The 57,671-nt window shown below is 51.2% G+C and carries 54 protein-coding genes, 5 tRNA genes and 1 other RNA gene (1 of these 60 running past the window's edge); 44 read left to right on the top strand and 16 right to left on the bottom strand.

The genetic code is table 11. The annotated features are described in order from the left end of the window. A partial coding sequence (locus tag L9P87_RS00005) for a VCBS domain-containing protein (RefSeq protein WP_237442635.1) occupies positions 1–2,143 on the bottom strand: 2,143 nt, incomplete at its 3' end. A gap of 307 nt (positions 2,144–2,450) precedes the next feature. On the opposite strand from L9P87_RS00005, the gene gltX reads away from it, so the two are divergent. The 3 genes from gltX (at position 2,451) to L9P87_RS00020 (ending at position 5,496) form a co-directional block, all read left to right on the top strand. Then, positions 2,451–3,932 (top strand): glutamate--tRNA ligase, encoded by a 1,482-nt coding sequence (gltX, locus tag L9P87_RS00010; protein ID WP_237442636.1) that lies wholly within the window; start codon positions 2,451–2,453, stop codon positions 3,930–3,932. Positions 3,933–4,133: 201 nt separating this feature from the next. Then, entirely contained in the window at positions 4,134–5,240 is a 1,107-nt protein-coding gene (locus tag L9P87_RS00015) for an FAD-dependent monooxygenase (protein WP_237442637.1), read from the top strand. A 58-nt stretch (positions 5,241–5,298) separates the two neighbouring features. Beyond that, positions 5,299–5,496, top strand: coding sequence for a type II citrate synthase (locus L9P87_RS00020; protein WP_237442638.1), 198 nt, complete (start codon positions 5,299–5,301; stop codon positions 5,494–5,496). Between the two features lie 5 nt (positions 5,497–5,501). Here L9P87_RS00020 and L9P87_RS00025 read toward each other — a convergent pair whose 3' ends face one another. Beyond that, a complete protein-coding gene (locus L9P87_RS00025; protein ID WP_237442639.1) occupies positions 5,502–6,689 on the bottom strand; it encodes a patatin-like phospholipase family protein in 1,188 nt (395 codons plus the stop codon). Between the two features lie 68 nt (positions 6,690–6,757). Between L9P87_RS00025 and L9P87_RS00030 the strand changes: the two genes are divergently transcribed. The 4 genes from L9P87_RS00030 (at position 6,758) to L9P87_RS00045 (ending at position 10,711) form a co-directional block, all read left to right on the top strand. Then, positions 6,758–8,560, top strand: a complete 1,803-nt coding sequence (locus L9P87_RS00030; RefSeq protein WP_435531789.1) for an ABCB family ABC transporter ATP-binding protein/permease — start codon at positions 6,758–6,760, stop codon at positions 8,558–8,560. A gap of 94 nt (positions 8,561–8,654) precedes the next feature. Next, entirely contained in the window at positions 8,655–9,305 is a 651-nt protein-coding gene (locus tag L9P87_RS00035) for an MBL fold metallo-hydrolase (RefSeq protein ID WP_237442641.1), read from the top strand. 42 nt (positions 9,306–9,347) lie between these two features. Then, positions 9,348–10,073 (top strand): lysophospholipid acyltransferase family protein, encoded by a 726-nt coding sequence (locus L9P87_RS00040; protein WP_237442642.1) that lies wholly within the window; start codon positions 9,348–9,350, stop codon positions 10,071–10,073. 2 nt (positions 10,074–10,075) lie between these two features. Next, positions 10,076–10,711, top strand: coding sequence for a riboflavin synthase subunit alpha (locus L9P87_RS00045; RefSeq protein ID WP_237442643.1), 636 nt, complete (start codon positions 10,076–10,078; stop codon positions 10,709–10,711). Between the two features lie 79 nt (positions 10,712–10,790). Here the strand turns inward: L9P87_RS00045 and L9P87_RS00050 are convergent, their stop codons facing one another. Further along, on the bottom strand, positions 10,791–11,915 hold the full coding sequence (locus L9P87_RS00050; RefSeq protein ID WP_237442644.1) for a nitronate monooxygenase: 1,125 nt from the start codon (positions 11,913–11,915) through the stop codon (positions 10,791–10,793). A 261-nt stretch (positions 11,916–12,176) separates the two neighbouring features. Between L9P87_RS00050 and L9P87_RS00055 the strand changes: the two genes are divergently transcribed. Further along, entirely contained in the window at positions 12,177–12,377 is a 201-nt protein-coding gene (locus L9P87_RS00055; protein WP_237442645.1) for a DUF2788 domain-containing protein, read from the top strand. Between the two features lie 55 nt (positions 12,378–12,432). On the opposite strand, the gene L9P87_RS00060 is transcribed toward L9P87_RS00055, so the two are convergent. Beyond that, positions 12,433–13,305, bottom strand: coding sequence for an LLM class flavin-dependent oxidoreductase (locus L9P87_RS00060; protein ID WP_237442646.1), 873 nt, complete (start codon positions 13,303–13,305; stop codon positions 12,433–12,435). Between the two features lie 318 nt (positions 13,306–13,623). Here L9P87_RS00060 and ffs point away from each other — a divergent pair. Further along, an RNA gene (gene ffs / locus L9P87_RS00065) (signal recognition particle sRNA small type) lies at positions 13,624–13,720 on the top strand. Positions 13,721–14,227: 507 nt separating this feature from the next. Next, complete coding sequence (locus L9P87_RS00070; protein ID WP_237442647.1) at positions 14,228–14,761, top strand: hypothetical protein; 534 nt, start codon at positions 14,228–14,230, stop codon at positions 14,759–14,761. Positions 14,762–14,968: 207 nt separating this feature from the next. Here L9P87_RS00070 and focA read toward each other — a convergent pair whose 3' ends face one another. Next, positions 14,969–15,940, bottom strand: a complete 972-nt coding sequence (gene focA, locus L9P87_RS00075; protein ID WP_237442648.1) for a formate transporter FocA — start codon at positions 15,938–15,940, stop codon at positions 14,969–14,971. A 429-nt stretch (positions 15,941–16,369) separates the two neighbouring features. On the opposite strand from focA, the gene pflB reads away from it, so the two are divergent. The 12 genes from pflB to secF all read left to right on the top strand — a co-directional run bounded on the left by pflB (position 16,370) and on the right by secF (position 28,678). After that, complete coding sequence (pflB, locus tag L9P87_RS00080) at positions 16,370–18,640, top strand: formate C-acetyltransferase (protein ID WP_237442649.1); 2,271 nt, start codon at positions 16,370–16,372, stop codon at positions 18,638–18,640. A gap of 71 nt (positions 18,641–18,711) precedes the next feature. Further along, positions 18,712–19,449: a pyruvate formate-lyase-activating protein gene (pflA, locus tag L9P87_RS00085; protein WP_237442650.1), complete on the top strand. Its 738-nt coding sequence runs from the start codon at positions 18,712–18,714 to the stop codon at positions 19,447–19,449. 136 nt (positions 19,450–19,585) lie between these two features. After that, entirely contained in the window at positions 19,586–21,628 is a 2,043-nt protein-coding gene (dnaX, locus tag L9P87_RS00090; protein WP_237442651.1) for a DNA polymerase III subunit gamma/tau, read from the top strand. 38 nt (positions 21,629–21,666) lie between these two features. Next, positions 21,667–21,993: a YbaB/EbfC family nucleoid-associated protein gene (locus tag L9P87_RS00095; protein WP_237442652.1), complete on the top strand. Its 327-nt coding sequence runs from the start codon at positions 21,667–21,669 to the stop codon at positions 21,991–21,993. Between the two features lie 2 nt (positions 21,994–21,995). Beyond that, a complete protein-coding gene (gene recR, locus L9P87_RS00100; protein ID WP_237442653.1) occupies positions 21,996–22,598 on the top strand; it encodes a recombination mediator RecR in 603 nt (200 codons plus the stop codon). 33 nt (positions 22,599–22,631) lie between these two features. Further along, complete coding sequence (gene rnd / locus L9P87_RS00105; RefSeq protein ID WP_237442654.1) at positions 22,632–23,750, top strand: ribonuclease D; 1,119 nt, start codon at positions 22,632–22,634, stop codon at positions 23,748–23,750. A gap of 88 nt (positions 23,751–23,838) precedes the next feature. Beyond that, entirely contained in the window at positions 23,839–24,126 is a 288-nt protein-coding gene (locus L9P87_RS00110; RefSeq protein ID WP_237442655.1) for a YcgL domain-containing protein, read from the top strand. Positions 24,127–24,140: 14 nt separating this feature from the next. Then, entirely contained in the window at positions 24,141–24,596 is a 456-nt protein-coding gene (locus L9P87_RS00115) for a YcgN family cysteine cluster protein (RefSeq protein ID WP_435531779.1), read from the top strand. Between the two features lie 115 nt (positions 24,597–24,711). Further along, positions 24,712–25,287, top strand: coding sequence for a DUF3124 domain-containing protein (locus L9P87_RS00120; RefSeq protein ID WP_237442657.1), 576 nt, complete (start codon positions 24,712–24,714; stop codon positions 25,285–25,287). 135 nt (positions 25,288–25,422) lie between these two features. Next, complete coding sequence (locus L9P87_RS00125; RefSeq protein ID WP_237442658.1) at positions 25,423–25,836, top strand: hypothetical protein; 414 nt, start codon at positions 25,423–25,425, stop codon at positions 25,834–25,836. Positions 25,837–25,943: 107 nt separating this feature from the next. Further along, positions 25,944–27,761 (top strand): protein translocase subunit SecD, encoded by a 1,818-nt coding sequence (secD, locus tag L9P87_RS00130; RefSeq protein WP_290368467.1) that lies wholly within the window; start codon positions 25,944–25,946, stop codon positions 27,759–27,761. A gap of 2 nt (positions 27,762–27,763) precedes the next feature. Beyond that, positions 27,764–28,678 (top strand): protein translocase subunit SecF, encoded by a 915-nt coding sequence (gene secF / locus L9P87_RS00135; protein WP_237442660.1) that lies wholly within the window; start codon positions 27,764–27,766, stop codon positions 28,676–28,678. A gap of 75 nt (positions 28,679–28,753) precedes the next feature. Here secF and L9P87_RS00140 read toward each other — a convergent pair whose 3' ends face one another. Beyond that, a complete protein-coding gene (locus tag L9P87_RS00140; protein WP_237442661.1) occupies positions 28,754–29,512 on the bottom strand; it encodes an SDR family NAD(P)-dependent oxidoreductase in 759 nt (252 codons plus the stop codon). Between the two features lie 245 nt (positions 29,513–29,757). On the opposite strand from L9P87_RS00140, the gene L9P87_RS00145 reads away from it, so the two are divergent. The 8 genes from L9P87_RS00145 (at position 29,758) to L9P87_RS00180 (ending at position 33,704) form a co-directional block, all read left to right on the top strand. Further along, positions 29,758–30,114 (top strand): hypothetical protein, encoded by a 357-nt coding sequence (locus L9P87_RS00145; RefSeq protein WP_237442662.1) that lies wholly within the window; start codon positions 29,758–29,760, stop codon positions 30,112–30,114. 249 nt (positions 30,115–30,363) lie between these two features. Next, positions 30,364–32,175: a GMC oxidoreductase gene (locus tag L9P87_RS00150; protein WP_237442663.1), complete on the top strand. Its 1,812-nt coding sequence runs from the start codon at positions 30,364–30,366 to the stop codon at positions 32,173–32,175. A 193-nt stretch (positions 32,176–32,368) separates the two neighbouring features. Then, a tRNA-Leu gene (locus L9P87_RS00155) sits at positions 32,369–32,453 on the top strand. Positions 32,454–32,514: 61 nt separating this feature from the next. Next, a tRNA-Gln gene (locus tag L9P87_RS00160) sits at positions 32,515–32,589 on the top strand. 58 nt (positions 32,590–32,647) lie between these two features. After that, positions 32,648–32,732: transfer RNA gene (locus L9P87_RS00165), tRNA-Leu, on the top strand. A gap of 7 nt (positions 32,733–32,739) precedes the next feature. Next, positions 32,740–32,814 (top strand) — tRNA-Gln (locus tag L9P87_RS00170). Between the two features lie 30 nt (positions 32,815–32,844). Further along, positions 32,845–32,929 (top strand) — tRNA-Leu (locus L9P87_RS00175). 160 nt (positions 32,930–33,089) lie between these two features. Further along, positions 33,090–33,704, top strand: a complete 615-nt coding sequence (locus L9P87_RS00180; RefSeq protein ID WP_237442664.1) for a MarC family protein — start codon at positions 33,090–33,092, stop codon at positions 33,702–33,704. A gap of 108 nt (positions 33,705–33,812) precedes the next feature. On the opposite strand, the gene cysK is transcribed toward L9P87_RS00180, so the two are convergent. Continuing rightward, positions 33,813–34,784, bottom strand: a complete 972-nt coding sequence (cysK, locus tag L9P87_RS00185) for a cysteine synthase A (RefSeq protein WP_237442665.1) — start codon at positions 34,782–34,784, stop codon at positions 33,813–33,815. Between the two features lie 216 nt (positions 34,785–35,000). Between cysK and L9P87_RS00190 the strand changes: the two genes are divergently transcribed. From L9P87_RS00190 to L9P87_RS00200, 3 genes are all read left to right on the top strand, one after another. Further along, entirely contained in the window at positions 35,001–35,246 is a 246-nt protein-coding gene (locus L9P87_RS00190) for a hypothetical protein (protein ID WP_237442666.1), read from the top strand. Between the two features lie 205 nt (positions 35,247–35,451). Next, positions 35,452–36,303, top strand: a complete 852-nt coding sequence (locus tag L9P87_RS00195; protein WP_237442667.1) for an AAA family ATPase — start codon at positions 35,452–35,454, stop codon at positions 36,301–36,303. A gap of 48 nt (positions 36,304–36,351) precedes the next feature. Beyond that, the gene (locus L9P87_RS00200) at positions 36,352–37,530 is read left to right on the top strand and encodes a vWA domain-containing protein (RefSeq protein ID WP_237442668.1); all 1,179 of its coding nucleotides are present in this window, start codon (positions 36,352–36,354) and stop codon (positions 37,528–37,530) included. Positions 37,531–37,644: 114 nt separating this feature from the next. On the opposite strand, the gene L9P87_RS00205 is transcribed toward L9P87_RS00200, so the two are convergent. Beyond that, a complete protein-coding gene (locus tag L9P87_RS00205) occupies positions 37,645–38,424 on the bottom strand; it encodes a TrmH family RNA methyltransferase (protein ID WP_237442669.1) in 780 nt (259 codons plus the stop codon). A 170-nt stretch (positions 38,425–38,594) separates the two neighbouring features. Here L9P87_RS00205 and can point away from each other — a divergent pair, with 170 nt between their 5' ends. Continuing rightward, on the top strand, positions 38,595–39,224 hold the full coding sequence (gene can, locus L9P87_RS00210; protein WP_237442670.1) for a carbonate dehydratase: 630 nt from the start codon (positions 38,595–38,597) through the stop codon (positions 39,222–39,224). Positions 39,225–39,226: 2 nt separating this feature from the next. Continuing rightward, positions 39,227–40,717, top strand: coding sequence for an AMP-binding protein (locus L9P87_RS00215; protein ID WP_237442671.1), 1,491 nt, complete (start codon positions 39,227–39,229; stop codon positions 40,715–40,717). A gap of 36 nt (positions 40,718–40,753) precedes the next feature. Here the strand turns inward: L9P87_RS00215 and L9P87_RS00220 are convergent, their stop codons facing one another. After that, positions 40,754–41,398, bottom strand: a complete 645-nt coding sequence (locus tag L9P87_RS00220; protein ID WP_237442672.1) for a hypothetical protein — start codon at positions 41,396–41,398, stop codon at positions 40,754–40,756. Between the two features lie 131 nt (positions 41,399–41,529). Between L9P87_RS00220 and L9P87_RS00225 the strand changes: the two genes are divergently transcribed. Together L9P87_RS00225 and L9P87_RS00230 are read left to right on the top strand one after the other, a co-directional pair. Beyond that, positions 41,530–42,105: a YjaG family protein gene (locus tag L9P87_RS00225; RefSeq protein WP_237442673.1), complete on the top strand. Its 576-nt coding sequence runs from the start codon at positions 41,530–41,532 to the stop codon at positions 42,103–42,105. Then, positions 42,098–42,370 (top strand): glutaredoxin family protein, encoded by a 273-nt coding sequence (locus L9P87_RS00230; RefSeq protein WP_237442674.1) that lies wholly within the window; start codon positions 42,098–42,100, stop codon positions 42,368–42,370. The genes L9P87_RS00225 and L9P87_RS00230 overlap by 8 nt, the downstream gene beginning before the upstream one ends. Here the strand turns inward: L9P87_RS00230 and L9P87_RS00235 are convergent. Next, on the bottom strand, positions 42,367–43,173 hold the full coding sequence (locus tag L9P87_RS00235; RefSeq protein WP_237442675.1) for a TatD family hydrolase: 807 nt from the start codon (positions 43,171–43,173) through the stop codon (positions 42,367–42,369). The genes L9P87_RS00230 and L9P87_RS00235 overlap by 4 nt on opposite strands. Positions 43,174–43,268: 95 nt before the next feature. Here L9P87_RS00235 and L9P87_RS00240 point away from each other — a divergent pair, with 95 nt between their 5' ends. Then, positions 43,269–44,063, top strand: coding sequence for an MOSC domain-containing protein (locus L9P87_RS00240; protein ID WP_237442676.1), 795 nt, complete (start codon positions 43,269–43,271; stop codon positions 44,061–44,063). A 7-nt stretch (positions 44,064–44,070) separates the two neighbouring features. Here L9P87_RS00240 and L9P87_RS00245 read toward each other — a convergent pair whose 3' ends face one another. Next, entirely contained in the window at positions 44,071–46,053 is a 1,983-nt protein-coding gene (locus tag L9P87_RS00245) for a transglycosylase SLT domain-containing protein (RefSeq protein WP_237442677.1), read from the bottom strand. A gap of 122 nt (positions 46,054–46,175) precedes the next feature. Here L9P87_RS00245 and L9P87_RS00250 point away from each other — a divergent pair, with 122 nt between their 5' ends. After that, complete coding sequence (locus L9P87_RS00250; RefSeq protein WP_237442678.1) at positions 46,176–48,071, top strand: ATP-binding cassette domain-containing protein; 1,896 nt, start codon at positions 46,176–46,178, stop codon at positions 48,069–48,071. On the opposite strand, the gene L9P87_RS00255 is transcribed toward L9P87_RS00250, so the two are convergent. After that, positions 48,068–48,508, bottom strand: a complete 441-nt coding sequence (locus L9P87_RS00255; protein WP_237442679.1) for a universal stress protein — start codon at positions 48,506–48,508, stop codon at positions 48,068–48,070. The two genes, L9P87_RS00250 and L9P87_RS00255, sit on opposite strands and share 4 nt — an antisense overlap. A 254-nt stretch (positions 48,509–48,762) precedes the next feature. Here L9P87_RS00255 and L9P87_RS00260 point away from each other — a divergent pair, with 254 nt between their 5' ends. From L9P87_RS00260 to L9P87_RS00280, 5 genes are all read left to right on the top strand, one after another. Beyond that, positions 48,763–49,116 carry a hypothetical protein gene (locus L9P87_RS00260; protein WP_237442680.1) on the top strand — a complete coding sequence of 118 codons (354 nt, stop codon included), beginning with the start codon at positions 48,763–48,765 and terminating at the stop codon, positions 49,114–49,116. A 2-nt stretch (positions 49,117–49,118) separates the two neighbouring features. Continuing rightward, positions 49,119–49,343, top strand: coding sequence for a DUF1653 domain-containing protein (locus tag L9P87_RS00265; protein WP_237442681.1), 225 nt, complete (start codon positions 49,119–49,121; stop codon positions 49,341–49,343). A gap of 161 nt (positions 49,344–49,504) precedes the next feature. After that, positions 49,505–52,171, top strand: a complete 2,667-nt coding sequence (topA, locus tag L9P87_RS00270; protein WP_237442682.1) for a type I DNA topoisomerase — start codon at positions 49,505–49,507, stop codon at positions 52,169–52,171. A 74-nt stretch (positions 52,172–52,245) separates the two neighbouring features. Next, positions 52,246–52,743 (top strand): DUF6586 family protein, encoded by a 498-nt coding sequence (locus L9P87_RS00275; protein WP_237442683.1) that lies wholly within the window; start codon positions 52,246–52,248, stop codon positions 52,741–52,743. 99 nt (positions 52,744–52,842) lie between these two features. Then, positions 52,843–53,121, top strand: a complete 279-nt coding sequence (locus L9P87_RS00280; RefSeq protein ID WP_237442684.1) for a hypothetical protein — start codon at positions 52,843–52,845, stop codon at positions 53,119–53,121. A gap of 111 nt (positions 53,122–53,232) precedes the next feature. Here L9P87_RS00280 and L9P87_RS00285 read toward each other — a convergent pair whose 3' ends face one another. The 4 genes from L9P87_RS00285 to mfd form a co-directional block, all read right to left on the bottom strand. Next, on the bottom strand, positions 53,233–53,625 hold the full coding sequence (locus tag L9P87_RS00285; protein ID WP_237442685.1) for a SulA-like leucine-rich domain-containing protein: 393 nt from the start codon (positions 53,623–53,625) through the stop codon (positions 53,233–53,235). Between the two features lie 53 nt (positions 53,626–53,678). After that, on the bottom strand, positions 53,679–54,287 hold the full coding sequence (lexA, locus tag L9P87_RS00290) for a transcriptional repressor LexA (protein ID WP_237442686.1): 609 nt from the start codon (positions 54,285–54,287) through the stop codon (positions 53,679–53,681). A gap of 175 nt (positions 54,288–54,462) precedes the next feature. After that, on the bottom strand, positions 54,463–55,341 hold the full coding sequence (locus L9P87_RS00295; RefSeq protein WP_237442687.1) for a CsiV family protein: 879 nt from the start codon (positions 55,339–55,341) through the stop codon (positions 54,463–54,465). A gap of 73 nt (positions 55,342–55,414) precedes the next feature. Then, positions 55,415–57,671: the 3' portion of a transcription-repair coupling factor gene (gene mfd, locus L9P87_RS00300; RefSeq protein WP_237442688.1), read on the bottom strand. 1,187 nt of this gene lie beyond the right edge of the window; the window shows 2,257 of its 3,444 coding nt (coding positions 1,188–3,444); its start codon lies beyond the right edge, outside the window; it ends in the stop codon at positions 55,415–55,417.

The following is a 57,671-nucleotide window of genomic DNA, read 5'->3' on the forward strand; positions in this document are numbered from 1 at the left end:
CTTCGGTGACATCGCCGAGGATATCGCTGGTGGCTTCGATGACGGGAGTGTCATTGGTGCCGGTAATGGTGACGGTGATGATCTGATCGACAATGCCGCCTTGGCCGTCATTGACGGTGACGGTAAAAGATTCAGTAAAGGTATCGCCGAGACCTAATTGCTGCACCTCGGTGAGCGTGTTGTCGATCTCATAGGTCCAAGCGCCACTGATCGCATCGATGGCGAGGCTACCGAGATTGCTCGGTGTGGCAGCCACACTCCAGCGGTGGTCATCTTCGCCACCGGGACCACTGTCGGCATCGATATCGCTGGCGACCATTTGACCGCCGGTGGTGAGGAGGAGGGCATCGTCGTCTTCGGTGACATCGCCAAGGATATCGCTGGTGGCTTCGATGACGGGAGTGTCATTGGTGCCGGTAATGGTGACGGTGATGATCTGATCGACAATGCCGCCTTGGCCGTCATTGACGGTGACGGTAAAAGATTCAGTAAAGGTATCGCCGAGACCTAATTGCTGCACCTCGGTGAGCGTGTTGTCGATCTCATAGGTCCAAGCGCCACTGATCGCATCGATGCCAAAGCTACCGAGATTGCCCGGCGTGGCGGCGACACTCCAGCGGTGGTCGTCTTCGCCACCCAGGCTGTCATCGGCATCGATGTCACTGGCGACCATTTGACCGCCGGTGGTGAGGAGGAGGGCATCGTCGTCTTCGGTAACATTGCGCAGGGTGTCGCTGCTGTCTTCAATCACCGGTACATCGTTGGTGCCGACGATGGTCAGAGTGATGGTTTCAGTCGCCTTGCCATTGTTTAAGCCATCATCGACCTGTACGACAAAACTTTCCTGAAATGTTTCACCCACACCGAGTTGTTGTAATTTATCGGTGCTATTGTCGATCGAGTAGCTCCATTGGCCGGTCAGTGGGTCGATGGTGAGGCTGCCGATATTATCGTCGTTGCCATCGACAACCGACCAGCGATGGTCGGCCTTTCCGCCGGTTAGCTGGTCGAGGTCTGATGACACCATGGTGCCTGTGCTGGTCAGTTGATTACCACTGTCAACGGCAGTATCTTCTGTCACCGAACCGGTGATGTCGCTGCTGGCTTCAATAACTGGCGCGTCATTGGTGCCGGTAATGGTAATAGTGATAATTTCAGTCGAGGTGCCGCCATAGCTGTCGGTAATCGTCACCGGATACTGCTCGGTAATCACCTGTCCCTGAGAGAGCTGCTTCTCGGGAATGTCCTTGTTGAGATTGTATTGCCATTCACCGTTTTGATTGACGCTAAACTGACCAAATTCTGAGGGCTGAGCCGTGGTGCTGTATTGATGATTATCGTTGGCATCGATGTCGATAATCGACAGGGTGCCACCGGTGCTGTCAATGCTGTCGACTACGATATTACCGCTGCTGTCACCGACTAGACGGGGGATATCGTTGGTGCCCTCAACGGTGATAGTAATCGTCGTTTCGATGTCGCGACCAAAGCCATCGGTGAATTGAATGGCAAAATCTTCAGTCAGTGTTTCGCCGGGGGCCAGCTGCTGTACGTTGAGCTGATTGTTGGCCAGATCAAATTGCCAATTACCATTGTTATCAATGTTCAGCTGCCCGAAGGTGCCCGCGCCATTATTTGCAATTGACCACAAAACCGCCTGTGCGGTGCTGATATTGCCTGCCGTTTGTAGCACGCCGTCTTCTGTGGTGATGCCGCTGTCGGGGTCCACTTTTTCTTTTGGCGGCGTTAGGTTGCGCTGATCTGGATCTTCTCGGCCATCATTTAAACCGATGGTATCGAAGCCGGCGTAGGCGTCGCGGTAATCCATTTCACTATCGAGAAAACGATCTTGGAAGTTACTGCGTTTATTGACCAGGTCTGGTTCATTGCCTTCGTCTTCGTCCTCGATATCCTCCTCGAGAATGGGCGCATCATCGGTGATTAGCTCATCGTCGCTCACTGTTTGTTCGTCGTTGGGTGTATCAGTGGTTGATGCTGGCAGCAGTTGTTCGCCGGTAGGCAGGGAGATGTCATCGCCAAGAGGAGAACTCGGTTGAGTTGGGGTAGCTTGAGCAATACGGTTTACACCGACCTCGCTGTCCGTGTCGAAGTTCAAACCATTGTTTTCTGTTGGCTTATCCATGCTCACAACCTTTTGATTACGCTGCTTAGTTTAGTGTATACGCAATAGTTAATTAATTGGTTTATTTACAGGCGCGTATAAAGGTTAGTTTAATATAAAATGTGATCTCCATCACATTGATTTAGGTCAACTCAGGCCGTTTTAACATTTTTTGACGCTGTGTCAGATATTTAGCTCTTTAATAAAAAGATCAACCACGTAGGGCGGCGCTGGAGAAGAGTGTGGCTATTTACCCCGTTCCCTTTATAATTCGCCTCTTCACCAAGGTTGTTATCAGCTGGCTGACCGATTTAATTAGAGACTATTTATGACTGTTCGAACGCGCATTGCCCCATCTCCTACCGGCGAACCCCATGTAGGTACTGCCTATATCGCCTTGTTTAATCAGTGCTTTGCCAAGGCGCATGGCGGCGAATTTATTTTGCGGATCGAAGACACCGATCAAACCCGTTCAACACCTGAGTCTGAGAAAGCGATTCTCGATTCATTGAAATGGCTGGGCTTGGATTGGGCTGAAGGCCCTGACTGCGGTGGTGATAAGGGGCCTTATCGTCAGAGTGAACGCAAGGGCATTTACGGCCAATACGCTGAGCAGTTGGTTGAAAAAGGGCATGCTTTTCACTGCTTTTGTAGTGCCGAGCGGTTGGACGAGTTGCGCACGAAACAGGCCGAGGATAAAAAGCAGATTGGCTATGATGGGCACTGTAAACAGCTGAGTCAGGCTGAGGTGGCGAGTAAAATCGCCGCAGGCGAATCCAATGTTGTGCGCATGGATATTCCCCGCGAAGGTATTTGCGAGGTTGAGGATATGTTGCGCGGCAAGATTGAGATTGAATGGGCGCAGGTGGATATGCAAATTCTGTTAAAAGCAGATGGCATGCCAACCTACCATTTGGCCAATGTTGTCGATGATCATCTGATGGAAATTACCCATGTTATTCGGGGGGAAGAGTGGATTAACTCAGCACCCAAGCACCTGTTGCTATATAAGTATTTTGGCTGGCAGGCACCGGTGCTTTGCCACCTGCCACTGTTGCGTAACACCGATAAATCGAAGCTGTCGAAGCGCAAAAACCCAACCGGCATTCTTTACTATAAAGAAATGGGTTATTTGCCTGAGGCGTTGCTGAACTATCTGGGGCGGATGGGTTGGTCGATGCCCGATGAACGGGAGCAATTCACTCTGGCTGAAATGCAGGCTGCATTTGATATTACTCGAGTCTCCCTCGGTGGCCCCATCTTCGATACCGAAAAACTCAATTGGTTGAACGGTCAGTGGATCCGCGATTTGGATGATGAGGCGCTGGCTGAAAAGTTAGTAGAGTGGGCGTTCAATCGTGAAAAGCTGCTGCAGTTTTTGCCCTTTGCCAAACCAAGAATGGAAACCTTCAGTGACCTGGCGCCCCTGGGCAGTTACTTGCTCAGTGGTATGTTGCCATTAAAGAGCGCAGATTTTGAAGCCAACAAGCTTGCATTGGAGGCTCAGATGGAGGTGTTACAGTTTGCATTGTGGCGATTAGAGGCGCTTCGTAGCTGGGACCGAGATAATATTTTCAGCACACTGAAGTCCTTGTCAGAGCAGATGGATGTTAAGTTGAAGGACTTCTTGGCACCGTTGTTTGTGGCTGTTGCCGGTACCACCGAGTCTATTTCGGTCATGGATTCGATGGTGTTGCTGGGTCCCGATGTCAGCCGGGCAAGATTGCGTCATGCTATTAATGACACCTTGGGCGGTTTCGGTAAGAAAAAATTGAAGAAGCTGGATAAAGCCTATGTGCAATTAGGCTAACGCTGCAGCGATCGTTAAAGGCGCCGGACATCCGGCGTTTTTTATGCTGACAATTTTTTTAATGCGTTATTATACCGTTATCTATTGGGATTGGTTTACCAGAATGTAATCAGCGGTTATTGAGCGGGGTTTTTCCTTGCTGTATGTTAAAAGTTATAAGAATAAGAAATTTAACAGGGGTGGGTTATAGCAAATTATAAGGTGTTAATAGTCGGCGCGGGTATTGCTGGGTTGTTGATGGCGACAGCGCTGAAACGGGCAGGTATTGGTTATAAGATTATCGATCAGGCGGCAAGGCTCAGCGACGAGGGCGCAGGCATCTGTTTGCCCGCTAACGCAATAGAAGGTTTGCAAGCGCTTGGCCTGAAAGATACGGTAGTGCAAGCTGCGCAGGTGGTTGAACGTGTCAGTTATCTCAAGCCCGGTGGCGAGGTTATCACCACGGCATCACTGCTGGAACCGCCCTTAAATTGCCAGCCCTTTGTGGCGCTGCCTCGCCGAGATTTAGTGGAGATTATTGGCCGAGATATACTCGATGATATTTGCTTTGACTGTTACCCGGTCAAGACAATCAACCACAGCAGCAATATCTCCATCACCTTGAATAACGGTGACAGTGATCGTTATGACTTAGTCATTGCAGCCGATGGTATACACAGTTCGACTCGTGATCGTCAATTCGCCAAACGTGGCACGATGGACTTAGGGGTAGGCTGTTGGCGTTTCATTGTCGATACGCCCTTGCCGCAGCTGCAGCCTCAGTACTATATTGGTCGCACCGATGCCTTTATGTTATATCCATTGCCTAATGGCCAGGTGTATTGTTATGCGCAGGCGGCCGACAAGCATCAACATTATACCAACGCCGATGCTCAGCCCCTGTTGCAGCAGCTATTTGCTCACTATTGTCCCGATGTACGCCGAGTGATTGATCAAGCCGAAGGCATTATTACCGGGCGTTTAGAGTCGGTGCTTAGTCGAGAAGTTTACAGCGGCCGTATCGTCGCTATTGGTGATGCCCTGCATGGTTGCCCGCCCAGTCTGCAGCAGGGAGTTGGCCTGACGGTTGAGGATGTGTTGGCGTTGTCTGCGGCGTTGCAACAAGATTCGATAGAACAGGCATTGGCGCAGTTTAAGGCGGCCAGGTTGGCGCGTCTGGGCTGGGTGATTAATGAGTCGAATAAAGTCATTAATCTGGCGTCCAAGGGCAATAATCCGCTGGTACGCATGGTCAGAAATTATATTCTGCGAAAGCACGGGCCGGCTAATGTGGTTGCTTGGCGCAAAATTTTACAGCATGATGTTTAAGCGCTGAACAGGTCGATTTGACGGTTCAGTTTTCAATGTATATTTGGAGTAAGTAGCTATGCCCGAGACTAAGCGCCCTGTGACGCCGCTGGAGGTGAACTACATTTGTGATAAATGTAATCACGGCATGATGATGGAAGATCCAAGCCAGGCCGTTGAGCGACAAGGTATCGACCATATCTGTGTTATCTGTGGTCACCAGCAAACCCTTGATTCCTCTTATCCTCGCTATGAGTTCGTCGGTGTTGGAGAGTAACTGGCTTAACTGTTAAAAAAATCGATGATATCTAGCTTTTGATTCATCGCATCTCGATAGCCGTGTTCAATAAGATCACGGCAAAATTCCTTTTGAAATAGCAAATAACTGGCAATGCTGGCGCCGCCGCCTTGCTTCGTCGCACCAATTAACTTGAGTGCTAACTTCATCGATTTTGGCAGGCTGTCAAAGTGTTCCATGGCCAGGTCATCAATGTCGATACTCGGGTTAATCATCAATAATCCAATTTTCTTTTTCTGCTGCGTAACTAAATGGGGAGTTTCGTTTTCCATCGTGGCAATCATATCGTTGATGGCGATCAGGTGTTCGATGTCGTTATCGAGAGCATCGATAAATGCGCTGTTAAATACATGGCCTATCATCTGGGCAATCGACGGTGTGTTGTACGACTGCGTGGCTTCATCATCGCCATGTTTGGCGCCCACTCCAATAATCATTACCCGTTGAGCACCTAAATTCAGTGCCGCACTGATCGGGGCAAGCTGCCTCAAGGCGCCATCACCAAAATATTCTCGCTTAATAATTTGCGCTGGTAGCAGTGCCGGTATCGCCGATGAGGCGAGCAGGTGATTGACGCCTAGTTGGTCATGGATGCCACGCCGGCGCAGGTGACACCAATTCTCTGTTCCCGCTTTTGCCTGGAAAAAACACACGGATTCACCGGAGGTGTAGCCACAGGCAGTGACACTGACGGCATCGAGATAGCCATCGTTAATGCGTCGATCAATATTCTTAAATTGGATGCTCTGGGTCAGCAGTTGACGCAGCGGTGTGGTGTCTAACAGTGCGACTGGCTTTCGTAATCCCTTGCCCTGATTGGCAAAGGAAAATATCAGCTTAGAGGCACTGGATAATAGCTGCCAATGGCCAACCTTATAAATTTTATTGACCTCTAAATGATGCCAAATCCGCTCGACCTTTTTCACCGCCAGGCGAAAATTGTTGGCGCTGGCGGCCAGGGCGACGGCATTGATGGCGCCAGCTGAGGTGCCGGTGATAATCGAGAATGGGTTGTGGCTGCGGCTGGGAAAAAGTTCCGCTGTTGCCTTCAGTACGCCAACTTGATAGGCGGCGCGTGCGCCACCACCCGATAGGATTAGCGCTGTTTTTTTATTATCGCCTGTGGTCTGGTTAAGCATGTTATTCTTTGTATTATCAAATGTTAATCTCATTCTAGTACAGCTTGAATGTTAGCTCCTGCCAGGGGCAACATTTACTTGCAGGAGTTTTTATGCGCCATATGGCCTCTCAAACCGATGACAACGCCAAGGCCGATTGGCGGGTTATTCGTGGCTTATTCCCTTATTTGTGGAGCTATCGCGGTCGAGTGTTGTTTGCCTTGTTGTTATTAGTCTGTGCCAAGGCGTCCAATGTGCTGATCCCGGTGTCGTTGAAATATATTGTCGATGCGCTCGATCAGAGTCAGCTGCCGCCAGAGGCGGTGTCGATGTTAACCCCGATGGCCATACCGCTGGCGCTGGTGATTGGCTATGGCGCCCTGCGTTTTTCAGCGGTGCTGTTTGGTGAATTACGCGATGCCGTCTTTGGTCGAGTGGCCGAGCGTACTCTCAGTGAAATATCGATTAAGTTATTCAATCATCTGCATCGCCTCGACCTGAGTTTTCACCTGGAGCGTAAAACAGGGGCGCTCAGCCGCGATATGGAGCGCGGTACCAGCGGCATTAGTTTTCTGTTGCGTTCGATAGTGTTCAGTGTGGCGCCCATTGTAATTGAGTTGATTATGGTGGCCTGGATTTTGGCGGTGACCACCGACCCGGTGTTTGCCGTGGTAGTGGTTGCCGGAGTGGTATCCTACGTCGTATTTTCTGTCTGGATGACCAATAAGCGGAGCCGGTTTGTACGCCGTGCCAATACCGAGGACAGCAAGGCAAATACGCGGGCCATCGACAGCCTGCTCAATTTTGAAACGGTTAAATATTTTAATAACGAGGCCTATGAGGCGGAGCGCTACCAGCAGGATTTGCGTCGTCGTGAAGATGCCAAGGTGACCAATCACTTAGGTTTGGCGGCATTAAACAGTGGTCAGGCGCTGATTATCGCCGTATCGGTGACGGCGGTGATGTACTTGGCGGCGGCGAGAGTCGCCAGTGGTGCCATGACACTGGGTGATTTAGCCATGGTCAATGCCTTCTTATTGCAGGTGTTTATGCCGCTGAATATTTTGGGCTTTATCTATCGTGAAGTGCGTCGTTGTCTGATCGATGTGGAATCGATGTTTAAGCTGTTAGGTCACCGCTCGAAACTAACCATCTGTCCGCAGCCTTTGGCGGTGGCCGATGACTTTGATGCGTTGCGCTTCGACCGGGTCAGCTTTAGCTATGATGGCAGGCGCAAGGTGTTGAATAATGTCAGCTTCGATATTCCCAAGGGCAGTAAGGTGGCGCTGGTGGGCAGCAGTGGTTCGGGCAAGTCGACGCTGGGTCGGTTGTTATTTCGTTTTTACGATGTCGACAGTGGGGCGGTGCGATTCGGTGATGAAAACATCAATCAACTCGATGTTGATGATTGGCGCCAGCAGCTTGGTGTGGTGCCGCAGGATACTGTACTGTTTAACGAAACCTTGGGGGCTAATCTGCGTTATGGTGACCCGACTTGCAGTGATGAGGAGCTTGCCGAGGCGATAGCACATGCCGATTTAACGCAGTTTATCGCCAAGCTGCCCGACGGTCTGGAGACCATGGTAGGCGAGCGGGGGCTGAAACTTTCTGGCGGTGAAAAACAACGGGTTTCGATTGCTCGAATGCTGTTAAAAAAGCCCCAGATAATGATTTTTGATGAGGCCACATCGGCACTGGATAGCCGCTCGGAACAGTCAATTTTGGCGGCGCTGGCGTCGGTGGCAAAAGACCATACCAGCTTGGTGATTGCCCACCGTTTATCGACGATAGTCGATGCCGATAATATCGTCGTGCTGCATGAGGGCAGAGTGGTTGAGCAGGGCAGTCACCAACAATTATTGGCCTTAAAACAGCATTATTTTGCCATGTGGAATCTGCAGCAACAGAGCCAACAATCAGATTAAACTGCCTCGGCAGCGTATAACTTATCTGTCGAGTTATGTTACATTAGCCGGCTAAATCGAACGTTCAATTTTTGTGTGGTCAGTCAGGTGTTTTATGGGTTTAAAAGTCGCAATTGTGCCGGTAACGGCCTTTCAGCAAAATTGTTCTATTTTAGTCTGTGAAAAAACCGGTAAGGCGGCCTTGGTTGACCCCGGTGGTGATGTCGACCGCCTCAAAGACGCCTTGAAACAGCTCAATGTTGAGCTGGAGAAAATATTCCTCACCCACGGTCACCTCGATCACTGCTCCGGTGCCGACCAGTTGCGGCAAGATTTTGGTGTGCCGATAGAGGGGCCACACAAAGAGGATGAATTTTGGATTCAACAGTTGCCTGACAGCTGTGAGGCGATGGGCTTTCCCGCCGTTCAAGCCTTTACTCCCGATCGTTGGCTGGAGGATGGTGAGACAGTGCAGTTTGGTGAGCAGAGCCTCGAGGTGTTATTTTGCCCCGGCCACACCCCAGGCCATGTTGTCTTCCACCACCGCGAGAGCAAGCTGGCAATGGTTGGCGATGTGTTGTTTCAAGGCTCTATTGGTCGCACTGATTTCCCCAGAGGTAATCACGATCAGCTGATTGCCTCGATTCAACAAAAGCTGTGGCCGTTGGGCGATGAGGTGAGTTTTATTCCCGGTCATGGCCCTAATTCGACCTTTGGCCATGAGCGCAAGACCAACCCGTTTGTCAGTGATAAGAACTATGGTTAAGCTGATTCGCAGTACTTATTATTTCGATACAAGGGGTTAGGCATGCTGCGTTGGCTGCATCAGTGCTTTAGTGCACTTGTTTTTATTCCACTCTATATCGCGCTGTCGCTGCTGATGTTGCCGGGTTGTCTGCTGCTGTGCCTGTTCAGTCAGCGTCTGGCCAGCCGCTATATTGCCAGCCCCTGGGCGAGATTAGGTTTTTACCTGTTGCCGGCGAAGTTAGATTTAAGTGGCAGCGACAATTTTGACGGCAGCCAAAGCTATGTTGTGGTGGTCAATCATACCTCGCAATATGACATTCTCGCCCTCTACGGCTGGCTCGATTTAGATTTAAAATGGGTGATGAAGAAAGAGTTGCGCCACGTGCCAATCATTGGTTGGGCCTGCTCGGCGATGGGGCATATCTTTCTCGACCGCAGTAACTCTGAGGCGGCGGTTAAACAGCTTAAAAACCTCAAGAAAACCCTGCAGCCCGGTGTCTCTGTGTTGTTTTTTCCAGAGGGGACGCGGTCGCATTCAGGTGAGCTTTTGCCGTTTAAGAAAGGTGCGTTTGTGATGGCCAAGAACCTTGAGCTGCCGGTGTTGCCGGTGACGATTAATGGCACACAGTCGATTCTTCCTATTGGCGGTTATATCCCGGCCTTTGGTCGGGCAACAATGCATGTTCACCCACCGATCAGTGTGGAAGATGTGGCGACAATGTCGCTCGTTGAGTTAAAAGATCGCGCCAGAGACGTGATCGACAGTGAAAGACTAGGGAGTCGATAAAGATGTATACAGGTATTGTTCAGGGGCGTTTTGCCCTCACATCCGTAGAGCGTTTAGACGGGCTGAACCGATTGAAAATTGACCTGCCAGAGCACCTGTTGGTGGACTTGGTTATCGGCGCCAGCGTCGGCATGGATGGCGTCTGTTTAACCGTCACGGAAATAGATCAGCAGCAGGTTAGCTTTGATGTGATGGCGGAAACGCTGCGTCTAACCACGCTGGGTGAATTGCAGGCGGGTAGCTGGGTGAATATCGAGCGCTCGGCCAAGCAGGGTGCTGAGATTGGTGGTCACAACGTTTCTGGTCATGTCGATGGCACCGTCGAGGTGGTGGCTATCGAGGAGAGTGAGTATAACTACGAGATCACCTACCGTGCCGACAGCGCACTCATGCCTTATATTTTTCACAAGGGCTTTATTGGTCTCAATGGTTGCAGCCTGACGGTGGCGCGAGTGGATAGAGCGCAGTGTCATCTGACGGTTTGCCTAATCCCCGAAACTCTGCGTGAGACCACCCATGGTGATAAGCCGGTGGGCAGCCGGGTGAATGTTGAGGTCGATCGACAAACCCAGGTCATTGTCGACACCGTGCGTGCCATGTTGATCGAAAACCCGGAGTTATTCGCCGCTGTAAAGTAGCTGCTCTATTCATTCAGCGGCACAAAAAAAGCCCTGCGACATCACTGTCGCAGGGCTTTTTTATGGGCGTTAAACAGTCTTATTCTTCGAACAAGCCGTTAACGCGTTCGATGCTGTCGGCATACTCGTTGAGTAGGCGCTCGATGACACCGCGGGTCGATTCGACATTGTTAATTTGGCCAACAACCTGGCCAACCGGGTTAAAGGCAACCTTTTGACAGTCGCCCTTGCCAGCGTAGTGGTGGGTACGACGAATCGCATCGCCGGTGACCATACCCTGTAGCGGCATGCCCAGTGGCTCGGGGTTACCCTCGGTGGCCCAGGCCTCTGTCCAGTCGTTTTTCAGCATGCGGCAGGGCTTGCCGGTCCATGAGCGCGAGCGAATAGTATCTTCACTGGTGGCGTCGAAGTAAGACTGCTTTTGTGCCGGCTCAGCCTCGGCTTCTTCAACCGCTAACCACAGTGAACCGGTCCAAACACCGGCGGCGCCGAGACACATGGCCGCGGCCATTTGCTTGCCGTTACCGATACCGCCGGCGGCGAGTACCGGCACATCGCCAACCGCTTCGATGATCTGCGGCCATAACACGATAGAGCCCACGTCACCGCTGTGTCCGCCGCCTTCGCCGCCCTGGGCAATGATGAAATCGAGGCCAGCTTCCTTGTGCTGCACCGCCTGCTTGACGCGGCCACAAAGGGCGCCAACTAAGCGGCCTGAATCCTGAATACGCTTGATAATATCAGCCGGCGGGGTGCCGAGCGCATTGGCGATTAAGCGACAATTAGGGCGCTCGAGAGCAACGTCAATCAACTGGCTGGCAGCGGCTTCGCTCCAGCCCAGCATGCCCATTTTGTCGTCGGCATCGGGCCATTCGGGCACGCCGTGTTCAGACATTAGTTTGGCGGCAAAGTCATGATGTTCCTGGGGGACCATGGCGGCAATCATCTCTTCCAGCTTGGCCGGATCCATCTCGCCCATGCCCTCATATTTCTGTGGGATTACCACGTCGACACCGTAGGGCTTGTCGCCAATATGGGCGTCGATCCAGTCCAGTTCTTCGCGCAGCTTATCCGGTGAAAACCCTACCGCACCGAGGACACCAATGCCGCCGGCTTTACTGACGGCGACAACAACATCGCGGCAGTGGGTAAAGGCAAAGATTGGGCTCTCTAAATCGAGTTTTTTGCAGAGTTCTGTACGCATATGAATCCCTATTACGGTTGTCTATCTTGTTGCTGTTATTGTGCTTTAACAGAGCGGCCTGTCGTTAACAGGACGGAACGCTCAATCGATAGACTCAGTATTCAATGATTGTCGGGGTTCAACAATGGCAAAAAATGTTTAACTTAGTGACAGAATTGATCACTGTTGAGCTGGTCGAGCTCTCTGGGGCCACTTAGCAAGCGAAGAGCAGTTGCGATATACTGCAGCCTTGTACTTTCGGCGGTAATTATAGAGGTAACCATGAGCGAAGAAGCGTTTGCCAATTATTCGGTAACCATCCTGGTCGGCGGCTTAATCTTGTACATGTTTTTCATTATGTACAAATTAATGAAAGATTCGAACGCGGGAAAATTTGGCGGTTTTATTATTTTTGGTGCATTGGGTCTGGGGGTGTTGGGCTTTATTATTAAAGAGGTGTTGATACATACCCTCGATATGTAGCCATCGAGCAGGGCTCACCCGTGCAGCAGGGCTGCACGGGCGTGTGGTTTAGCGGTTAGACCTTGGCGATAATCTCGTCGGCAAACCATTTTAACTCTGCCTGTTTCTGTTCCAGGGTTGCCGTATCCGGCTTGCCCGCATAGGCGTTTCTAAAGCCAACAATACACTCGGTAACACCCAAGTCTTCGAGCTTTTTAACGCCGTCGACGCTGAAGGCGTCGGCGGTAATCGCATGAATCTGGAAGTCTTTGTCATCGGTGCCGTAATCCTTGCGGTGCTGATTAATCTTGGTAATCAGCGGTGTTAGGCTGTCGATGTCGCCACCGGCATGAATCCAGCCGTCGCCAATACGAGCGGCACGTTTCAGCGCTACGTCACCGTGGCCGCCTAATAATAAGGGCACCTGCTTGCTCGGCACCGGGCAGATCTTGCACTCGGGAATTTGATAGAACTCACTGTCGTAACCAAAATAGTCGCCGGTCATCAGGCCGCGGACAATCTCGAACATCTGGTTCATTCGCTTGCCGCGCTTTTCCCAGCGCTCGCCACAGATCTGGAAATCTTCTTCCCATGGGCTAAGACCCATACCGAGGGCGATGCGCTCGTTGGTAATGACCGCCAGAGAGCTGATTTGCTTGGCCAGTAATACCGGGTTGCGAATCGGCATTTTCAACACGCTGGTGGTGAACTCAATTTTTGACGTTACCGCGGCCATGGTGGCAATGGCGGTGAACGGGTCCATAAAGGCCAGGTCTTCGAGGAAGTTGCGTGAGCCGTCGGCATTGTAGGGGTATTTTGTGTCGGCGACTTTTGGGTAGCAGATGCTGTCGGGCAGGGTGATGGCGGAGAAGTTGTGTTCTTCGGCGGTAACGGCAAGGGGGGCATACAGCTCGGGGCTTGGCATACAAGGGTTGTAAGCGAAACGCATAATAATCACTCTGAATTGAATCGTGGCTATAGAGAGGCTTGTTATCTTTATCGATGGGGTTACGTTAAAGTTTGGCCACATCTGTTGACATTAATTTCACTCTATTTTGCAGCTTGACACAAGCAGGACTGTGTTAGGAATTGGTAACTTGTTATTAATAACTCTGTTGCTACCCATTGCACTTTTTCGGCACATGATCTAACGGTTATTTATAGCGTAAAGAACATCTTTTTTCACTTAATCGCTTGCAATAAGCCCACGATTTCAGCATAATCGCCGTCGCTTTGAGCCAATAGCTTGAAGTGATTGTTATGGTGGCATCGGTCCTCCCGCAATGATAGATAGCAAACTCCGCCAGGCCTGGAAGGGAGCAACGGTAGTTATCGACTCATGTGCCGGGATGTGGCTGATGCCGCCACCCAAACTCCCCCTCAGCGTTACCCTCATTTTTGTTCGACCGTCTCATCATCTTCATTTGTAGCGTCTATTATATTGCGCCAATATATTGCTGTGCGTCCTTCTCCGTTGTCGGTTCACACGTGAGCTAATTTTCAGCCTTACCCGCTGGTTTAGCGGTTGCTGTGCTGCGGCCCAAGAAGATAAACTAGGGTCAGGTCTTTGATTTATTTGATTTATGATTGTCGATCTCTTTTGAGGCGTCATATTCCGCTGGAATATACGCCGTTCAAGCCAATAAAGAATAAAAACAGCAGACCATTAAATGACCAGAAAACACCTGTCGCCCGCTATGGGCTTAAATAACGCCAGCGTGTGTATCATAAATCGAAGACCTGACCCCATTTGTCTGGAGGGGTTGGAATTGTCAAATAGATTTGATGGCATCAATCTGAAATACTCAAATATTAATAAAGTTGCGTATGGTTTGATGAATATCCCTTTTAAGATTTTTGGTGATGAATAGATGTTTGAATTGATTTTTTCGCCAACCATACCCACTTATCCAATCATAAGGTCAGATGGCGTTATAATAACGCAACTGACGCTGAGTACTATATTTGCCCTGTGTATCGCTGTGGACAAAGATAATTGGCATAGGAGGATGAACTGGTTAAAGTTATTTCTATTAGCAATCGTCCCATTTTTATTTTATTGGCTGCATGAAAGCAACCTGAATTCTATGGCGAAATCGTTAGAAGAAATTGTGGATAGTGGTCGTTTTGAGACTAAACAAGGCGTTTTTAACGGCCATACTGGCCCCAATCAGGGCCGTTTGATTATTGATGGTGAAGTGGTTGGCGCGATTAGGCCGAGAAGTGACTATAGATGTATAAGGACTTTTGATGGCCTATATTATGTAAATGATGAAGATCAAGAGGTATTCCTTAAGCCCGGTATGCTAGTGAGGTTTGATTACTTTGAGCCATCTACAAAGGGGAGTAACTTCGACACTTGTATTTTCAAGGTCTGGGTTGAGAAGCAAACTAAGAGTAACTAAAGGTACTAAAACAAAAACTAGGGTCAGGTCTTTGATTTATGATTGCTGTTAACGAGGCGGCCGCACTTGATTTGTCTCTGTGGCTGCCCTGTGATTCTGCTGCTGTTGTGAACACACCCGTTAGCTGATGTGTTTTGTGGTGCAATAAAAAGGCCGCCGACGATTAATTGTCGGCGGCCTTTTGCTGTCGTACTCGCTGGTTTAGCTTTAGCGAGTGCTGTGCTGTGGTTTAAGGGGTGGTTGGCTGGCAGTGGTCGGTGTAGGTGCTGGCGAGGCAGTGCCTTCGGGGATGGCCAGGCGCCAGTAACCAAGGCCGACAATGCCGGCGCCACCGATGATGTTGCCAATCGTGACAGGGATCAGGTTGAGGCTGATAAAGTTGGGGATGTTGAGGTGGGCGTAGTGGTCGGCGCTGACGCCGGCGGCCTGCCAGAACTCGGCCGGGGCAAAATGCTGGATGGCAATGCCCAGGGGAATCATAAACATGTTGGCAACGCAGTGCTCAAAGCCGGCGGCAACAAACATGGCGACGGGTAGCATAACGATAAAGGCCTTCTCCATCATGGTTCGGGCGGCATAGGCCATCCAGATAGCGAGGCAGACCAGAATATTACACAGAATGCCCAGTACCACGGCCTGGCTAAAGCTGTGTTCAAGCTTGTGGCTGGCAATGTTTAATGCCGTCACGCCCCACTGGCTGTTGGCCAGCATGTACTGCTTGGCCAGCATCATCAAGGCCACCATGGCCAGTGCGCCGACCAGGTTGCCAGCGTAGACAATCGTCCAGTTTTTCAGCATCTGTGCAGTACTGATCATCCCGCTGGCCCGAGGCACGGCACTCAGTACGGTGCTGGTGAATAGCTCGCCGCCGAGCACGATGACCAGCATAATGCCCATGCTAAAGCAGAGGCCGCCGATCAGTCGCTGTATTCCCCATCCCATGTCGCCATTGCCGGTGGTCACCGACACGTAAAAGATAAAGGCCAGGGCAATAAAGGCACCAGCACTGATGGCCAAAGAAAAGGCACAGCCAACTGATCGCCCGGTTTTTAAAATGGCGTATTGCTCGGCTTTGCGGGCGATGGCAACGGGGGTCAGGGGCTCAATATTGCACGGAGTGGCGGCCATTGTATTGGCGGCTTGAGGTGAAGAGTGCTCACGTTTAAGGTCGGCGTTCAATTGTTGAATCCTGTAATTTTCGGCGTGATTTGATGGCGTAGTATAATGATTTATTATCGTCTCAAGCTTGATCTGCATCAATCGTATCGGTGCTGCAGAGCAATTTACTGATTCTTATGTATATATTGATAACATTTACTTATCTTACTGTTTTATAATGCTTTATTGTTTTTATCGATAATTTATAGGTAGTAAAACCTAGTGCCCGGTGGTTAATGATTACGGTTGTTTAAGCACCCGTTAATTTGCTCAACAGTTGTTGAGTTAAATCGGTTTCAAAACAATATGGTTATTGATGTACATCAAGGCGTGACCGTGGGCTTAGGCGGAGAATCAGCTCACAACTTAATCGTGTTACGGCCTTTCTTCGAAGAGATCAACGGGTACGGCAGTGGCAGAATACATAATCGTAGTTTTTGAGGCGTCGTGATGAATGCAGCAATAAAAATACTGAAAAGCGAGTGGGCCGGTTTTAATGCAGGTGATTGGTGTGGGGCGGTCAACGTTCGTGACTTTATCCAGCAAAATTACACGCCTTATCTGGGTAACGACCAATTCTTAGCGCCGGCAACCCATGCGACCAATGCACTTTGGCAGACGGTTCAACAGGGTATTCGCCAGGAGAACGAAACCCACGCGCCAGTCGATTTTGATACCGAAAAAGTCTCAACAATTACCTCCCATGCCGCCGGTTATATCGATGCTGAGCTGGAGAAAATTGTCGGCCTGCAAACCGAGGCGCCACTCAAGCGCGGCATGATGCCCAATGGCGGTGTGCGCATGGTCGAGAGCTCGGCTGCCGCTTACGGTCGTACTATTGATCCAGTGGTGTCTGAGGTTTACAGCAAGTTCCGCAAGACCCACAACCAGGGTGTGTTTGACATGTATACCCCGGAGATTCGTGCCTGTCGCTCATCCGGTGTGCTGACCGGTCTGCCCGATGCCTATGGCCGTGGCCGTATTATCGGCGATTACCGTCGCATTGCCCTTTATGGTGTTGATCTGCTGATCGAAGAGAAACGTCGCGAGTTGGCCGACAGCGATACCGCCTCACTGACACAGGAGCTGATGAAGACCCGCGAACAGCTCAACGAGCAGATGCGTTCGCTGGTCGAGCTGGTAGAAATGGCGTCGACTTACGGCTGTGATATTGCTCGCCCTGCCAACAGTGCCCAAGAGGCGATACAGTGGACCTATATGGGTTACCTGGCGGCGATCAAGTCGCAAAACGGCGCGGCGATGTCGTTGGGACGTGTTTCTAGCTTCCTCGACATCTTTATTGAGCGTGATTTGCTGGCGGGTGTTATCAGTGAGCAGCAGGCGCAGGAAATGGTCGATCATTTCATTATGAAGCTGCGTATGGTGCGTTTTTTGCGCACCCCTGAATACGACGAGTTGTTCTCTGGCGACCCTATTTGGGCAACAGAGTCTGTCGCCGGTATGAGCTTGGATGGCCGTACGCTGGTGACTAAGAACTCATTCCGCTTCCTGCACAGCCTCTACAATATGGGGCCATCGCCCGAACCAAATATTACGGTGCTGTGGGCCGAAGGCCTGCCTGAGGGTTTCAAGAAGTTCTGCGCCAAGGTCTCTATCGATTCCAGCTCTATTCAGTATGAGAACGATGACTTAATGCGTGAGGACTTTGGCAGCGACGATTACGCCATCGCCTGTTGTGTCTCGCCAATGATTATTGGTAAGCAAATGCAGTATTTTGGTGCCCGCGCCAACCTGGCCAAGACCATGCTGTATGCCATCAATGGCGGTGTCGATGAGATGAGCGGCAAGCAGGTAGCACCCAAGGCGGATGCTGTGACCAGTGAGTACCTCGACTATGCCGAGGTCGATCAACGCCTCGACAGCATGATGGATTGGCTGGCGAAGACTTACGTTAACGCCCTCAACTGTATTCACTTCAGCCACGATAAATACGCCTATGAAGCCGTGCAGATGGCATTGCACGATCGCGATATTCACCGCACCATGGCCTGCGGCATTGCCGGTTTGTCGATTGCCGCGGATTCACTGTCGGCGATGAAGTTTGCCAAGGTCAAGGCGATTCGTGATGACAACGGCCTGGCCGTCGATTACCAGGTAGAGGGCGATTTCCCTAAGTTTGGTAACGATGATGCCCGTGTCGATGACATTGCCTGTGAGTTGGTCGAGCGCTTTATGGCCAAGATTCGCAGCAACCATATTTACAACAATGCCGAGCCAACGCAGTCGATCTTGACCATTACCTCGAACGTTGTTTACGGTAAGAAGACCGGTAACACCCCCGATGGCCGTCGTGCTGGCGAGCCCTTTGCACCGGGTGCCAATCCCATGCATGGCCGTGATGTTGAGGGTGCGATCAGCTCGTTGAGCTCCGAATCAAAACTGCCTTACAGTTCGGCCAAAGATGGTATTAGCTATACGTTCAGCATGATTCCCGAGTCGCTGGGTAAGACCGAGCAGGGGCGCATCGACAACCTCGTGGGCTTGCTGGACGGGTATTTCCATCACACCGCAGAGCGCGAGGGCGGTCAGCACATCAACGTCAACGTACTCGACCGTGATACCCTGGTGCATGCAATGGATCACCCCGAAGAGTATCCGTCGCTGACGATTCGCGTGTCGGGTTATGCTATTCGCTTCAACTCACTCACCCGTGAGCAGCAGTTGGAAGTGATCTCGCGGACCTTTACTTCTAAGATGTAGAGGTGTACGGCAGCCCTCGCCTGCGGGGGCTGTTTTGTGGTTAATTGGCTGAGTTTTCAAGGAGGTTGTTGATGACTGTTGGGCGTATTCATTCGATCGATTCCTTTGGTACTGTCGACGGGCCGGGCTTACGTTTTGTGGTGTTTATGCAACACTGCGAAATGCGCTGTCTGTACTGTCACAACCCCGATACCTGGAGTGCCAAGGGCGGAATTGAATATAGCGTTGAACACATCATGAGCAAGCTGCGCTCGGTCAAACCTTTTATCAAAACCGGCGGCTTGACGGTTTCCGGTGGTGAGCCGCTGTTGCAGGCGGCCTTTGTCGCCGAACTGTTTGAGGCCTGTCGTAAAGAGGGTATCGATACCTGTCTCGATACCAATGGGTTTATGAAGGTGGTTGAGCCAAAACTGTTGAACCGCCTGTTGGATGCGACGGATTTGGTGCTGTTCGATATGAAGCAGGCCGACCCGGAAAAACATCTGAAATTGACCAAGGTTTCCAATGCGCCGGTACTGGACTTTGCGCAGTTATTGGCTGAGCGTAATCAGCGTCACTGGCTGCGTCACGTGGTGGTGCCCGGTTGGACTACCGCCCCCGATGATTTCGAGACTCTGCTGGATATTATCGAAGCCCAACGGCACTGTTTGGAATTGATTGAATTACTGCCTTATCACCAGTTGGGTGTGCACAAATGGCAGGTGATGAACGAGCCCTATGAGTTGATTGCCACCGAGCCGCCGCTGCAAAGTGAGATGGCGCTGCTGAGCCAGATGGCGACCGACCGAGGCTTCAAAGTACTGGCCTGATTGCCAGCGCTGCAACGGTGTTGGTTAGAGCCGCTATTATTGCCTTTGATATCGCTGTTTAGCGCTTCTGTTTTGGTAGTGACTGTGTAGAATAGACTGTTATTTTCAATCATCTACCCAGGATGTCAGAGACTCAATGAGCTATCAGGTACTCGCCCGTAAGTGGCGACCAAAAAGCTTTAGCGAAATGGCCGGTCAAGAGCATGTGCTCAAGGCGCTCATCAATGCCTTAGACCGCAATCGATTACACCATGCCTACTTGTTTACCGGCACCCGTGGTGTCGGTAAAACCACTATTGCGCGGATCTTAGCCAAGTGCTTAAACTGCGACAAAGGTGTGACCTCAACCCCCTGTGGTGAGTGCTCCCCCTGCCAGCAGATTGCCGAGGGGCGTTTTATCGACTTGATTGAGGTCGATGCGGCCTCGCGCACCAAGGTCGAAGACACCCGCGAGTTACTCGATAACGTCCAATATGCGCCGACGGCGGGGCGTTATAAGGTGTACCTGATCGATGAGGTGCACATGCTATCGAACAGCAGTTTCAACGCGCTGTTAAAAACCCTGGAAGAGCCGCCGCCACACGTGAAGTTTCTGCTGGCAACCACCGATCCGCAGAAGCTGCCGGCGACCGTATTGTCCCGCTGCCTGCAGTTTAACCTCAAGAATATGTCGCCCGAGCGTATCGTCAAACACCTCGATTATGTGCTCGGTGAAGAGCAGATCGAGTTTGATGAGCAGGCGCTGTGGTCGCTAAGCCGCGCCGCCGAAGGCAGTATGCGTGATGCTCTCAGTCTCACCGATCAGGCCATTGCCTATGGCTCCGGCCAGGTGCGTGCCGATGATGTGACGATGATGTTAGGCACCATCGATCAACATGCGGTGTATCGCTTGCTGTTGGCATTGGCGGCGCAGAACGGCGCACAATTGCTGGCGGAAGTCGCCTTGATGGCCGAGCATGCCGCCGACTTTGGCTCGGCGTTGGAGGAGATGCTCAGTGTCTTGCACCGTCTGGCTATCGCTCAATCTGTTCCTGCGGCGCTCGACAACAGCCACGGTGATCGACAGCGCATCATCGAGCTGGCCTCGCAGATGACGGCTGAGGATGTGCAATTATTCTATCAAATGGGCCTGGCCGGTCGTCGCGACATGCCGATGGCGCCCGATGCCCGTTCCGGTTTTGAAATGTTATTACTGCGGATGCTGGCCTTTAAGCCGGTCGGTGTCGCCGAACTGCCACAGCAAACCTTGGCGCAGACAGCGGCAGAGGCCCCCGCCGCAGAACCCATTATCGAGCAGGCTGCCCCGCCGCAGGAGACAGCTGCAGTAAAAAAGATTGAACCCACGCCGGTCGCATCAAAGCCCAGTGATACACCGCCGTGGGAAACTCAGCCTGAGGCCGCGAAGCCTGTGGTCAGTGCTGCGACAGCCATCGAGGAAACGGTGGCCAGTCCAGCGGCACTCGCCGAGCCAGTCGCGGTTGTTGAGACACCGGTTGTTGAAGAGGCGCAGGGGGTGGTTGCTCAAGCCGAGACCCTGATGCGCCAAGCCGCCTCTCACTCCTTAAAGGAAATGGTGGCCTCGGTAGATCAGGTGTCTGAACCAGTAAAGGTCATTGAAAAACCTGAGCCGGCGGTGGCAATCAACACTCCGGCTGAGGCTGAAAAACCGGCTTCATCGGTGGCCGACATGTTGGCCAAGACGGCACCGGCAGAAGTGTTGCCGGTATCGCAGCCGGCGGCGAAAGTGGGCGCCGACCGGGTGGCGGTGGAAGACCGATTACCGCTGACCGCCGAACATTGGTCGCAGCTGTATTTACAGATGCCGCTCAACGGTGTGTTACGGAATATCGCCTCCAACTGTGTATTGCAGAGCTTCGATGGCAAGCAGGCCGATTTCATCCTCGACCAGAGCCAGGCGACGTTGTTTAACGACGGACACAAACAGCGTCTGGCCGGTCACTTGAGTGATTACCTGCAGACACCAATCGGTGTCGAGATTACCGTCGGGGCGCTGACGGCTGAGAGTCCTGCGCAGCAGCGTAGTCGTCATCTTGCCGAGCAGATGAGGGCGGCGGTTGAGTTAATCGATAACGACCCCAATATAGCCTTATTAAGACAGCAATTTGGTGCTGAGGTGTTGCCAGAAAGCATACGCCCAGTGATGACCGACCCCGCTTAACGTCGGTGAGTTAACAGAGTTAAAAAGGAAGTAGCGTTATGTTTAAAGATGGAATGGGCGGCTTGATGAAACAGGCCCAGCAGATGCAAGAGAAGATGGCTGAGGCGCAGCGTCGTCAGGCTGAGGCTGAATATGCCGGTCAATCCGGTGCCGGCCTGGTTGAGGTGGTGATGACGGGTCGTCACGATGTTAAGCGCGTCAGCATCGACGACAGCCTGATGTCTGAGGACAAAGAAATGCTAGAGGATTTACTGGCGGCGGCGGTGAACGATGCGGTTCGGCGCGTCGAGGCGGCGAGCCAGGATGTGATGAAGGATATTACCGGTGGGATGGATATTCCCGGCGGTTTTAAAATGCCGTTTTAACGATGAGTTTTAGCCCTCTGATCGAACAGCTGATTACCTCTCTGCGATGTCTGCCCGGTGTCGGGCCTAAATCAGCCCAGCGCATGGCCATGCAATTATTAGAGCGTGACCGCGACGGCGGCCGTCAGCTCAGCGAAGTACTGGCGGCAGCGATGGACGGTGTTGGCCGCTGCAGTCAATGCCGCACTTTTACTGAGCAGGATACCTGTCAGTTATGTTTGTCGGTGAAGCGCAACCGGCAGCTGCTCTGTGTGGTGGAAACCCCGGCCGATGTGCTGGCGATAGAGCAGGCCGGCGGCTTTAATGGCTGTTATTTCGTGTTGATGGGGCGGCTATCGCCCATCGATGGTGTTGGCCCGGAGCAGATCGGTGTCGACAAGCTGATGGCGCTGGTGCAGGAACAGCAGGTCACCGAGGTGATTATGGCCACCAACCCGACGGTTGAGGGTGAGGCCACGGCTTATTATATTGCCGAGCAGCTACAATCCCGCGGCGTTATTGTCAGCCGTATTGCCCACGGAGTTCCCCTCGGTGGTGAGCTCGAATATATTGATGGTGGCACGCTGGCCCATGCCTTGGCGGGTCGTAAGGTCATCGAATCATAATGCATATGCACAACGGAATAGTAGAAATTATTTATGTCAGATTTTCTGTGGATTAACAGTGCCGAGCAACTTGATACGCTGGCGCAGCAATGGTTACAGCAAGACGCCTTGGCCATCGACACCGAGTTTATGCGCACCGACACGTTTTACCCCAAGCCGGCGTTAATTCAAATTTGTGATGGCAAAAATACCTATCTACTCGACCCGCTGCAGGTGACCGAGTTGCAGCCACTGGCCGATGTGTTACAGGCCGAGACTGTGATCAAGGTGTTTCACGCCTGCTCCGAAGATTTAGAGGTATTTCAAACGCTGCTGGGTGTGGTACCGCAACCGCTGTATGACAGTCAAATAGCTGCCGCGCTGCTGGGTGAGAGCTTTTCACTGGGTTATTCGGCACTGATGAAAATCCTACTCGATGTCGATGTGCCCAAGGGTGAGACCCGTTCGAACTGGCTTAAACGGCCGCTGACCGACAGCCAGTGCCTTTATGCGGCAATGGATGTCAGCCACCTGTTCGAGGCCTACCAAATCCTCTTTGCCCGCAGCGAGAAACTGCAGCGCACCGAGTGGATTCTCGCCGAGGGTGAGCGGATGATGAACAACTATTTTCAAGCCCAGCAGGCCGAGAATTATTACCTCAAGGTGAAGTCTGCCTGGAAACTCTCTCGCCGCGAGCTGGCGATATTGCAGCAGCTGTGTGAGGTGCGTGAGCAGCGGGTGCGTCAGATAAATATTCCCCGCAGCCGCTGGTTGAAAGATGCGCAGCTGTGGGATATTGCCAAGCGCGGGCCAAAATCGGCAAAGGAGTTGGCTAATATCCAGGGTATTCCAGCCTCGTTTGCCAATAAAAACGGCGATAAATTAGCGGCTATTGTGCGTCAGGCGGCGGCGATCAACGATACCGATTTACCGGCTGCGCTGCCTAAGCCATTGAGCCCTCATGCCATGTCGGCGAGCAAAAAACTGCGCACCGTGGCCAACAGTGCGGCGGAGGCAAATGGCCTGGCGATAGAGGTGTTACTGAAAAAGAAAGACATCGAACAGTTGGTTCGCCAACAACCGACCTCTGTTGCCGCACTGCCCGAGGGCCTTCAGGGTTGGCGCGCCGAGATGATCGGCGAGGCACTGATTGCCGAGCTGCACAAAGGTTAACAGTCGCCGCTAAAAAGCGTAGAATACGCGCCGTCATCAGCCTGGCTGTTGACGGCGTTTTTATAGGGCAAATTTGGGTATCCGGTTAATGAAAGTTTTATGCGATGTTTACAAGAGCAGCAAGAAGTCTGAGATGTATATCTACGTCAAGCGTGACGATGCCATGGAGCGGGTGCCTGCGCCGCTGCTCGAGATGTTTGGCAAGGCGGAAAAAACCATGACACTGGTGGTGACTGCGGAGAAAAAATTTGCCAACTTCACTGGTGAACGTCTGCTAGAGGTACTCGAAGACAAAGGGTTTTACCTGCAATTGCCGCCGGCGATGGACGAGGAAGTCGCCGCCATCGTGGCGCAGAATAACCGCCTCAACCACTGATTGGAGTGAGTCTGGTGACGACTGAAAAGCTGGCTGAAAAGTTTTGGCAACACAAGACCTTGGAGCAGATGAACGCTGCCGAGTGGGAGGCCTTGTGTGATGGCTGCGCCAAGTGCTGCCTGCATAAGCTCGAGGATGAGGACACCGGTGAGGTGCATTACACCAAGGTCGCCTGTCGTTATATGGATGATGACAGCTGCCAGTGTACCGTCTACCAGGAGCGCAATACCCTGGTGCCGGAGTGCGTGTGGCTAAAGCTCGAGGATATCCCGCTGTTTCACTGGTTGCCCAGCACCTGTGCCTACCGTTTAATGGCTGAGGGCAAGCCGCTGTATGACTGGCACCCATTGATCTCCGGCGACCCGCAGACCGTGATAGAAGCCGGTGTGTCGATCAAGGGCAGGGTGCTGTCCGATGCCAACGTCCATCCGGATGGCATGCAGGAACATATTATTAAGTGGATAGAATAGGGCGCCACGTGGTTGGTTAGTCGGGGCTATGGGGTATGCATTGTTGCTATGATGATGGCTTGTGTCACTATTTTAATGCAACTACTCTAGGTTTTTAATTGGAAGATTAGTGAATATGTCTAAGAATAACCGCTTGTTACAGGTTTTGTCGATTGCCTCTCCGCTCTGTGTTCTCGCGATGGTTTTTTATCTGGCCAATTTATTGGAATCATTCGAGGGTATTGAAGACAGATTGCACTACCAAGAGCCTGCTCTGCAATTGCAGGCCGCAGCGGCTGCTTCGGAGAGCGTCAGAGGCCAGGATAAATATTACAGTTACGTCCCCAGTTATTCTCACGTCTATACCGGCGGCGGTAAGGCGTTGTTGTTAGAGACCACGCTGACGGTTAGAAATACCGACCCCGAAGCCCCACTGACTATTCATTCGGTCGCCTATTATGACAGCAGGGGAAAGATGCTAAGGGAGTATGTCTCTTCTCCTTTATTGCTGCCGGCCATGGCAACGGCAAAATATTTGTCTGAGTTATCGGATGTAGACGGCGGGGCAGGGGCCAATTTTTTGGTGACCTGGTCGAGTCCGCGTAAAGAGGCCAATCCCATTTTTGAGGCTGTGATGATCGGGGCTGATGACAGCCAACATATATCCTTTACCAGCCGTGGCCAGAGACTTGACTATGGGGTGGCTGAGTAGCGTCAGTTAATGACTTGACGGCGTTGCCTAACGACTGGTTAGAGGACGCAGCAGCCGTGGGATGTGACAACAAAATAAGGTCTGATAATGGTTAAAAAATCAGCTCTTTGTTGCTAAATCTGTTAGTATACCGCGGTGAATATTTCGCATAGCCAGCACAGTACACCCGTGCAAAAACCATTTTCACTTCTCAAGCTATTGCTCAGCTTGGGAATTTGCCTCTCTGTCCTTGCCGTTTTTCACCCTGCTCATGCGAACGAGAGCCATCGTGACGTTGGCATGTTGCTGGCGGGTCAAGGCATTGAGCATGATATCAGTGTCAATCCGATCGTCGGAACGGCTCACCACCGAGCAAATTATAGAGCGCAAGAGCCTCAAACTGACTCGTCGCCATCGACCTCTGCCGTGGTATTTCATGAGCCGCTGAGCCATGGCGGCATAGCGACGACGCTTCACCAACTCTCGACACCTGCAAGCTCTCGGCGAGCAGGTTGGAAAAACAGCAATCTTCTTTATGTCTGGCTCAGCCAGTTTCCCTTTCCCGTTTGATCTCTCCGCGGCCCCTGTGGTCGCTCCCTGAACATACCAGAGATAATTCTGCCCGCTGTAGGTGATATAAGCCCTGCTGGCTGGCGGCCGAACATCGGGAATCAAAGATGCGAACAAATACTGCCAAACGGCGGATAAACTCAATGTCGCCATGGAAATATGGCCTGTTAATTTTCACCCTGATTATTACTGCTCTCAGTGCCTTGCCCAGCTGGTATGGCGAGAATGCGGCGGTGCTGATCGGGCACGCGCCATCATCATCGCCTAATGTTGTCGAGCTGCAACAGTTGTTGCAGGCTGATGGGGTTGAGGTCAAACATATTCTGCAACAGGGTGATGAAACCCGAGTAATACTGGTCGAAAACACGCAGCAGAGCGAGGCCAGAGCTACGCTGCAACAGTTTTTGCCCCACACCGACACGTTGAGCTTGGCAATGGTGCCGGCTGCCCCAGCCTGGCTGACCAACCTGGGTTTTTCCCCGATTAAATTGGGTCTGGACCTGCGTGGCGGTGTGCAGTTATTGCTGGAGGTAGACGTCGACGAAGTTTACCGCAGTCACAGCCAGCAATTGGCCGATAACCTGCGTCAGCAGTTTCGTGGCCAGGGGCTTGCCGGCAATCATGTTGGCATTAGCGGCCCAGGCACCCTTGAGTTAAAGCTGCGCGATGCAGAGGCAAAGCAGTTCGCCCAACAATGGCTGGCCAAAGATTACCCCCAATGGCAAGCGCGAGCGGGTAATGGTGATGACCTTAAACTCAGTCTGCGCGACGAGGAGCGTACTAATATTCGGAATCTTACTGTCGAGCAGAACCTGCAAACCATGCGCAGCCGTATCGAGCAGCTGGGTATTACTGAGGCACTGGTGCAGCGCCAGGGAGAGGCACGCATTCGTATTGAACTGCCCGGCGTGCAAGACCCCGCTGCCGCTAAATCGGTGATTGGTGCCACTGCCAGTCTGGCATTTTACCAGTTGGATGAACACGGCAGCGAGATTCGACCGTTGGTATTGCAAACCCGTGATGGCGACAGTGTCCGCCTTGTTAATCGTCCGGTGCTGACCGGTGATAGCATTATTGATGCTCGCAGCGGTATCGGTGAGTATGGTCGCCCGGAGGTCAATATCACGCTGGACGGCGCCGGCGGCCGCCGTATGAGTGATTTCTCCAGCAAGAATATTGGCAAGCCGATGGCGACAGCCTTCAGTGAATACAGCCGTGATAGCCGGGGCAATACGGTTAAAAACAGTGAGGTTATTAATGTTGCCACCATTCAGAGTGCACTGGCTCATCGATTTGTCATCACCGGCCTCGACTCGGTGGAAAAAAGCCGAGAGCTGGCGCTGCTGCTGCGTGCCGGCTCGTTGACTGCGCCTGTCAGCATCATCGAAGAGCGTACTATTGGCCCCAGTCTGGGTGCTGAAAATATCGAAAATGGCATGGCAGCATTGGCATTAGGCATGAGTATTTCTCTGTTGTTTATGGGGCTGTGGTACCGTCGCTTGGGTTGGGTTGCCAACTTGGCGCTGTCTGCCAATTTAGTGATGTTGCTCGGCTTGATGGCGCTGATTCCCGGTGCCGTGCTAACCCTGCCGGGCATCGCCGGATTAGTGCTGACGATTGGGATGGCGATTGATACCAATGTATTGATATTTGAGCGCATTAAAGATCGACTGGAGAAGGGTAAGCGCTTTGCCGTAGCGATTGATCAGGGTTTTAACAGTGCTTTTGCCACGATATTGGATGCCAACATCACGACGCTGATCACTGCGGCCATTCTCTATTGGATAGGTAACGGTCCTATTCAGGGCTTTGCGCTGACACTGGGTCTCGGCCTGCTGACGAGTATGTTTACCGGCGTATTTGCCTCGAGGGCACTGATTAACTTGGCCTATGGCCGTAACAGCGATAAGCAACTGAGGGTGTAGCGATGAAACGCAATGAATTTGATATGACTAGGCTGCGTAGCATTGGCACGTTCATCTCTGTTGGACTGATACTGATCGCCACGATGAGTTTGAGCTTACGGGGTTTGAACTGGGGACAGGATTTCACCGGAGGTGTGGTCACCGAGGTGCAACTGGATCACACGGTTACCGCCGCAGAATTGCGACCGGCTCTCGCTGGCAGCGTGGCTGATACCGTCAGTGTTATCAGTGCCGGCGAGCCGGGGCGTTGGGTGTTACGTTATAGTCCCCCCGAGGGTGGGGCCACACAAGCTCAAACAGAAATTTCTGTTATCCAGACGGCATTGGCCGGGTTGAGCAGTGAGTTGGAGGTTTTAAAAACTGAGTTTGTTGGACCGCAGGTTGGTGAGGAGTTGGTTGAGCAGGGTGGGTTGGCCTTGCTGATGGCATTGGTCAGTATCCTGGCCTATTTAAGTTTTCGCTTCGAATGGCGGCTCGCCTCGGGGGCGTTAATGGCGCTGCTGCATGACGTCATGCTGGTGCTTGGCTTGTTCGCTTTGATGCAATGGGAGTTTGACCTGACAGTCTTCGCTGCAGTCTTGGCAGTGCTCGGATACTCACTCAACGATTCGATTATTATCGCCGATCGCATTCGTTCGACGTTGTTGTCCGAGCCGGGCCGCAAAATAAATGAAATCAGTGATATGGCGATACGCGCTACCCTGAGCCGTACGTTGATCACCTCGGGCACCACGCTGGCGACAGTCGCCTGTCTGTGGCTGCTGGGTGGGGATTCGCTGCAGGGGTTTTCCACGGCACTGTTTGTCGGCATTATTGCCGGCACCTGGTCGTCGATAACACTGGGTACTGTGGTGCCTGATAAGCTTGGGCTGGAGGCGGCTCACTATCAGCCCGTGGCTCTGGATGACAGGCCGTGACGGTGGAACCGCTGTTGTGGTGTGGATCGGGGGGCGGTAGTCAGGCAGTGTAGGCCTGATGACCGCCCAGACTGATTATGTCATCAGGCCGCCATCGAGGCGGAGGTGATCGCCGGTGATGTGGTTGGCATCTTCGCAGGCCAGGAAGGCCACGGCGGAGGCAACGTCTGATGGCGGCGCAAAAGACCCGTCGGGCAGCATGGCCTTGGTCATCAGGCGGGCATCGGCGCCCTCGGGGATGTGGTGGGCGGCCGCCTCGACCATTGGAGTCTCGATGCCGCCGGGGCAGATGGCGTTACAGTTGAGCCCCTGCAGCATATATTCCACCGCAATACACTTGGTCATCGACAGCAGTGCACCCTTGGAGGCGGAGTAGGCCAGTGTCCAGGCGTGAGCGCCGAGGGCGGCGGTGGATGACATGTTGACGATAAAGCCCTTGGTCTCGAGCAGGTGCGGAATGGCCGCCTGACACATCATGAATGGGCCGCGAGCATTGACGTTCATGACGAAGTCAAAGTCTTCCATCTTGAGCTCTAGGGTATGATCGAAGCGCAGTACACCGGCAATATTGCACAGCGCGTTGAGCTTGCCGTAGGTGTCGACGGCCTTGGCGACGGTGGCATTGACCGCCTCTTGATCGGTGACGTCGCAGGCGATGGCAATGGCCTCACCGCCGTTGGCGATAATGCCGGCGGCGACTTTTTCGACCGCTTCTTGCTGGCGATCGACGCAGACAATCTTGCCGCCTTCGCTGGCGATTCTTTCGGCCGAGGCCTTGCCGATGCCAGAGGCGGCGCCGGTGATGAGAACAACTTTGTCGGTATATCGAGCCATAATATTCATTTCCAAATAATGAGCGTCTGTTTGTTATTGTGTGATAAGGGCTGGCTTGCTTATGCCCCAAGTGATGTCAGTGTATCAATTAATGGCTAAGTATTAAATTGACCGTTTCTTCATGGTTATGTTGATCAATAGTGACAGAGTTATAGCCTGTACTCTGCTATTTGCAGTATCATGCGGCAAAACCGGTGGGCTTCTTGCGTCTGCCGTCGAAACTGATTGGCTTATAAAGGTTGTCTATGGATCTCTCTCAATTTTCTGATAATACCGTGGCCTGGGCGGTCTATGCGCTGTCAGCCCTTGGGTGTTTGTTTGTCGCCTGGCGGATTGCCCTGTGGTTTAACAATGTCGAAGTCAGAAAAATTTTTGGTATTGTTGCCGCGGCGGTATTGATGACACCCGCTTACACCTCCGCCTCTGGCGGTGATATGGCGCCGGCGTTTATGGTCTTGGTGATGGAATTCTTGGCCAAAAATAATGCGGGTGTGATGCGTGCTGCTCAGCCGTTACTCACGATTATTCTGCTGGGCGTATCGATCTCACTGGTCAGCCTGTTGGTCCGCAAGGTCACCCATAAGGCCGAGCCAGAATCCTGATTAAATAGCGTGACGGCGCCGCGCCGTCACTGCCTGCTTTACCCCGTTCAATAGACCAGGGTTGTTCTTACCCTCGGCGCTTAAGTCACTGTATTTGTTTGTTAATAATGACCGGTCATGTCACTGATAACGTAGCTCTATCGGGGGCGACTGCTCGACCGTGTTATCGTCGATAATCATCACATAATAAGCGAAAAGTGCTGGTTAATAGTGGCACCGATAGCAGCATATACAGGGCGGGTAGAGCAGATGCATAACGAAAAAACGCAGTTTGATTATGATCAGGTAGTCATTGGCTCCGGCTTTGGTGGCGCCTGTAGTGCACTGCGGTTGACCGAAAAGGGTTGTAAGGTTCTGGTGCTGGAAAAGGGGCGGCGCTTTCAGCAAAACGATTTTGCCAAGAGTAGTTGGAACCTGCGCCGATTTTTTTGGCTGCCTTCACTGGGTTTGACCGGGCCTTTTCAGTTGTCGTTGACCCGCAAAATCAATGTGGTACACGGCAGTGGCGTCGGCGGCGGCTCGCTGGTGTATGGCAATACACACCTGATTCCCGATGCTGCCATCTTCGACGCCCAGGGTTGGACCCAATCGAAGGATGATTGGTATGCAGCGTTGCAGCCCTATTATGCTCTGGCGCAGCGAATGATCGGGGTGCAGCGCAACCGATATTTCGGCCCCGCCGACCATATTATGCAGGAGATCGCCGAGGATAATGGCCGAGCTGATAAGTTTGACACAGTGTATAGCGGCTTGATTTACCCCGAGGGCGCCGATGAAATGGGTGTTGCTGATGCAGAAAAACTTGGCAGCGCCCGCGGCGATCCGTATTTCTCTGGTGATGGCCCAGAGCGCAACAGCTGTACTTATTGCGGTAACTGCATGGTCGGCTGTCGTGACAATGCCAAGAATAGTCTGGATAAAAACTACCTGTATTTTGCCGAGCGCAACGGGGCTGAGGTTCGTGCCGAATCGAAGGTGACTCGCATAGAGCCTATTGCCGTTGATGCGGGGGAGAAAGAGGGTAGTGCTGGCTACCGGCTGACTGTCGTTGAAGGCTTGGGTGTGTTCGGTGGTCGCCGCTACCAAATAACAGCGCGTGGTGTGGTGGTCTCTGCTGGCGTCATGGGATCGTTACCACTGTTGTTAAAGGCGCGGGACATTGATAAGACGCTGCCCAATATTTCCCGTCACCTCGGTCAGCGTATTCTGACTAACTCTGAGACGCTGATGACGGTTACCCACGATCGTCTTGATAAGACCGGCCAGCAAGAAGAAGTTTGTCACGGCACCGCGATTACCTCAATTTACGCGCCGGATGATGAGACCAATATTGAAATCGTGCGCTATGCCAAGGGCAGTGATGTGGGGTATGCCGGCATCTTACCGGTGCCGATGACCGATAAGAGTAAGGGGGGGATTCCGCGTTCAGTAATGATGTTGTCGAATCTGTTTCGCCACCCGCTTCGCTTCTTAAAGACGCTGAATCCTGTCGGCAAGGCCAAGGAATCGGTGATTCTGTTGGTCATGCAGTCGACCACCAGTTATTTACACTTTACCACCACCAGGCCCTGGTATTGGCTGGGCCGTCGCAGCTGGGTGCCGATGCAAAAGGCCACCGATGCACCGCTGGCTAATTATTTTCCTGTCGCCCATGAGTTTGCCCGTCAATATGTTGCCAAGTCTCAGGGATTGCCGGGTAATAGCCTGCTAGAGGTCGTATTGGGCGCACCGATGACGGCACATATGATGGGGGGGGCGCATATGGGTAAAGGGCTGGAATCTGCAGTGGTCGATGAGACCGGTGAGGTGTTTGGGTATCAAAACTTACGTGTGCTGGACGGCTCCATTATTGGGGATAATTTAGCGGTCAATCCGTCGTTAACCATCCTAGCGCTGACCGAGCATGCGATGAGTCAGCTCCCAGTCTTTGATCAGCAGCGTGCTGATGCCATTGAGCCTATTCGATTTTCTGAGGCGTTGCCCGGTTGCCCCTCGTCGCTGCAACAGAGCGGGGTGTTGACCGAGCAGCTCGACGAAATCACAGCGCTAGAGGTGAGTTAACAGGCATTATTTGATTGTCTAGGTGGTTAAAATTGCGCGCTTTTTGTTCGTTTATTTACCGCGGTGGAGGAATTGTTCGATAAAACAACGCTTCTGGTATTATTCTTGTAAATAGGGCTTGTGTTAGGTCGAAAAGTTTATATAATGCGCCCCACACAACGAGACTGCTGTGGTAGTTTTTTGTGTGTTTTATCCGGACGTGGTGGAATTGGTAGACACGCCAGATTTAGGTTCTGGTGCCGTAAGGTGTGAGAGTTCAAGTCTCTCCGTCCGGACCATGATTTTTCAGCTAGCTGATAAGCCATGGTCGGTTTTGAAGATGTTAGACACAAGTGTTACAGGGGTATCGCCAAGCGGTAAGGCACCAGGTTTTGATCCTGGCATGCGTTGGTTCGAATCCAGCTACCCCTGCCATCTTTTCGATTGATAAATGTCTACTTTGCTGTAGTCAGAGCTCCGGCTCTATCTGTATGCGGACGTGGTGGAATTGGTAGACACGCCAGATTTAGGTTCTGGTGCCGTAAGGTGTGAGAGTTCAAGTCTCTCCGTCCGCACCATTATGTTAGGGGTATCGCCAAGCGGTAAGGCACCAGGTTTTGATCCTGGCATGCGTTGGTTCGAATCCAGCTACCCCTGCCATTTCAGATACAATACAGCAGCGTCTATAGTCCGGACGTGGTGGAATTGGTAGACACGCCAGATTTAGGTTCTGGTGCCGTAAGGTGTGAGAGTTCAAGTCTCTCCGTCCGGACCATTTCGATGCCTCTGCTGCATTGCCCTCATCGATTTCTGCTTATCTACACCCTTGCTGTTGTTTTTATTATCAAAAAACCCTTGTTTATTGATGTTCTTTGCTCCTCTAAGGTGCGACTACTGCTAAACTTGTACCTTCTTTTATCAAGGGGGTTGTTGTCGTGGCAGAGTTTAATTATCTGGCAACGTTTATATTCTTTTTTGCTGTGATCGACCCGATAGGGTCGGTGCCCGTATTTATTGCCGTCACCAGTGCCTACGATGCTAAAACCAAGCGCAAAATAGCGATTCAGGCGACGCTGGTGTCGGCGCTGATTCTTATATTCTTTGTCATTGCCGGCGAGATTATCTTAACCGCCATTGAGATCCCGCTGACAGCGTTTCAGGTGGCTGGTGGCATTGTGTTGTTTCTGTTTGCGTTGACGATGATTTTTGGCGAGAGCAAGCCCGATGAAGAAGTTGGCATGGTTAAATGCAGCCAGGAGACGGCAATATTTCCCCTTGCCGTCCCCTCAATTGCCAGTCCAGGTGCCATGTTGGCTGCGGTGTTGTTGACTGAGAACAGCCGATATACATTGGTTGAGCAGGCGTTGACCAGTGTAATGATCTTGGCGGTATTGGCTGTGGTGCTGGTATTGTTACTGATTGCCGGTCATGTCCATAAATTGATCGGCAACGGGGGAGCCAGCGTTGTTAGCAGGGTGATGGGGCTTATTCTATGCTCACTGGCGGTCAGTAATATTCTCGCCGGTATCAAGGGCTATTTTCTACTTTAACTGCAGCTTGTCATGGTGTCATCGTCGACCTTGCCTGTGGCGGCTAATAGTCGCGCTGATATAGGCCACCACGACAGAAAGTTGGTGGTGGCCAACGGTTAATGCTGCTTACTGCACCGTTTCTTGTTCACTAAATTCGCCGGCGAATAGAGCGGTCGATAGATAGCGCTCACCAGAGTCGGGCAGGATGACCACAATCACCTTACCTTGGTTGCCAGGCTCTTCGGCTACTTTTTGTGCTGCTACCAGGGCGGCGCCAGATGAGATACCGGCAAGAATACCTTCCTCCTTCATCAGGCGATGAGCCGCGGCAATGGCCTCGTCATTATCGACTTGTACACAGCGGTCGACCATGTCCAAGTCTAGGTTTTTTGGTACGAAACCAGCACCTATGCCTTGAATCTTGTGTGGTCCATGGCTGGGTTCTTCACCCTTCAATGCGGCGGTAATCATGGTGCTTGAAAGCGGTTCCACAGCGACGGAGGTAATGGCCTTGCCAGCGGTATTCTTAATGTAGCGAGAGATGCCGGAAATCGTACCACCGGTACCGACACCACTGACCAGAATGTCGATGGCGCCATCGGTGTCGTTCCATATTTCTGGGCCGGTGGTCTGCTCATGAATTTGTGGGTTGGCGGGGTTTTCGAACTGCTGCAGCATCAGGTGGCTATCACTATTGCTGGCGACAATCTCAGCGGCCTTGGCGATGGCGGCATTCATCCCCTTGGCGCCATCGGTCAGCACTAAGTCTGCACCGAGGGCTTTCATCAATTGTCTGCGCTCAAGACTCATAGTATTAGGCATGGTGAGAATTAAAGGGTAGCCACGAGCGGCGGCGACATAGGCGAGGGCGATGCCGGTATTACCGCTGGTGGGTTCGACCAGTGTCATACCGGGCTTGAGAGCGCCACTTTTTTCAGCGGCCCAAATCATATTCGCGCCGATGCGGCACTTAACGCTGTTGGCCGGGTTGCGAGACTCTATTTTGGCAAAAATGGTAGCCCCATTTGCCGTGCGGTTTAGCTTTACCAGCGGTGTATTACCGATGGCTTGGCTGTTGTCTTGAAAAATGTTGGCCATGATGATCCGATTCCGTTGCTGTGAGTAATTGTCGCTATAGTGTAATGCCTGAGGTAAGGCGTTGAACAGTATAGTTATACGCTTAATTTAGCTGGCTGAGACGCTCTGTCACCGCATTAAAAATTATTAATGTAAGTATCTATACGAATGTGACACTGCCACCACCGTTATATACCATCGCCATTGTTTTGATTTATAGCAACTATTGGCGGGTTTATGGCAGAGCGGCACCTTGTATTTAAGCAGGCTTCAAGCTTGGGCGTGGATATTATTGAACAAAAGACGGCGGATGTCTTTGTGGCGGTCATGGCAGCCCCTGTCGGCAAGGAGTTTATCTACAACTCAGGTGACGAAATTTTGGTCAGTTCACGGCGCGGCGTCCATTCTAAGGCCTATTTTTGGTCAGAGGTAAAGGATGTGCTCGATCTTGGGCTGCAGGAGCAATACGCGTTGGCGTACTAATCAGAGTGCCTTTGAGTCCCTTGGCCCAGGCATCACCTGATTGCATGAAACCAATAGCCTTGGTGGATTTATTATTGATGTCACTCAATGTTATCATTGCTGCCATTCTGGATAAGGATTGGCAGTTTCTCTGATGCCAAGCTCTATCCTCCTTTACTAATTAGAATTAGCACAGGCCTGATGTGGGCTATTGGATGGTGTCGTAATGAGTAAGTTTCAAAGTACTGAGCAATATGTAGCAACTGACGATTTGGCGATGGCGGTGAATGCGGCAATAACGCTGCAGCGACCACTATTGATCAAGGGTGAGCCGGGCACGGGTAAAACCATGCTGGCGGAACAGGTGTCTGAAGGCTTGGGGATGAAACTGATCCAATGGCATGTTAAATCGACTACCAAGGCACAGCAGGGCTTGTATGAATATGATGCGGTCAGCCGACTGCGCGATTCTCAGCTTGGTGATGACCGGGTTCACGATATCAATAACTACATCAAGAAAGGCAAGCTGTGGGAAGCCTTCGACGCCGATGAACAGGTGGTTCTGTTGATTGATGAGATAGACAAGGCCGATATCGAGTTTCCTAACGATTTATTGGTCGAGCTCGATAAGATGGAGTTCCATGTCTACGAGACTGGCGAGACCGTTAAGGCCAAGGTTCGCCCGATTATTATTATCACCAGTAACAACGAGAAAGAGCTGCCGGATGCCTTTCTGCGTCGCTGTTTCTTCCATTATATTAACTTCCCAGACAAGGCGACAATGAAGAAAATTGTCGATGTTCACTACCCGAAAATCACCCAGGAGTTGCTGTCTGAGGCGTTGGAATCATTCTTTGAGTTGCGTGAAATCCCTGGTCTGAAGAAAAAGCCGTCGACCTCAGAGTTGATCGACTGGTTGAAGCTGCTTCTTGCCGATGACATGCCGGATGAAATTTTGAAAAACAGAGATCGTACCAAGGCAATTCCACCACTGCATGGTGCCTTATTGAAGAATGAGCAGGATGTATCGCTGCTTGAGCGCCTGGCCTTTATGAATCGCCGCGACAGCCGTCGTTAAACAGGGTTTGAACCTGTTTAACGACAATGATTCGCAGGGAGAGTCCATGTGTTAATTAATTTCTTTTTTACCCTCAAAAAAACCGGGGTTCCCGTCTCTATCAGGGAACTACTCGATTTGTTAGAGGCGTTAAAGCAGCATATTGTGTTTGCCGATGTCGAGCAGTTCTACTTTTTGGCGAGAACAATATTATGTAAAGACGAAAAGTATTTCGATCGTTTCGATCGTGCCTTTGGTCTTTATTTCAAAGAGCTTGAGAGTATCGATGATGTTATCGAAGCGCTGATTCCCGATGAGTGGATGCGCAAAGAATTTGAAAAATTCTTAACTGACGAAGAAAAGGCCAAGATCGAATCGTTAGGTGGCCTGGAAAAGCTGATGGAGGAATTTAAAAAACGTCTCGAAGAGCAAAACGAGCGCCACGAAGGTGGTAATAAATGGGTGGGTACCGGCGGCACCTCTCCCTTTGGTCATGGTGGCTATAACCCCGAAGGTGTTCGTGTCGGCGGTCCCGGTCAGCATAAAAAGGCAGTCAAGGTTTGGGATAAGCGAGAGTTTAAAGACCTCGATGATTCGGTAGAACTAGGCACTCGTAATATCAAGGTGGCGCTGCGCCGCCTGCGTAAGTTTGCCCGTACCGGCGCGGTGGAAGAGTTGGATATCGACGATACCATCCGCTCAACGGCGAACAACGCCGGTTATCTTGATATTAAGATGCTGCAAGAGCGTCACAACTCGGTCAAAGTGTTGTTGTTCTTTGATGTAGGTGGTTCGATGGATCCCCATATTCGTGTCTGCGAGGAACTATTCTCAGCTGCGGGCTCTGAGTTTAAGCATATGGAGTATTTCTACTTCCATAACTTTCTCTATGACTATGTGTGGAAAAATAACAGTCGTCGCCAGACCGAACAGACTAAAACCCTCGATGTGCTCCATACCTTTGGCAGTGACTACAAGGTGATTTTTATCGGCGATGCGGCGATGTCGCCCTATGAAATTGCTCAGCCTGGTGGCAGTGTTGAATACTGGAATCAGGAAGCAGGTTATGTCTGGTTCCAGCGACTGAAGGAAACCTTCGATAAGGTGGTGTGGATTAATCCGCTGCCTAAGGGGGAGTGGGAGTGGACTCAGTCTGTCGGCATGGTGAAGGAGCTGGCAGAGGATGAGATGTATCCGATGACGGTTGAGGGGCTGGAGCAGGCCATGAAATACCTGGCCAAGTCCTAGTGTCTAACCGCTGTGATAAGAAGCCCGATTCGTCGGGCTTTTTTGTCTGCGCAATTTATTCATTACCAGCGATGTCACTGCGATAGCGCTGACAGGGGATAATAAAAGAGGTTGCTAGGGTAGAAAGGCGATTAAGGCGCCGGTAACAGCGACGTTTAATGACTCGACACCACGGCTCATTGGGATGCGTAAGCCGGTGGTGGCGACGGCTTCAACCGCTTTGGAGACACCGTCGGTTTCATTACCCAGCACGTACACAGCCGAGTCTTCAGCTTTGTAGTCAAACAGGGTGTTCTTGGCGTAGGAAGACAGCGTGCAAATATCGGCGCCACGCTGCTTCATAGCGGTCAACGTTTCAGCCAAGTCATCGCAATAGTACATCGGCATCTTGAACAGGGTGCCAGCACTGGCCTTGATAACCAGTGATGAGAGCGCGGTATTGCCCTTGCTGGTAGGCACCAACAGCGCATCGATGCGACCGGCACAGGCGGAGCGAATAATCATGCCCAGGTTTTGCGGGTTGGTGACGCCGTCGACGGCGAGAATGCGCGGCGGCAACGGCGCCTCCAGCAACAGTTTGGCACTTTGATAGAGTGGGCAGTGTAGGTCGAGGGCAACGCCCTGGTCCTGTTTGCTGTTCTTCGAGATTCGAGACAGTTGTTTGCGGTCATGGTAGGCGATCTCAATGCCACGCTGTTCGGCCAGGGCAATCATTTCTGCCACCGCCTTCGAGGGCTTGTTGCTATCGGCCAGATGCAACTTAATAATGTTCATTGTGTTATCTGCCAGTGCCTCAAAAACAGGGTTGCGGCCATAAACCGTGATTGTGCTGGCGAATAGGGCTTTTTTGGCGAGATAGCTGGCGCTATCACCTTGATAATGTTTTTTGCTCATAATGAGGTGCTGGCCTGGCGGTGTAATGGCGGAAAGATCGCATCAAAAGGCGGTGTAGAGCCTTATTATACGTCATAGTGAATTATCCGGCTATTGCCAAAATATGTTATGATGAACCCGGTTGAAAAATACTAAATCTTTTTTAATACAATAACTAAGAGGTCTTCCATATGCCGGATATCGATCAGCTATTTAAAAATAATCAGCAGTGGGCGGAGGCAATTAAACGCGAAGAGCCTGATTTTTTTGAACAGCTATCTAAGCAGCAGACCCCGAAATATTTGTGGATTGGTTGTTCTGACAGCCGAGTCCCGGCCAATGAAATTGTTGGCATGCAGCCCGGCGAGTTATTTGTGCATCGCAATGTGGCCAATGTTGTCGCCCATACGGATTTAAACTGCCTGTCGGTACTGCAGTACGCGGTTGAATATTTGAAAGTCGAACATATTGCTGTGGTTGGCCACTATGGCTGTGGCGGTGTGGCGGCGGCAATGGAAGATAACGAGTTGGGTTTGATCGATAATTGGCTGCGTAATATCAAAGATGTTTATCACTGGAATCGTAAAGATATCGAGAATGCCGGTGATCATAAACAGCAGGTCAATCGACTCTGTGAACTCAATGTGAAACAGCAAGTCTCCCATGTCTGCCATACCACTATTGTACAAAATGCTTGGAAGCGGGGGCAAAAGCTGGCCGTGCATGGCTGGATATACGGTATTGAAGACGGCATGCTGAAATCGTTAGAGCGGGGCATTAGTAGTGCAGAACAGATTCCCGCCGCTTATCGTATGTCTTAACAATGATGTTATTACAGTCGTTGGCGGATAATACTGCCGAATTCGCCGTCAATGATGGCGACCAGTCTATTGATTTCCCCGCCCTTGTGCAGCGTGCCAACCGAGTTTATAGCTATTTAAAAGCGCAGGGCATTGGCAGCGAGCATCATGTTGCGATGATGCTGGATAATCGTATTGAAAATATTGAAATCATGCTGGCGGTACTGATGTCAGGGGCCTGGTTAACACCGATTAATTGGCATTTAACCCGCCCTGAAATCGACTATATTATCGATGACTCCGGCGCCGAATTACTGTTTTATCAAGACTGCTTTTGCGACCAGATTGACCTCGATAAGCTTGCACAGTTGGTGAATCTCGACAGTGACTACTCGACCATCATCACGCAGCCGGTCACGCATTCGGCTAGTGCTGATGACCCCGCTGGCGGAATGATGATCTATACCAGTGGCACCACTGGTTATCCCAAGGGCGTAAAACGAGCCAAGGCGGCGACACTGGGTCAGTTATTCGCTGCCTTTCGCAGCGGTGGCAGTAATGTCGGCCTCGACGGTAATGGGGTTCACCTTGTTACCGGTCCGATGTACCACGCAGCCCCTGCGCTGTACGCACTGTATGATTTGCTTAATGGTACCAGTCTGTACCTGATGCAGAGGTTTGATGTACTCAGTGCGCTGGCCTTGATTGAACGGTATAAAGTCACTCATAGTCACTGGGTGCCGACGATGTTTGTGCGATTATTAAAACTACCCAAGGCGCAGCGACAGGGCTTTGATACCTCGAGCCTCACACTGGTGCTGCACGGTGCGGCTCCTATTACCCCGTCTATTAAGCAGCAAATGCTGGATGAGTGGGGTGATGTTCTGGTTGAATACTGGGGGGGGACCGAGGGTGGTGTGACCACGATTATTAATAGTCAACAGTGGCGTGATCACCCAGGTTCTGTGGGTAAGGCGCTGCCGCAGTTTGAAGTTTTTGCCATCGATCACGATGACCAACGGCTACCTCCAGGCCAGCCCGGGTTACTCTATGCCAAGCATCAGAGCCTGGGACGGGTTTTCGAATACCATAACGCCAAGCAAAAAACCGATCAGGCGCATTTGGTCGACGGGGCATTTACGCTCGGTGATATGGGGTATGTTGATGAGCAGGGCTATGTCTATCTGTCTGACCGTCGCAGCAATTTGATTATTTCTGGTGGGGTAAATATCTACCCGGCGGAAATAGAGGGGGTGTTAATTGAGCATCCAGACATCAGCGATATTGGCGTCTTTGGTGTCGATGATGAGGAGTGGGGACAGTCGGTTGTGGCCGTGATCGAGCCCTCGGCGACGGCAGATATCGACGATTTAGCCGACGACTTACCGCTGTTTTGTCAGTCGCGGCTGGCTAAATACAAGATTCCAAAAGTTTTCCATATCATCGAGAAGCTGCCGCGAACACCCGCTGGGAAGTTGTATATACGGCGGATCAAAGATCAATTTGGCGGCTAGCGATGATCGCAGTCGCCAAATTGTATGGCATAGTGGTTATTTTGTGGCGTTTAGCAGCGCCGTCACTTCGCTGACGCTTCTAATCCATGGCTGTTCAATTTTGTCGCTACTAGGGTATTGGCTGACGGCCTGGCTGGCACTGTTATAGTCGGGATAAACATTTTCTAATAACAGAATTTTTCCGCTGGGGCTGGTAATGGAAAGCGGCGTTAATTGTTGGTAAAACGTGGTGTATTTAGTGACCGATGATGGTTGGGTAAAGCTAGCCAGTTGCACAACATAATAATCCCTTGGGCTGGCTTCGAGTTTTTCTCTGGTCAGCGGGCTGGGTGTCTGGGATTTTGCTGCGGCAACAGCCGCTGTCGCCACCGACGTTGATGTCACGGTTGTTGAAGCCGTAGTTGCATTAGCGGGCGCTGTTGAGCTGTTTGCAGCCGCCGCAGGTGATGTCTTGCTTTGTTCGACGGGGTTGGCCTGCGACTGCACTGCGGCCTTATTGCTCGGCGTGTATGGTTCGCCACTGTCGCTGTAACGCCACTGGCAATCCCATTCACCATTGGCAGCCGCTTTGCAGATCCAATCCTTGGGTGAGTCTTCGCTAATACGTGCACTGTTACTGCAGCCAGTTGACAGCAGGGTGGCAGTGAGGAATGTGGCGGTGAATATAACTCTGGCTATCATACAGTGGCCTATATTGTTTATAATTCTACTCGGTCTATTGCGGCGATACGTTAAGAGCCTAGTGTAAGCCAATAATCTAGCGCGGGTAGCAAACAGAGCAAACAGTTTCTTTTATGGGTTGAGATAATACTATGGCTAAAACAAATAGTCGCGTACCACAGCAGCGAGTGACAGCAGAACTGAGGCGAACAGTCTTATTGGCGGCGGCTGTCAGTCAGCGAATGATGCCGAATTATCAGTTGTTTTGTCAGGTGACGGAGTTTACCGACCCAACACAGTATCGCAACACCCTCAATTTGGTGTGGGAGTGGTTATTGGTCAGCGACGCCAAAATAAATTTCGAACTGCAATCAGAGAAACTGGAGTTAATTACTCCCGATGCCGCCGATTTTGATATGTTTGGTGTCTACCCAGCAATCGATGCTTGCGTGGCACTGGCCAGTGCCGTCAATGCCATCGTCGAGTTTGAGTCAGACAGCTATCGAAAAGATGTGGTGGACTTGTCGCGCCGCAGCATCGAGGGCTTTTTAGAGATGCAGGGCGTTGAAAACACCGCCGAGGCCGAGTTAACCCTGCATAACGAGCAGCTCCTCGATGAGGTGATGTTGATTGCCGATGACAAACTGAAGAATAAAGAGCTGCTAAAAGAGTTGAAACGACTGGCCACTAATGAGGGTGTCAGTAACTTGGGCATTGCCGTTGACTGATTTGGCGCCGTTACCGCTGTATCTTTACACAACGCTGGGTTGCCATCTCTGTGAACTTGCCGTGGCCGAGTTGGCGCCTTTGCTCGAGCGTTATGATATTGCTTTAATGCCGGTCGAAATTGCCGATGATGATGCACTGGTCGAATGTTACGGGATGAGAATACCGGTGATTCGCCTAGAGGGTGTTGATGTCGAACTCGGTTGGCCATTTGACAGTGGCTTGGCAGAACAGTATCTCCAGGCGATGTTAGCCGAAACCGATTAATCGATACCAAATAGTCGGCTGGCGTTTTGCTGACTTAAGTGGGCAATCTGCTCGCCACTGGTCGACCTCAGGGCAGCTATTGCGGTAGCAATATGCGGTAACACACAGGGTTCATTGCGCCGGGTCTTGGCATTGAAATGCTCGGGCCTGCTGGCCTGATTCAAATCTCGGGGAATAAGGTAGGGGGCATCGGTTTCAATCAGTAAACGGTCATTCGGTATTTCTTTGCACAACTGTTGTAGTTCCTCTCCGCGACGTTCATCGCAGACCCACCCTGTTACGCCTATATACAAGTCTAAATCTAAATAGCTATACAGGGTTTCCTTGCTGCCGGTAAAACAATGAATGACGGCATCGGTAAGTTGATCTCGGTGGCTGGCCAGCATTTCTACCATACGTTTTCCGGCATCACGCTCGTGCAAAAACATAGGTCTTTGTAGACTGATTGCCGCCTCTATATGTTTTTCGAAACTCCATTGTTGTTGTGCTGGCGTTGAGAAATTACGATTAAAATCCAGCCCTGTTTCCCCAATCGCCACGACGGCTGGCTGCTTCATTAGTTCGGTTAATTCGAGCCAGAGCTCATCGTTATAGTCGCTGGCGTGATGGGGGTGGATGCCGGCGGTCGACCACATGTGCTCAGGGTGTTGTAGGCAAAGTTGGTGGGCGCCTTGGCTTTCTGCCAACGTGGTGCCGGTCAGTATCATGGTGTCGACGCCGCATGCCAAGGCACGCTCGATGACGGCATCCCGGTCCTTATCAAATTGTGGATTGGTGAGGTTTAAGCCAATATCAGTATACAATTTAAATTCCTTAATTCTGTTTGCTGGCGCTGCAATTGCTCACTATTGTAAACTAGATCTACACCATCGCCACGGACTATTTAAAAGGGATAAAAATGACAACAGTGACAGTGTCAGAACTCTACATTCACCCGGTAAAATCACTTCAGGGTATTGCCGTTGAACAGGTGAAACTCGATAAGTTTGGCGCGCAATTTGATCGTCGCTGGATGGTCGTCGACCCTCGGGGCCACTTTATTACCCAGCGTGAGGTTGCGGCGATGGCAACACTATCGACGGCGATGATCGATGGTCAATTACAATTATCCGATAGTCAGGGGGAATCGTTTTTGGTCGCAGAGGCCGGAGATCGTGTCGAGCCTGTGGTGATCTGGGATGACACCGTATTGGCTGTCGATTGTGGCAATGCCGTGGCGGCCTGGTTAACGCAGCGTTTGGCGACTGAGTGCCGCTTGGTGTTCATGCCACAAACCACCGACCGCATTGTTAGTCGCGAGTATTCGCAGAGTAAAAAAACGGTAGGCTTTGCCGATGGTTTTCCGCTGATGCTGGTAAGCCAGGCCTCGCTTGATGAAATTAATAGCCGTCTTGATCACCCGGTAAGTATGACAAGATTCCGGCCCAATATCGTCGTTGAGGGTTGCGATTCATTTGCCGAAGATCAGTGGCAAGCATTGAGCAGTAGTCAGCTACAGCTCGATATATCCAAGCCGTGCTCGCGCTGTGTCATGCCTTCGTTAGACCCTAAAACAGGGCGCAAGCATAAGACGCTGAATCGTGTTCTGGCTTCTTTTCGTCGACGTGATGGTGTGATTTATGTGGGGCAAAACCTGGTGATACACAGGGGGGATAGTATTGCTGTCGGTGACCAGCTGGCAGTGGATTGTTGACGGAACTTTAACGGGGCGTAGTGGCCTTGGCAGTGGTTTCATTTAAGCTCGCCTCTGCCGGTTTCTCTGGCATGATCATCGCCACCGATAAATCGATATTACTGCCAATTAAATGACCGTATATGGCACTGAAGGTGATGATATTCTGGGTGTATCGGCGATATTTCTTATGGGGGATGGTTTCTATCCACTGATCGACATCGGCAATTTCTTCAGCATTACGGAGCCAGCGCTCAACCGGTTGTGTGCCCAGGTGATAGGCGATGGCAGCTAGTGGGTAGTTTTGTTGGTATTTGTCGAGTAGCTGCTCTAGCTGAGTACCGCCCAAATAGAGGTTAGTCTCAGGGTCGGTCAATACCGCCTGTTGCAGCAAGGAGTTACTCTTGGCGAGTTTGGGTAAATACAGTTGCAGCAAGCCTACGGCGCCATTGGCAGAGAGTGCATTCGCGTCGAATAAGCTCTCCTGTCGGATCAGTGCGAACAGCCATGGCTGCTCGAGATTAAATAGGCGACTGGTTTTGGCCACCTCAGCCTGATAATGGCGGGGAAATCTTAAGCCAAGGTAGTCCCACAGTTTTGCTTGAATAATCGTTTCGATACTTCTTCGGTAGTCGCCGTTGTCAGCAGCTGTCTGTGCCGCTGATAAAACCTGTTGCGTCGTTAAACCATCAATACCCTGACGCCACTCCAGAGCCGCCAATTCTTCTGCACCAAAAAAGGATAGTTCAGCAGCGCGGCGAAGCGGCGGGGATAGTTGCAGCAGCCCGTGGCCTGTTAACAGTGGCTCATTTGTCACCGGTGTCTGCTGGTTAAAGTTCAGATTCTTACCCGCTCGGTATGCTGCCAGCAAACCGTAGTAATTGCGCTGTTGTGAAAGCGCAACATAGCCCGCCTGCCACTGCTTAGGTTGCAGCGGCAGCATTTTTTGGCGGGATCGCAATAACCAGTACTGCCAGCGAGGCGTCTGTTGCTCTGAAGCGGGTAGTTGCTGAATGTGTTGCTCCACTCTAGGCCAATTATTCGTGCTCAGTGCCAGCCGTATTTTGTAGCCGATAAGCTGAGTTGAGGCGGCTTTTTCGTTGGTTGCCTGAAGCCATTGATAGGCTTTTTCAGGTGAGTGCTCAGCCAGGTGCCAGGCCAGATAGAATTGTGTGATCTCTTGCTCCTGCTCGGCTATACGCAGATTGGGGTAAAGTTCGATAGCAAGTATTGGTGAGTGCTCGGCTAGCTTTTTAATGCCAAAGGCGCTGTATTTCTCATCCGCTACAGCCAGTGCTAAATAATCGATAACAGCCGTCTCATGGCCACTATTTTTGGCGGCGTTCAACAGCGTTGCGCCATACTGTTGGTCTTGTTGGTTGAGGAAGAAAAAAAGCTGCTCGGCCCTGTCGTTTTGGTTGCTGGATAAGAGGCCGATAAAGCGTTGCCAAACCAGGTCCTCGTTGATGACACCATACTGTAGCCAGTGGCTGTAGAGGATTTGGCAGCTGACCGGGTTGTTGCTAAAGCGCAACCAGAGTCTTGTGATGGTCTTGGGGTGGCTGTCATTGTTGGCCAAGGCTCTGGCGCAATCAATCTCATCGTTTTCGACGCTGCCGGAATCAAAGGCTTTAAACCGTTGCCAGTTCTTTTCTTTGACCGCTTGCATCAGCCATATGTAGCGCAGCTTATTGCCAATAATTGTATCGCCGTAAAGTTGTAAGAAATTATCGACATCTTGATTGTTAATGCTGTCAAAGTGCTCTGTCAAATGACTGTATTGAAGGTAAGGCAGTAGGGGATACTGCTTTAAAGTGTTGACATACTGCTGATATAGCCCCAGTTCATCACTCTGTGAAGCCTTGATTGCCTTGATGTATTGCAGCCGCATAAAGTTGTTGTGTTCAATCGTTGTCATCGGGCTGTTGGTGGCCCAAAGCAGCGGGGTATATATCAGCAGTAAACATGAATAGAACAAGGCGGATGGCCATTTGAGGAGGTCAGTCAGCACGGGGTAACCCATAGATTGATAACGGTGATGAAAGTGCATTAAGTGTAGTTAAAAACTCATCGCTAGCCCAAAGCCGTTGTGAAGAGTAGAATCGCCTGCAAATATTTTTGCTGAGTACAGTCATGCCATTAGTTAGAGTGAGCGCCGCGGAATTAAGCTTCGGTACACAGGTCTTATTAGACAATGTTGAATTTCAGATAGATAAGGGCGAGCGGGTCTGTATTACTGGCCGTAACGGTGTCGGTAAATCGACGCTGATGAAGGTGATTTTGGATGAGGTCAAACTCGACAGTGGTGAACTCTGGTTCGATGCCGGTGTTACTGTATCGTGCTTGCAGCAAGAATTACCGGCGGCGGACGAGCGCGTAGTTGATTCGGTTGTCGCCGAGGGCTTGCCCGGTGTCGGTGAGTTACTGACCGCATTTAATGCGCTGTCGGTCACGGCGCTCGATGATAAGGGCTTAAAAAAGTTGGCCGATATTCAGCATCAAATTGATGCCGTCGATGGTTGGTCGGCGCAGACCAAGATTGACCAAGTGATGACTCGGCTGAAATTACCCCGTGACGTCAAAATGAGCACCTTATCCGGTGGCTGGCGTCGTAAGGTGGCTTTGGCCAAGGCGTTGGTGAGCGAGCCTGACTTATTAATCCTCGACGAGCCGACCAACCACTTGGATTTAACCACTATTGATTGGCTTGAGCGACAGTTGCTCGATTTCCGTGGTGCTATTCTCTTTGTTACGCACGATAGAGCACTGTTACAAAAACTGGCGACACGTATTATCGAGCTGGATCGCGGTCACGCCTTTAGCTGGAAGGGTGACTACAAAAGCTTTCTCGAATACCGAGAGCAGCGCCTGGCGACGGAAGAGAAACACAATGAATTATTCGACAAGCGTCTGGCGGAAGAAGAGGTGTGGATTCGACAGGGTATTAAAGCCCGTCGAACCCGTAACGAGGGGCGTGTAAGAGCGCTGAAGGCGCTACGGGTAGAGCGTTCAGAGCGCCGTAATGTAACCGGCAAGGCCAGTATCACCACCAATAGTGCAGACCGCTCGGGTAAAATTGTTATCGAAGCTGAAAATTTGGCGCACTATTTCTCTGCCGACAAGAAAATCCTCGATGGCTTCTCGACGGTTATTCAACGCGGCGACAGAATCGGCATTGTTGGTAATAACGGCGCCGGCAAGAGTACCTTGTTGAAAATACTGCTGGGTGAATTAACGCCTCAGCAAGGAGAGGTAAAAAAAGGTACCAAGCTTGAACTGGCCTATTTTGACCAGTTACGCACTGAACTCGATGGTGAAAAAAGCGTTATCGACAACGTCTCTCAGGGCCGCGACTTTATCGAAATTGGCGGTAAAGATCGCCATATCTATAGTTATTTGTCAGATTTCTTGTTTTCGCCAGAGCGTGCGCGTACACCGGTAGGTGTGTTGTCTGGTGGTGAGCGTAATCGGGTGATGTTGGCCAAATTGTTTGGTCAGCCGTCCAACCTGTTGGTACTCGATGAGCCGACCAACGACCTCGATGTAGAGACGCTGGAGCTGCTCGAAGAAATTCTGATGGAATACCCGGGCACTATATTATTGGTCAGCCACGACCGAGCGTTTATGGATAACGTGGTCACCAGTACCATCGTCTTCGAAGCGCCGGGTAAGGTGCGTGAATACATCGGTGGCTACAGTGATTGGAAGAACCAGGGGGGCTCATTCAGTGAGCAGGCCTATCAAGACGAGGCGGTGGTGTCGAAACAGGCTGAGCCTTCGTCCGCGGTGCAGGCGGCGCCGCAGAAAAAGATAAGCTTTAAACTCAAACACGAACTTGAACAGTTGCCCGCTAAGATTGAGCAACTAGAGGCCGACATCGATACTGTTCAGCAACAAACCGCGGCGGCTGATTTCTACCAGGGGCCGCGGGATGAGGTCGCCTCAACACTGGCCAAGCTCGAGGCCTTGGAGGCCGAGCTTGAGGTGGTAGTCGAGCGCTGGGCAGAGTTAGAAGAACTGGCCTCTTAATTGCCGTCTTTGACTCTCACTGCCAGCACGTCACAGCAGGCGCCATGTAATACGCCGTTTGCTGTGGAACCAAAAATCAGCGCTAGGCCGTGTCTGCCGTGACTGCCTACGACAACAAGGTCGGAGCCTACTTCGATACCGAGCTTATGGATTTCGGTCTCTGGCCTGCCCAGTACCAGATGACAGTCATCCTCGTCGACGCCAATGGTTTTGGCCATGCTTAAGAGCTGGTTCTTTGATTGCAGTAAGAGCTCGTCTTGTAGACTGGAGAAGTCGAGAGGGATGTCGCTGCCGTAGGTAAAGCTGAGAGGTTCGACAACATGAATAATGCTGACTTTGGCATTGTATAACTTGGCCAGCGACTGGGCTCTTTGGCACACCAGTGGACTGTCATCACTGAGGTCGATAGCAAGCAGTATGTGTTTATAATCAGACATCGAGGCGCTCCTGTGTATTGAATAAAACAATCATTTATTCAGTAGTATAGCTGAATATATGATTCAATTAGACGGCAGTTTTTGCGGTCTGTCAAAATATAGTGAAGTCAATAAATGAAAGAGTATTCATGGCGTATATAATCATCGGGTTTGTGGTCATTATGGCAATATCCCCCATTTTCTGGATGCGACCCAGTCCACGACAAAAACAGTTGGAGCGGCTGCGAGCATATGCGGGTAAGCGGGGTTTGGACGTGTCGATCAGAAAGCTACCACAGAAGCTACGCTACCGTCATGACTTCGACATGATGAGCTGTTACAGCAAGTACCACCCGCGAGGAGCAAAGCAGCAAGAGGTGGTGCGTAAAAAGTGGTTTATCTCACTGGAAAAAGGCTTTGATTGGGTGAGCAGACCGGACCTTGAATACCAACAACAGCTACAAAACATCACTGATAGTCTACCTGACAGCTGTAGCTATGTTGAAGCTGAGCAGTTATTTGTGGCCGTTTATTGGCGAGAGAAAGGTGATAGTAGTACAGTTGATCAAGTCGCCGAAGTTATTGAAAAAATAATGTTAATTCAGTCGCAAAAATACCGAGAGCAATAGCAATGGTGAAAAAAGGGATCTATAAGCATTATAAAGGTGCTTATTATCAGGTCGAAGGGGTGGCTCGCCACTCCGAATCAGAGGAACAACTGGTGGTCTATCGCCCGATGTATGGTGATCGCGCTCTCTGGGTCAGGCCGTTATCTATGTTTGTGGAAACCTTATCAACTGACAAGGGGGTGTTCGCCCGCTTTAGTTACGTCGGTGATGAACTGCCGGTAGAATAGTCTGTAAGCTATATATAATAAGGCTTGTAGCTGTTTATTTTGACGTTATTCGGTCAATTATTTTAATGACAAGACTTGACCTTGATAGCCGAGTGCGATTATAACTTGCGGCAATTGATACGTTTACCGTTTTTTTTACCTCTTATTAATGTAGGGAACTAATGACTAAATCCTTAGTTATTGTGGAGTCACCAGCCAAAGCCAAGACAATCAACAAATACCTTGGTAATCAATATGTTGTAAAGTCTAGCGTTGGTCATATACGCGACTTGCCGACCAGTGGCAGTAAAACCAATGCTGTCGACCCTGCGGCGCGGGCGAAAGAAGCGGCTAAGACTCGTAAGATGCCGGTGGAGAAGAAAGCGGCCTATAAAAAGAAGAAGGCAAAAGATCAGTTAGTCAGGCGAATGGGTATTGACCCTGAAAACGATTGGGCCGCGCAGTATGAAACCCTGCCAGGAAAAGAGAAGGTCGTCAGTGAATTAAAGCGGTTGGCCGAGACCGCTGACACCATTTATCTCGCGACGGATTTGGACCGCGAGGGTGAGGCGATTGCCTGGCACCTGCGGGAAACTATTGGCGGTGAAGATGATAAATACAAGCGTGTGGTTTTTAACGAAATCACCGAGACAGCGATTAAAGAGGCATTTAACACCCCCTCTGAGCTAGATATGAGTCGGGTCAACGCTCAGCAGGCTCGACGCTTTCTAGACCGTGTTGTCGGTTACATGGTTTCGCCCTTATTGTGGGCCAAAGTTGCCCGTGGCCTATCAGCTGGCCGAGTACAATCTGTGGCGACCAAACTGGTCGTTGAGAAAGAGCGAGAGATTCGTGCCTTCATCCCAGAGGAGTATTGGGATATTGCGGCTGACCTCACCACCACCGATCAGCAAGCGCTGTCGATGGAGGTCAAAAAGTATCAAGGTAATGCTTATCGCCCCACTAATGAGGTCGATACCATGGCTTCTGTGGCGGCGCTAAATGATGCCAGTTTTACCGTTGTTAGCCGCGAAGACAAGCCGACCAGGACTAAACCAACCGCCCCCTATATTACTTCGACATTGCAGCAGGCGGCGAGCACACGCCTCGGTTTTGGTGTGAAGAAGACGATGATGATGGCTCAGCGTCTTTACGAGGCGGGTTATATCACCTATATGCGTACAGATTCGACCAATTTAAGCAATGAGGCCGTGGCTAATTGCCGTGACTATGTTGCAGATAATTATGGCAAGAAATACCTGCCTGAAGCGGCGATTAGTTACTCAAGCAAAGAGGGTGCACAGGAGGCGCACGAAGCCATCCGTCCCTCAGATGTTGGCTGTATTACCGCTCATCTAAAAAATATGGAACGCGATGCAGAGCGTCTGTATGAGTTGATTTGGCGTCAGTTTGTCGCCTGCCAAATGGTACCGGCTGAATTTACCTCGACCTCTATTGTGGTTGAGGCTGTGGGGTATGAGCTGCGTTGTAAGGGGCGGGTTATTCGCTTCGACGGCTTTACCAAGGTGCAGCAACCACAAGCGAAGAAAGCCGAGGACGTCATCATGCCCGACGTCAAACAGGGCGAGGTGCTGAATCTACAGCAGGTTATTCCAACTCAGCACTTTACCAAGCCGACGCCGCGCTATACTGAGGCGAGCTTAGTCAAGGAGCTGGAGAAACGTGGTATTGGTCGACCTTCCACCTATGCTGCGATCATCTCGACGATCCAAGACCGCGGATATGTACGGGTTGAGAATCGTCGTTTCTTCGCTGAGAAAATGGGCGATATCGTCAGCGACCGTCTCAGTGAGAGCTTTGTTGACCTGATGGATTTCAGTTTTACCGCCAGAATGGAAGAGGCGCTGGATGGTGTTGCCGCTGGCACTAAAGACTGGAAAAAATTGCTCAATAATTTCTATACCGATTTCCGGGTTCAGCTGGATCAGGCAGAGTCTGACGAGGGTGGTATGCGTGCTAATAGCCCGACACCAACGGATATTAAATGCCCAGACTGCGGCCGCGACATGCAAATTAGAACAGCCAGTACGGGGGTGTTTTTAGGGTGTTCAGGGTATAGCTTGCCGCCCAAAGAGCGCTGCAAGTGTACGATTAACTTGGTGTCAGGCGATGAGGCGGTTAGTACTGAGTTAGATGAAGAGGCAGAATCTCGTCTGTTGCTGAATAAGCGCCGTTGCCAAATCTGTAACTCGGCGATGGAGTCCTACCTGATCGATGAGCAGCGTAAGCTGCATGTCTGTGGTAACAACCCGGATTGCTCAGGCTATGAAATAGAAGAGGGCAGCTTCAAGATTAAAGGCTATGAAGGGCCGGTGCTTGAGTGTGATAAGTGCGGTTCTGAAATGCAGCTCAAATCGGGCCGTTTTGGTAAATACTTTGGCTGTACCAACGAGGGCTGTAAAAATACCCGCAAGCTGTTGCGTAGTGGTGAAGCCGCGCCACCAAAAATGGATCCGGTTCCGATGCCTGAACTTGCTTGTATCAAGGTTGAGGATACCTATATTCTTCGTGACGGTGCAGCCGGGCTATTTTTGGCGGCCAGTAAGTTTCCTAAGAACCGAGAGACGCGGGCACCGCTGGTGTCTGAGTTGTTGCCACACCAGGCCGAGATCGATCCAAAGTATGACTTTTTGATGAAGGCACCCGTGGCGGACCCTTCCGGCAACCCCGCCATTATTCGCTATAGTCGCAAGACTAAAGAGCAGTATGTGCTGAGCGAGGTTGAAGGCAAGGCCAGTGGCTGGACAGCTTATTACGTCGGCGGTAAGTGGGTTGAAGAGCAGAAGAAAAAACGTGTAGTTAAGAAAAAGGCGACGAAGAAAAAGTAGACGCCTTTCAATTAATCCAAAAAACCCGCAAAGGCGGGTTTTTTTTATAGAGCATAGCCAAGAGGTATCCTGCTATGAGAGATTATCAACGCCGAATAGCGTCGCTGCTGCAGTATTGTCAGCAGCAGCTAACGTTGGCCAAAAAGCTGAATGAGGCGGAGCGCCGTGGGCTGATGGAGGCCGCTGTGACTCATCTTTACACCGCCTATCGCAGTTATGTGGTTGAGGTCGTCTCTTCCTATCATGTGACCGAGGATTCTTTGCCAACATCATGGCAGTTGCCTGAGGTGGTAGAGCTCTTGCAGCAGGGGCAGCATCAAAGCGGCGAACTCAATGAGCTGCTGACATTGTCGAGACAGGGCTGGCTGTGTCAGTTGCTGACGCTCCATAGCCGTACTTTGCAGCTGGAACAGACGATGCCGATAACGCGTAAAAATGCTGGACAGTTTGCGATTGCAGCGGTGAATCTCGATGCGCCAGTGATTGATTTTGATATGGCGACCATCGTGTCGATAAAAACCGGTTTTACCGAGTTAATTCAACGCCAGCGTCAGCACTCAGTAGAAAGCTAAGCATCTTATTGTGTGCAATCCTGCTCGAAAGGCTTGTTAAATCTGACAAAGCGGTGTTATAAAGAAGTTCTAGTTACTTACAAAAAGAAGGTGGGCGTAGTGTCTTCTCTACTGGAAATTGTGGAACTTGCTAATGGCGAGATTGTATTACGACATGCGGATGGCGATGGACGTCCTCTGATTAATATCCGATTCACCAACGAGTCTGAGATGGTATCGGCGACGGCTCGACTTGAGGTTGCCAAGGCAATGATTCAAGCCGGCATGGCGACCTTTGCCGAGATTGTCGAGAATCAAGAAGAGGAGGCTGTATTCCAGGCTGAAGAAGTCTACGAGGGCAGTGAGCAAGAGTTATCACGTGAGGTGGTACTTCACTGAGCTTAATGACAGGGTGAATTGAGTCAGTTGTTGCTGGTTGTCCCTGAATTACTCATGGCTGGAGACGTTTCGTCGTCAAGCCAATTTAATTGAACTCCCTGGGTATCTGGTTTAGCGAATAAGCAGGCAGTGGCTTTTGCCGTTGATTGCGGCGTAGGCTAATTCGTCCTGATTGATGGTGCTGGTGCTGTTCAGGTTGGCTACAACCGTATTGCTTTTGCCGCTATTGAGACAGCGCAGCAACAAATTGTGCAGTTGCTCGTCTGAGTCGCTGTTGATGATCAATATAGGACGCTTTTCCAAGCCAAATTGTTTCAGGATCTGGCGGTTTAGTGAGGGTGGGTTTATCCATGTAACCCAGCGCTTACTGTCTTCCCCTGCGAGATGGCTGATAATGGGAAGTATTAGCAGTTCTTGGCTGGGGTGGCCCTTAATGCAAATCTCGGTAATATACTCGTTGTTAACTGCATTGTCGTTTTGTTCTAGTGCGGCAAATAATGGCATAATACGTCCCTTTTAATCTGTTCAATTCGCCAGCATGGCTGGCGTCAAGCTACTTAGTGTTGGCGAATAACCCCAACGCTGATACCTTCAATCGATACATCTTGTTCGGCTAAGTCGACGACTATTGGCTCGAAGTCTTGATTCTCAGGGAGCAGCAATAATTCTCGTTTGGTCTTACCGCGTTTGAAGCGTTTAACCGTGACCTCATCTTCAATGCGGGCGACGACAATTTGTCCATCAGTGACCTGGCTGGTGCGATGAACAGCGAGTAGGTCGCCATCCATAATGCCGATATCTCTCATGCTCTCGCCGCGTACTCGGAGCAGATAATCTGCCTGTGGAGAGAAGAATGATTCTGGGATTTTGACGTGGTCGTCGATGTTTTGTTCGGCCAGTATTGGGTTGCCGGCAGCAACCTGACCAATAATAGGCAGGCCAAGTTCTTCCGCTTCTTGGGGCAGGCGAATTCCGCGAGAGGTGCCAGCAAGCATGATGATAGCGCCTTTTTTGGCCAGTGCTCGAAGATGTTCTTCTGCGGCATTGGGTGAGCGAAAGCCCAGTTCTTTGGCGATATCAGCCCGTGTAGGGGGGAGGCCTGAATCATTGATGTGGCGTTTGATCAAGGCGAGTACTTCGGCTTGTCTTGCAGTCAGTTTTATCATAGTTGCTTATCTGGTTATCCATACAGTACATGTAATTCTATACAGTGTTTTTCAGCTGTGCAAGTATTAATCAATGATTTAGCGCAAGTAGAGTGTCCCGAGGGGGGGATCTAGCGGTTAACAGGTGGTTGAGCGATGGCCACCGTAGGGCGCTACAGCGGCAGTCAGGTAGGGATTATTGTTCGGTTTCGAATGCTGGGCTTGTTTCTTCTGCTCGGTTGATCTTGATCAGCATCCCCATCAGCGGGTGGTCAACATAGTGTAGTTCGTCGCTCTTGAGCCGGCTATGGTTGTTAAGATTGGCCGTTTGCTCGACGTCATACTCGTTAGCCATCAGCGTCTGATACTTAAAGCCACTGTCGCTGAAGCTGCTGTAGCGTGGTGAGTTAGCTGTTTGGTAGGGCGATAGGCTGTCGTCGGCGCTATAACTGAATGTGTAGGTGTTGTCGTCACTGTCGAAGGATTCGCTGAAGCTGCTGAGCCAAAAGTTAGATTTTACGTGAAGAAAGCGACTGAGTTGGATATCCAGGCTGCCCTCTAGCTGGTGGTGCTGGTCATAGCTCTCGCCAGCGTGGATAAGCAGAGGGGGTGATGTTTCGCCCTCATTAAACACCATTAGCCAAGATTGGTGATACATCACGCGGTAATTGCTGTTTTTATCCAGTGCCAAGGCATGCTTGTTGAGCATCCGCTGTTCTTCATCCAGATAAATAAGAGGTTGACGGACGGCGTCCAGGGCTTCGCTGTCTGATGACTCGCCAGTCTGGGTTGAGGTATCACCAGGCTCTGTTTGAGCGGTGTTTGTATCCTCCTCGCTGTCAGTCATCGTGTTGATATCGTTAAGAGAGAGGCTGTTCTCTGCGGCGATAAAATTAATCACATCTCCCCAGCGTTCTTCTTCGGCAGCATTGGGGTTGAGGTTTTCAAAAAGAATAACCTCGACTTGATACCAGCGGGGTTCACTGGTTTCTTCGTTGTCTTCTGTGCGTTGGCTTTGGCTGTTCGCATTAGCGGCCAACATGAGGCTGGCGATAAGTAATAATCGGTAGTACAAAATTTACATCCTAATGATATCGGTATCGGCTTCACTTTATCAGGCCGATGCGAAGGATGCATCAGCCTTTTTGTCAGCCTGCTAATGCATCGAGTAATTTGTTGACGGCTTCAAACCTTTGGCTGTTTTGCTCCATTTTTCCGTTGAACCGGAGTGTGTTGGCGCCCTCGAGCTGATAGCTGGCGGGTTTGCTCTGCACCAGTTGTACAATGTTGATAGGTTCAATAGTCGTATTGCTGCCGAAGATGATTCGTCCTTTCTCTGTGCCGGCCTCTAGCTTGTTAATACCCAAGGCCTCAACCTTGATTCTGAGTGCGGTAATATCGAATAAATTCTTCACTTGCTCTGGCAGGAGACCGAAGCGGTCTATCATCTCAATTTGCAGTTCGCGTAGATCGGCATCGTTTTTAGCGCCACTGATGCGTTTATAGAGTATGAGGCGACCGTGGACATCTGGCAGGTAGTTGTCGGGGATTAAGGCGGCAATCTTCATATCGACCTCGCTGCCTTGATTTAACGCCTTTTCAATATTGGGTGTCTTGCCCTGTTTAATGGCGTCGATGGCCTCTTCGAGCATCTCCATGTAAAGGGAGAAACCGACGGTTTGGATTTGGCCGCTCTGCTCATCACCGAGCAGTTCGCCGGCACCGCGAATCTCCATGTCATGGGTGGCCAGGGTAAAGCCTGCGCCAAGCTCCTGGGCCTCGCTAATGGCATCTAATCGTTTATGAGCGTCTTTACTCAGGGCTTTAGTGTGAGGCGTCAACAGATAGGCGTAGGCCTGGTGATGGGAACGCCCGACGCGACCGCGGAGTTGGTGAAGCTGGGCCAGACCAAATTTATCGGCACGGTCAATTATCATGGTGTTGGCCGATGGAATATCGATGCCTGTCTCAACGATCGTGGTGCACACCAGTACGTTATAGCGTTTGTGATAAAAATCGCTCATGACCTGCTCAAGCTCTTTTTCGCGCATTTGGCCGTGGCCAATGGCGACGCGGGCCTCAGGTACCAGTGCTTCTATCTCGCGTGCCGTCTTTTCAATCGACTTAACCTCGTTGTGCAGCAGGTACACCTGGCCGCCACGGAGTAGTTCTCGCAGTATGGCTTCTTTGATGACGGCATCCTGGCGTTCCTGAACAAAGGTCTTGACAGATAAACGCTTGGCCGGTGGTGTCGCAATAATCGATAAGTCGCGCATGCCTGACATCGCCATGTTCAGGGTGCGCGGTATGGGTGTGGCTGTCATGGTGAGGATGTCGACCTGGGCGCGCAAGGATTTGAGTTGCTCCTTTTGCTTTACGCCGAAGCGGTGCTCCTCGTCGATAATCAGTAGGCCAAGGTTTTGGTATTTGATGTTGCTCTGAATCAGCTTGTGGGTGCCGATAATAATGTCGACACTGCCGTTAGCCAGTTTCTCGATGACGCCTTTTTGCTCTGCCGCCGTTTTAAACCGAGAGATGACTTCGATATTGACTGGCCAGTCGGCGAAGCGGTCACAGAACGATTCGTAGTGCTGCTGAGCGAGCAGGGTGGTCGGTACCAATATGGCAATTTGCTTGCCAGCCTCGGCGGCAATAAACGCTGCTCGCATGGCAACTTCTGTCTTGCCAAAGCCCACATCACCGCAGACCAACCTGTCCATTGGTGTGTTTGCTCGAAGATCGTTGCGGACGGCATCGATAGCGGCTTCTTGATCCTGGGTTTCCTCAAAGGGGAAGCCGGCGCTAAATAGGTTGTAGTTGTCGGGGCTGGCGGCCAGTGACTCGCCTTTCCTTGCCGCCCGACGTGCGTAAATATCGAGGAGTTCGGCGGCGACATCGTGGATTTGCTCGACGGCCTTGCGCTTGGCCTTGGCCCATTGTTCATTGCCGAGTTTGTGCAGCGGCGCGTGTTCGTCGTCGCTGCCGCTGTAGCGGCTGATCAGATTCAGCGATGATACTGGGACATAAAGCTTGGTATCGTTGGCGTATTTGAGGGTGAGAAACTCAACCTCTTGGCCGTCAATACCAAGATTCTGCAGGCCGAGATAGCGTCCAACACCGTGGTCCAGGTGGACCACAGGGGCACCAATTTTCAGTTCGGTAAGGTTGCGAATGATCGCATCGGTGTTGTCGGCTACTTTTTTGCGGCGTCGGCTTTGCATTACGCGTTGGCCAAACAATGAGGCCTCGGTGATGATGCAGATGCGTTGCTCGAAAACGGCACTTTGCTGCAGCGGACCAACGATAATGGCGAAGCGGTCACTGCCCAGGGTGAATTCGTGCCATTGATTGAGGGTGCGGGGTTTGATGCCGTGCTTGTTGAGCTGCTCTAGCATTGCCTCGCGG

This window comes from Sinobacterium norvegicum (assembly GCF_923077115.1).
GTDB lineage: Bacteria > Pseudomonadota > Gammaproteobacteria > Pseudomonadales > Sinobacteriaceae > Sinobacterium > Sinobacterium norvegicum.

Bases quoted from the DNA above. Each gene is read 5' to 3' on its own strand.
- secD (WP_290368467.1), top strand. From the start codon at position 25,944: ATGCGAACAAATACTGCCAAACGGCGGATAAACTCAATGTCGCCATGG.
- gltX (WP_237442636.1), top strand. From the start codon at position 2,451: ATGACTGTTCGAACGCGCATTGCCCCATCTCCTACCGGCGAACCCCAT.
- pflB (WP_237442649.1), top strand. From the start codon at position 16,370: ATGAATGCAGCAATAAAAATACTGAAAAGCGAGTGGGCCGGTTTTAAT.
- L9P87_RS00220 (WP_237442672.1), bottom strand. From the start codon at position 41,398: ATGATAGCCAGAGTTATATTCACCGCCACATTCCTCACTGCCACCCTG.
- secF (WP_237442660.1), top strand. From the start codon at position 27,764: ATGAAACGCAATGAATTTGATATGACTAGGCTGCGTAGCATTGGCACG.
- L9P87_RS00045 (WP_237442643.1), top strand. From the start codon at position 10,076: ATGTATACAGGTATTGTTCAGGGGCGTTTTGCCCTCACATCCGTAGAG.
- L9P87_RS00110 (WP_237442655.1), top strand. From the start codon at position 23,839: ATGAAAGTTTTATGCGATGTTTACAAGAGCAGCAAGAAGTCTGAGATG.
- recR (WP_237442653.1), top strand. From the start codon at position 21,996: ATGAGTTTTAGCCCTCTGATCGAACAGCTGATTACCTCTCTGCGATGT.
- L9P87_RS00240 (WP_237442676.1), top strand. From the start codon at position 43,269: ATGACAACAGTGACAGTGTCAGAACTCTACATTCACCCGGTAAAATCA.
- L9P87_RS00060 (WP_237442646.1), bottom strand. From the start codon at position 13,305: ATGCGTTTCGCTTACAACCCTTGTATGCCAAGCCCCGAGCTGTATGCC.
- L9P87_RS00040 (WP_237442642.1), top strand. From the start codon at position 9,348: ATGCTGCGTTGGCTGCATCAGTGCTTTAGTGCACTTGTTTTTATTCCA.
- L9P87_RS00120 (WP_237442657.1), top strand. From the start codon at position 24,712: ATGTCTAAGAATAACCGCTTGTTACAGGTTTTGTCGATTGCCTCTCCG.
- can (WP_237442670.1), top strand. From the start codon at position 38,595: ATGCCGGATATCGATCAGCTATTTAAAAATAATCAGCAGTGGGCGGAG.
- L9P87_RS00055 (WP_237442645.1), top strand. From the start codon at position 12,177: ATGAGCGAAGAAGCGTTTGCCAATTATTCGGTAACCATCCTGGTCGGC.
- L9P87_RS00070 (WP_237442647.1), top strand. From the start codon at position 14,228: ATGTTTGAATTGATTTTTTCGCCAACCATACCCACTTATCCAATCATA.
- L9P87_RS00050 (WP_237442644.1), bottom strand. From the start codon at position 11,915: ATGCGTACAGAACTCTGCAAAAAACTCGATTTAGAGAGCCCAATCTTT.
- L9P87_RS00195 (WP_237442667.1), top strand. From the start codon at position 35,452: ATGAGTAAGTTTCAAAGTACTGAGCAATATGTAGCAACTGACGATTTG.
- L9P87_RS00095 (WP_237442652.1), top strand. From the start codon at position 21,667: ATGTTTAAAGATGGAATGGGCGGCTTGATGAAACAGGCCCAGCAGATG.
- L9P87_RS00205 (WP_237442669.1), bottom strand. From the start codon at position 38,424: ATGAGCAAAAAACATTATCAAGGTGATAGCGCCAGCTATCTCGCCAAA.
- rnd (WP_237442654.1), top strand. From the start codon at position 22,632: ATGTCAGATTTTCTGTGGATTAACAGTGCCGAGCAACTTGATACGCTG.
- topA (WP_237442682.1), top strand. From the start codon at position 49,505: ATGACTAAATCCTTAGTTATTGTGGAGTCACCAGCCAAAGCCAAGACA.
- cysK (WP_237442665.1), bottom strand. From the start codon at position 34,784: ATGGCCAACATTTTTCAAGACAACAGCCAAGCCATCGGTAATACACCG.
- L9P87_RS00275 (WP_237442683.1), top strand. From the start codon at position 52,246: ATGAGAGATTATCAACGCCGAATAGCGTCGCTGCTGCAGTATTGTCAG.
- L9P87_RS00255 (WP_237442679.1), bottom strand. From the start codon at position 48,508: ATGTCTGATTATAAACACATACTGCTTGCTATCGACCTCAGTGATGAC.
- L9P87_RS00020 (WP_237442638.1), top strand. From the start codon at position 5,299: ATGCCCGAGACTAAGCGCCCTGTGACGCCGCTGGAGGTGAACTACATT.
- L9P87_RS00225 (WP_237442673.1), top strand. From the start codon at position 41,530: ATGGCTAAAACAAATAGTCGCGTACCACAGCAGCGAGTGACAGCAGAA.
- L9P87_RS00140 (WP_237442661.1), bottom strand. From the start codon at position 29,512: ATGGCTCGATATACCGACAAAGTTGTTCTCATCACCGGCGCCGCCTCT.
- L9P87_RS00035 (WP_237442641.1), top strand. From the start codon at position 8,655: ATGGGTTTAAAAGTCGCAATTGTGCCGGTAACGGCCTTTCAGCAAAAT.
- L9P87_RS00250 (WP_237442678.1), top strand. From the start codon at position 46,176: ATGCCATTAGTTAGAGTGAGCGCCGCGGAATTAAGCTTCGGTACACAG.
- L9P87_RS00145 (WP_237442662.1), top strand. From the start codon at position 29,758: ATGGATCTCTCTCAATTTTCTGATAATACCGTGGCCTGGGCGGTCTAT.
- L9P87_RS00285 (WP_237442685.1), bottom strand. From the start codon at position 53,625: ATGCCATTATTTGCCGCACTAGAACAAAACGACAATGCAGTTAACAAC.
- lexA (WP_237442686.1), bottom strand. From the start codon at position 54,287: ATGATAAAACTGACTGCAAGACAAGCCGAAGTACTCGCCTTGATCAAA.
- dnaX (WP_237442651.1), top strand. From the start codon at position 19,586: ATGAGCTATCAGGTACTCGCCCGTAAGTGGCGACCAAAAAGCTTTAGC.
- L9P87_RS00030 (WP_435531789.1), top strand. From the start codon at position 6,758: ATGGCCTCTCAAACCGATGACAACGCCAAGGCCGATTGGCGGGTTATT.
- L9P87_RS00190 (WP_237442666.1), top strand. From the start codon at position 35,001: ATGGCAGAGCGGCACCTTGTATTTAAGCAGGCTTCAAGCTTGGGCGTG.
- pflA (WP_237442650.1), top strand. From the start codon at position 18,712: ATGACTGTTGGGCGTATTCATTCGATCGATTCCTTTGGTACTGTCGAC.
- L9P87_RS00150 (WP_237442663.1), top strand. From the start codon at position 30,364: ATGCATAACGAAAAAACGCAGTTTGATTATGATCAGGTAGTCATTGGC.
- L9P87_RS00215 (WP_237442671.1), top strand. From the start codon at position 39,227: ATGATGTTATTACAGTCGTTGGCGGATAATACTGCCGAATTCGCCGTC.
- L9P87_RS00265 (WP_237442681.1), top strand. From the start codon at position 49,119: ATGGTGAAAAAAGGGATCTATAAGCATTATAAAGGTGCTTATTATCAG.
- L9P87_RS00025 (WP_237442639.1), bottom strand. From the start codon at position 6,689: ATGAGATTAACATTTGATAATACAAAGAATAACATGCTTAACCAGACC.